44 protein-coding genes and 2 pseudogenes (1 of these 46 cut by a window edge) are annotated in these 57,671 nt (G+C 35.8%); 19 read left to right on the top strand and 27 right to left on the bottom strand.

What is annotated here, in order from left to right; genetic code table 11:
- The 3 genes from ACQ76T_RS04315 to ACQ76T_RS04325 all read right to left on the bottom strand — a co-directional run.
- Positions 1 to 599, bottom strand: the 5' portion of a protein-coding gene (locus ACQ76T_RS04315) for a D-2-hydroxyacid dehydrogenase (protein ID WP_431342109.1). It extends 367 nt beyond the left edge of the window; 599 of the gene's 966 nt are visible here — the first part of the coding sequence; the start codon lies at positions 597 to 599; the stop codon falls past the left edge of the window.
- 123 nt (positions 600 to 722) lie between these two features.
- On the bottom strand, positions 723 to 1,787 hold the full coding sequence (serC, locus tag ACQ76T_RS04320; RefSeq protein ID WP_431342110.1) for a 3-phosphoserine/phosphohydroxythreonine transaminase: 1,065 nt from the start codon (positions 1,785 to 1,787) through the stop codon (positions 723 to 725).
- Between the two features lie 128 nt (positions 1,788 to 1,915).
- Positions 1,916 to 2,266 carry a 4Fe-4S dicluster domain-containing protein gene (locus tag ACQ76T_RS04325; protein WP_431342111.1) on the bottom strand — a complete coding sequence of 117 codons (351 nt, stop codon included), beginning with the start codon at positions 2,264 to 2,266 and terminating at the stop codon, positions 1,916 to 1,918.
- Positions 2,267 to 2,326: 60 nt separating this feature from the next.
- On the opposite strand from ACQ76T_RS04325, the gene ACQ76T_RS04330 reads away from it, so the two are divergent.
- From ACQ76T_RS04330 to ACQ76T_RS04340, 3 genes are all read left to right on the top strand, one after another.
- Positions 2,327 to 3,361, top strand: coding sequence for an acyl-CoA reductase (locus ACQ76T_RS04330; RefSeq protein WP_431342112.1), 1,035 nt, complete (start codon positions 2,327 to 2,329; stop codon positions 3,359 to 3,361).
- A gap of 49 nt (positions 3,362 to 3,410) precedes the next feature.
- Complete coding sequence (locus ACQ76T_RS04335; protein ID WP_431342113.1) at positions 3,411 to 3,875, top strand: peptidylprolyl isomerase; 465 nt, start codon at positions 3,411 to 3,413, stop codon at positions 3,873 to 3,875.
- A gap of 77 nt (positions 3,876 to 3,952) precedes the next feature.
- Positions 3,953 to 4,639: a Bax inhibitor-1/YccA family protein gene (locus ACQ76T_RS04340; protein ID WP_431342114.1), complete on the top strand. Its 687-nt coding sequence runs from the start codon at positions 3,953 to 3,955 to the stop codon at positions 4,637 to 4,639.
- Positions 4,640 to 5,082: 443 nt separating this feature from the next.
- Here ACQ76T_RS04340 and ACQ76T_RS04345 read toward each other — a convergent pair whose 3' ends face one another.
- From ACQ76T_RS04345 to ACQ76T_RS04365, 5 genes are all read right to left on the bottom strand, one after another.
- Positions 5,083 to 5,331: a DUF6952 family protein gene (locus tag ACQ76T_RS04345; RefSeq protein WP_431342115.1), complete on the bottom strand. Its 249-nt coding sequence runs from the start codon at positions 5,329 to 5,331 to the stop codon at positions 5,083 to 5,085.
- A complete protein-coding gene (locus ACQ76T_RS04350; protein ID WP_034698499.1) occupies positions 5,331 to 5,639 on the bottom strand; it encodes a thioredoxin family protein in 309 nt (102 codons plus the stop codon). The genes ACQ76T_RS04345 and ACQ76T_RS04350 overlap by 1 nt, the downstream gene beginning before the upstream one ends.
- Before the next feature lie 125 nt (positions 5,640 to 5,764).
- On the bottom strand, positions 5,765 to 6,397 hold the full coding sequence (locus ACQ76T_RS04355) for a peroxiredoxin (RefSeq protein WP_047098363.1): 633 nt from the start codon (positions 6,395 to 6,397) through the stop codon (positions 5,765 to 5,767).
- A gap of 146 nt (positions 6,398 to 6,543) precedes the next feature.
- Positions 6,544 to 9,483, bottom strand: coding sequence for a M16 family metallopeptidase (locus ACQ76T_RS04360; protein ID WP_431342116.1), 2,940 nt, complete (start codon positions 9,481 to 9,483; stop codon positions 6,544 to 6,546).
- A gap of 37 nt (positions 9,484 to 9,520) precedes the next feature.
- A complete protein-coding gene (locus tag ACQ76T_RS04365; RefSeq protein WP_431342117.1) occupies positions 9,521 to 10,714 on the bottom strand; it encodes a pyridoxal phosphate-dependent aminotransferase in 1,194 nt (397 codons plus the stop codon).
- 164 nt (positions 10,715 to 10,878) lie between these two features.
- Here ACQ76T_RS04365 and ACQ76T_RS04370 point away from each other — a divergent pair, with 164 nt between their 5' ends.
- The 6 genes from ACQ76T_RS04370 to ACQ76T_RS04395 all read left to right on the top strand — a co-directional run bounded on the left by ACQ76T_RS04370 (position 10,879) and on the right by ACQ76T_RS04395 (position 18,737).
- Complete coding sequence (locus ACQ76T_RS04370) at positions 10,879 to 11,715, top strand: GLPGLI family protein (protein ID WP_431342118.1); 837 nt, start codon at positions 10,879 to 10,881, stop codon at positions 11,713 to 11,715.
- 98 nt (positions 11,716 to 11,813) lie between these two features.
- Positions 11,814 to 12,449, top strand: a complete 636-nt coding sequence (rsmG, locus tag ACQ76T_RS04375; RefSeq protein ID WP_431342119.1) for a 16S rRNA (guanine(527)-N(7))-methyltransferase RsmG — start codon at positions 11,814 to 11,816, stop codon at positions 12,447 to 12,449.
- 62 nt (positions 12,450 to 12,511) lie between these two features.
- The gene (locus ACQ76T_RS04380) at positions 12,512 to 12,916 is read left to right on the top strand and encodes a hypothetical protein (RefSeq protein WP_431342120.1); all 405 of its coding nucleotides are present in this window, start codon (positions 12,512 to 12,514) and stop codon (positions 12,914 to 12,916) included.
- The gene (locus tag ACQ76T_RS04385) at positions 12,916 to 13,452 is read left to right on the top strand and encodes a DUF922 domain-containing protein (protein WP_431342121.1); all 537 of its coding nucleotides are present in this window, start codon (positions 12,916 to 12,918) and stop codon (positions 13,450 to 13,452) included. The genes ACQ76T_RS04380 and ACQ76T_RS04385 overlap by 1 nt, the downstream gene beginning before the upstream one ends.
- Positions 13,449 to 16,136 carry a PD-(D/E)XK nuclease family protein gene (locus ACQ76T_RS04390; protein ID WP_431342122.1) on the top strand — a complete coding sequence of 896 codons (2,688 nt, stop codon included), beginning with the start codon at positions 13,449 to 13,451 and terminating at the stop codon, positions 16,134 to 16,136. Before ACQ76T_RS04385 ends, ACQ76T_RS04390 begins: the two co-directional genes overlap by 4 nt.
- 234 nt (positions 16,137 to 16,370) lie before the next feature.
- Positions 16,371 to 18,737, top strand: coding sequence for a patatin-like phospholipase family protein (locus ACQ76T_RS04395; protein WP_431342123.1), 2,367 nt, complete (start codon positions 16,371 to 16,373; stop codon positions 18,735 to 18,737).
- Between the two features lie 84 nt (positions 18,738 to 18,821).
- Here ACQ76T_RS04395 and ACQ76T_RS04400 read toward each other — a convergent pair whose 3' ends face one another.
- The 8 genes from ACQ76T_RS04400 to ACQ76T_RS04435 form a co-directional block, all read right to left on the bottom strand.
- A complete protein-coding gene (locus ACQ76T_RS04400; protein WP_431343715.1) occupies positions 18,822 to 19,901 on the bottom strand; it encodes a cytochrome-c peroxidase in 1,080 nt (359 codons plus the stop codon).
- Between the two features lie 68 nt (positions 19,902 to 19,969).
- Positions 19,970 to 21,484, bottom strand: coding sequence for a DUF6850 family outer membrane beta-barrel protein (locus ACQ76T_RS04405; RefSeq protein WP_431342124.1), 1,515 nt, complete (start codon positions 21,482 to 21,484; stop codon positions 19,970 to 19,972).
- A 2-nt stretch (positions 21,485 to 21,486) separates the two neighbouring features.
- Positions 21,487 to 22,707, bottom strand: coding sequence for a DUF4876 domain-containing protein (locus ACQ76T_RS04410; RefSeq protein WP_431342125.1), 1,221 nt, complete (start codon positions 22,705 to 22,707; stop codon positions 21,487 to 21,489).
- 21 nt (positions 22,708 to 22,728) lie between these two features.
- Positions 22,729 to 25,524 carry a TonB-dependent receptor plug domain-containing protein gene (locus tag ACQ76T_RS04415; protein ID WP_431342126.1) on the bottom strand — a complete coding sequence of 932 codons (2,796 nt, stop codon included), beginning with the start codon at positions 25,522 to 25,524 and terminating at the stop codon, positions 22,729 to 22,731.
- Positions 25,525 to 25,847: 323 nt separating this feature from the next.
- Entirely contained in the window at positions 25,848 to 27,806 is a 1,959-nt protein-coding gene (locus ACQ76T_RS04420) for a T9SS type A sorting domain-containing protein (RefSeq protein WP_431342127.1), read from the bottom strand.
- Positions 27,807 to 27,969: 163 nt separating this feature from the next.
- Entirely contained in the window at positions 27,970 to 29,148 is a 1,179-nt protein-coding gene (locus ACQ76T_RS04425; protein ID WP_431342128.1) for an acyl-CoA dehydrogenase family protein, read from the bottom strand.
- A 128-nt stretch (positions 29,149 to 29,276) separates the two neighbouring features.
- Positions 29,277 to 30,065, bottom strand: coding sequence for an NUDIX hydrolase (locus ACQ76T_RS04430; RefSeq protein ID WP_431342129.1), 789 nt, complete (start codon positions 30,063 to 30,065; stop codon positions 29,277 to 29,279).
- A 16-nt stretch (positions 30,066 to 30,081) separates the two neighbouring features.
- Positions 30,082 to 31,266: an MFS transporter gene (locus ACQ76T_RS04435; protein WP_431342130.1), complete on the bottom strand. Its 1,185-nt coding sequence runs from the start codon at positions 31,264 to 31,266 to the stop codon at positions 30,082 to 30,084.
- 177 nt (positions 31,267 to 31,443) lie between these two features.
- Between ACQ76T_RS04435 and ACQ76T_RS04440 the strand changes: the two genes are divergently transcribed.
- The 6 genes from ACQ76T_RS04440 (at position 31,444) to ACQ76T_RS04465 (ending at position 41,915) form a co-directional block, all read left to right on the top strand.
- Entirely contained in the window at positions 31,444 to 34,356 is a 2,913-nt protein-coding gene (locus ACQ76T_RS04440; RefSeq protein ID WP_431342131.1) for a SusC/RagA family TonB-linked outer membrane protein, read from the top strand.
- 11 nt (positions 34,357 to 34,367) lie between these two features.
- Entirely contained in the window at positions 34,368 to 35,903 is a 1,536-nt protein-coding gene (locus tag ACQ76T_RS04445; RefSeq protein WP_431342132.1) for a RagB/SusD family nutrient uptake outer membrane protein, read from the top strand.
- A 3-nt stretch (positions 35,904 to 35,906) separates the two neighbouring features.
- Entirely contained in the window at positions 35,907 to 37,331 is a 1,425-nt protein-coding gene (locus ACQ76T_RS04450; protein WP_431342133.1) for a glycoside hydrolase family 30 protein, read from the top strand.
- Between the two features lie 9 nt (positions 37,332 to 37,340).
- On the top strand, positions 37,341 to 39,563 hold the full coding sequence (gene bglX / locus ACQ76T_RS04455) for a beta-glucosidase BglX (RefSeq protein WP_431342134.1): 2,223 nt from the start codon (positions 37,341 to 37,343) through the stop codon (positions 39,561 to 39,563).
- A 61-nt stretch (positions 39,564 to 39,624) separates the two neighbouring features.
- A complete protein-coding gene (locus ACQ76T_RS04460; protein ID WP_431342135.1) occupies positions 39,625 to 40,434 on the top strand; it encodes a glycoside hydrolase family 16 protein in 810 nt (269 codons plus the stop codon).
- 41 nt (positions 40,435 to 40,475) lie between these two features.
- Positions 40,476 to 41,915: a glycoside hydrolase family 30 protein gene (locus tag ACQ76T_RS04465; protein ID WP_431342136.1), complete on the top strand. Its 1,440-nt coding sequence runs from the start codon at positions 40,476 to 40,478 to the stop codon at positions 41,913 to 41,915.
- 80 nt (positions 41,916 to 41,995) lie between these two features.
- On the opposite strand, the gene ACQ76T_RS04470 is transcribed toward ACQ76T_RS04465, so the two are convergent.
- The 7 genes from ACQ76T_RS04470 to ACQ76T_RS04500 all read right to left on the bottom strand — a co-directional run bounded on the left by ACQ76T_RS04470 (position 41,996) and on the right by ACQ76T_RS04500 (position 49,949).
- On the bottom strand, positions 41,996 to 42,349 hold the full coding sequence (locus ACQ76T_RS04470; RefSeq protein WP_431342137.1) for a DUF4280 domain-containing protein: 354 nt from the start codon (positions 42,347 to 42,349) through the stop codon (positions 41,996 to 41,998).
- Positions 42,350 to 42,362: 13 nt separating this feature from the next.
- Positions 42,363 to 43,046: a hypothetical protein gene (locus tag ACQ76T_RS04475; protein WP_431342138.1), complete on the bottom strand. Its 684-nt coding sequence runs from the start codon at positions 43,044 to 43,046 to the stop codon at positions 42,363 to 42,365.
- Entirely contained in the window at positions 43,043 to 43,867 is an 825-nt protein-coding gene (locus ACQ76T_RS04480) for a hypothetical protein (protein ID WP_431342139.1), read from the bottom strand. Before ACQ76T_RS04480 ends, ACQ76T_RS04475 begins: the two co-directional genes overlap by 4 nt.
- 260 nt (positions 43,868 to 44,127) lie before the next feature.
- The gene (locus ACQ76T_RS04485; protein ID WP_431342140.1) at positions 44,128 to 44,994 is read right to left on the bottom strand and encodes a hypothetical protein; all 867 of its coding nucleotides are present in this window, start codon (positions 44,992 to 44,994) and stop codon (positions 44,128 to 44,130) included.
- Positions 44,991 to 48,401, bottom strand: coding sequence for a type VI secretion system Vgr family protein (locus ACQ76T_RS04490; RefSeq protein ID WP_431342141.1), 3,411 nt, complete (start codon positions 48,399 to 48,401; stop codon positions 44,991 to 44,993). The genes ACQ76T_RS04485 and ACQ76T_RS04490 overlap by 4 nt, the downstream gene beginning before the upstream one ends.
- A gap of 318 nt (positions 48,402 to 48,719) precedes the next feature.
- Positions 48,720 to 49,529, bottom strand: a complete 810-nt coding sequence (locus ACQ76T_RS04495; protein ID WP_062670284.1) for an enoyl-ACP reductase FabI — start codon at positions 49,527 to 49,529, stop codon at positions 48,720 to 48,722.
- 120 nt (positions 49,530 to 49,649) lie between these two features.
- Complete coding sequence (locus ACQ76T_RS04500) at positions 49,650 to 49,949, bottom strand: hypothetical protein (RefSeq protein ID WP_431342142.1); 300 nt, start codon at positions 49,947 to 49,949, stop codon at positions 49,650 to 49,652.
- Between the two features lie 140 nt (positions 49,950 to 50,089).
- Between ACQ76T_RS04500 and ACQ76T_RS04505 the strand changes: the two are divergent.
- The 3 genes and pseudogenes from ACQ76T_RS04505 to ACQ76T_RS04515 form a co-directional block, all read left to right on the top strand.
- Positions 50,090 to 50,321, top strand: a pseudogene (locus ACQ76T_RS04505) (DNA-3-methyladenine glycosylase I); the annotation flags it as partial.
- Between the two features lie 525 nt (positions 50,322 to 50,846).
- A pseudogene (locus ACQ76T_RS04510) lies at positions 50,847 to 51,164 on the top strand (DNA-3-methyladenine glycosylase I); the annotation flags it as partial.
- Between the two features lie 260 nt (positions 51,165 to 51,424).
- Positions 51,425 to 52,696, top strand: coding sequence for a hypothetical protein (locus ACQ76T_RS04515; RefSeq protein WP_431342143.1), 1,272 nt, complete (start codon positions 51,425 to 51,427; stop codon positions 52,694 to 52,696).
- Positions 52,697 to 53,404: 708 nt separating this feature from the next.
- Here ACQ76T_RS04515 and ACQ76T_RS04520 read toward each other — a convergent pair.
- From ACQ76T_RS04520 to ACQ76T_RS04530, 3 genes are read right to left on the bottom strand one after another with little or no spacing between them, the layout of a single operon-like run.
- Complete coding sequence (locus ACQ76T_RS04520) at positions 53,405 to 54,259, bottom strand: nucleoside phosphorylase (protein WP_431342144.1); 855 nt, start codon at positions 54,257 to 54,259, stop codon at positions 53,405 to 53,407.
- Positions 54,260 to 54,280: 21 nt separating this feature from the next.
- On the bottom strand, positions 54,281 to 54,508 hold the full coding sequence (locus tag ACQ76T_RS04525; RefSeq protein ID WP_431342145.1) for a hypothetical protein: 228 nt from the start codon (positions 54,506 to 54,508) through the stop codon (positions 54,281 to 54,283).
- A complete protein-coding gene (locus tag ACQ76T_RS04530; RefSeq protein WP_431342146.1) occupies positions 54,450 to 54,770 on the bottom strand; it encodes a hypothetical protein in 321 nt (106 codons plus the stop codon). The genes ACQ76T_RS04525 and ACQ76T_RS04530 overlap by 59 nt, the downstream gene beginning before the upstream one ends.
- A gap of 228 nt (positions 54,771 to 54,998) precedes the next feature.
- Between ACQ76T_RS04530 and ACQ76T_RS04535 the strand changes: the two genes are divergently transcribed.
- Complete coding sequence (locus tag ACQ76T_RS04535; protein WP_431342147.1) at positions 54,999 to 56,828, top strand: cytochrome-c peroxidase; 1,830 nt, start codon at positions 54,999 to 55,001, stop codon at positions 56,826 to 56,828.
- Positions 56,829 to 56,985: 157 nt separating this feature from the next.
- Here the strand turns inward: ACQ76T_RS04535 and ACQ76T_RS04540 are convergent, their stop codons facing one another.
- Complete coding sequence (locus ACQ76T_RS04540; RefSeq protein WP_431342148.1) at positions 56,986 to 57,405, bottom strand: XRE family transcriptional regulator; 420 nt, start codon at positions 57,403 to 57,405, stop codon at positions 56,986 to 56,988.
- Between the last annotated feature and the right edge of the window lie 266 nt (positions 57,406 to 57,671).

A 57,671-nucleotide genomic window follows, 5' to 3' on the forward strand; every position in this document is an offset into this window, starting at 1 on the left:
GAAGTGATTTCGAAGTTGACAGACTGGCCGTCAAAGAAGTTCAGGGTAAGAACTTCTGTTTTTGGGCTTCTTGTCAGAACCTGTACTTTCATTCCTAAAGCAATTCCTATTTTTATAACTTCCTGGCCGATGCTTCCGAAGCCAATTACTCCTAACGTTTTTCCTGAAAGTTCATACGCGTTGCTAAATGACTTTTTCATGGCATTGAAGTGAGTTTCTCCTTCTAATGGCATCAATCTGTTGGATTCATGAAGGAATCTTGCCAATGAAATAAAATGTCCGAATACCAGTTCTGCCACCGATTTTGAGGAGGCTGTCGGGGTATTAATAATTTTAATTCCTTTGCTTTTTGCATATTCAACATCAATATTGTCCATACCGATACCGCCTCTGCCTATGATTTTAAGACCAGGGCAAGCATCAATCAGATCTTTTCTCACTTTGGTTGCACTTCTCACCAAAAGAACATCCACATTATTATCGTTTATAAAATTAATAACGTGATCCTGAGCCACTCTATTGTCCAGAATTTCAATTCCGGCTTCTTTTAGAGTGCGTTCTCCTGCTTTTGAAATGCCATCGTTTGCTAAAACTTTCATGTGTTATTGGATTTAAAGATTGAAAGGGTTACCTATTTCAATATTTTAAAACTGGGGCGCAAATTAATGAATTTAAATTAACTGCTGTTAAATCTTTCAATCTTTGAATTTTTATTTCTTAAATTATTTGATAGATTTCATTACATCTACCAATACCTGTACGCTCTCGATAGGTAGGGCGTTGTATAGGCTGGCTCTGTATCCGCCAAGGCTTCTGTGGCCATTTAATCCACTGATTCCTGCAGCTTTCCATGCGTTATCAAATTCTTCTTTTTTACTTTCATCTGTGATTTTGAAGGATACATTCATTAAAGAACGGTCTTCCTTTACACAGAATGTTTCGAAGAGTGGGTTACTGTCTATTTCATCGTAAAGAAGTTTGGCTTTTGCTTCATTTCTCTGTTCTGCAGCAGCTATTCCACCATTTTTTTCAAGATGCTGAAGGGTTAGTAATGATGCATATATTGGAAATACCGGCGGGGTATTGTACATAGATTCTTTGGAAATATGCTGTGAATAATCAAGCATAGACAGCATATTCTCTCTTCCGGTTTTACCCAGAATTTCTTTTTTGATTATCACAAGTGTAACTCCTGCAGGTCCCATATTTTTTTGAGCTCCTGCGTAGATTAAGTCAAATTTAGAAAAATCAAGTTGTCTTGAAAAAATATCAGAACTCATATCACACACCATAAGGGTGTCTACTTCAGGGAAAGACTTCATCTGAGTTCCGTAGATGGTGTTGTTGGATGTACAGTGGAAATAATCGTACTCTGAACCCACCGTATACTCTTTAGGAATAAAAGAATAGTTCTCCTCTTTTGAAGACCCTAAAACATCCACTTTTCCTAGTTTTTTCGCTTCTTTAATAGCTCCTGCAGCCCATGTTCCTGTATCCAGATAGGCAGCCTTTCCTCCTACTTTCATCAGGTTATAGGGTACCATAGCAAACTGCATACTCGCGCCGCTTCCTAAGTAAAGTACTTCATAATCATCACCAAGATTCATCAACCTTTTTACAATTGCACGCGCTTCGTCCATTACTGCAACGAAATCTTTACTTCTGTGAGAGATCTCAAGAAGAGACAATCCGATACCATTAAAATCCAAAATAGCCTCTGCTGATTTTTCAAATACCTCTTGTGGTAAAATACATGGCCCTGCGCTGAAGTTGTGCTTTTTGTTCATATTTTTATTTTTTGGCTGCTGTCAGAATATATTCTATTCTTTTAGCTTTGTTTGTGGTTTTCTATAAAGAATTATTATGTTTTTGGGGGTAAAAAAAGCCGTCTCAAAGATCATGAGACGGCGTCTTTCTATTCGCCGTGTAAGAATGCTTTTTTATTAAGTAGAGTCTCTTCTGACTCTACATGATCCTCATCCGGAACACAGCAGTCTACAGGGCATACAGCCGCACACTGTGGTTCCTCATGGAATCCTTTACATTCTGTACATTTATCTGTTACAATGAAATAAACATCATCACTTACAGGTTCCTGAGACGCGTCAGCATCTATCGTAAGACCTGAAGGCATTGTTATGGTACCCTGAAGACTTGTACCTTCTGAAGCTTTCCAATCTACGGCTCCTTCATATATTGCATTATTTGGACATTCCGGTTCGCAAGCCCCGCAGTTAATGCATTCATCAGTTATTTTAATAGCCATCGCTAATTTTTTTTAAATTTGCACAAAATTACAAAATATTCCCCAATTTTTAAAGTAATTATGAATACCGAAAATCAAGTTTTAGGACTTATTAAATTAAGCGATTATATAAAAGCGTTTTTATCGAAGAAAACGGAAGATTATAATGAAGATGATGTTAATATTGACTTATTATTAAACAAATCTAAAATTGAAAATCAATGGTTTACTATTGAGAATCAGAAATTTGCTTTACAGCAGTGGGCAGATCTTCTTACAGAAGACAATATCAAAAACTGGCTTGAAAATTATTCAATCTCAACAATCTCAAAGAGAGTAGGACTGATTTTGGCCGGAAATATTCCTTTGGTGGGCCTTCATGATGTAATTTCTGTAGTGCTAAGCAATCATATTCCTGTGATTAAGCTGTCTTCAAAAGATAAATATCTGATTCCGTTTCTGTTGAATAAATGGAATGCATTTTCTGATGGTCAGGTTCAGTTCGAACTGGTAGAGAAATTGGAAAATTTTGATGCGGTAATTGCAACAGGAAGTAACAACACCGCAAGATATCTTGAATATTATTTTAAAGACCATTTAAGTATTATTCGTAAAAACAGAACGTCAATTGCCGTTCTGAAAGGAGATGAGACAGAAGAAGAGTTAAAACTTCTGGCTCAGGATATTTTCCAGTATTTCGGATTAGGATGCAGAAATGTGACAAGAGTTTTTATTCCTCAGGATTTTGTTATTGACAGGCTTTTTGAAAGTTTTATTGATTTCCAGGATATCATTCACCACCATAAATATGCTAACAATTATGATTATAACAGAGCCGTTTATCTTTTGAATCAGGAAAAATTCTGGGATAATAATTTTGTGATGCTTAAAGAAGATGATAAGTTGTTCAGTCCGCTTTCTGTGATCAATTTTAGCCGTTATGAATCTCTTGATGATGTAAAGAACTTTATTGCTGAAAATGAAGAAAATATTCAGTGTACTGTTGCTAAGAGTGAGTTGGGATTAAACTCAATTTCTTTTGGCGAGGCGCAAAATCCGGGGCTTGATACCTATGCGGATAATGTGGATACAATGAAGTTTTTGGAATTGGTGTGATTTTCGTATCTTCCATCACTTATTTTCACCAAATAATAAGTTTGATCATATGAGAAAATTATTTCTAGGCCTTGCTATCATAATCGGGCAGTTGATGTTTGCCCAAAAGGTTGTTGATGTAAAGGTGGAAGGCAGTCAGAAAAAGGATTTGCCGGCAGAATTGGATAAAGATAAAATAGCGATATACAACGCTCAATTTATCAAATTTATCACTGCTTTAAAATCTTCTGACAGAAAAACGATGGAAAGTCTGCTTGCACCAAAAGCCAAGGAATTGGTGACGGATGTTGTTTATAAAAAACTGTCTGCTGATATTGATTTTAAAAAGACGCTTGTGCTCTTGAAATCAGGCTATAAATCTACGATGGATGGAAAGGTATATCCTATGATTATTTATAAATATTCTGACGATCAGTCGGCAGCACCGGAAAATATAGTAACTGCCGTATTTGAAAATGACGGAAAGATATTAGGAATAAAGCCGAAGCCTAAAAAGGTTGTGGGTGTTAAGTAATAATTCCTTTTTTTTACTGTCATTTATATGGGAAGTAATACAAACTATGAAATAAATTAAACAAAAAAATATAAATTATGAAGACCGATGTTTTAGTTGCTCATTCTTCAGAAATGGAGAAAGCAGATTTTTACAAAAAGACGTATTTGCACGTTGCTTTGTCAATTCTTGCCTTTATTGGAGTTGAAACGGTTCTACTGAAAACAGTACCCGCTGAAGTTATTACGATGATGTTTGGCCAGAGATATATTTGGCTTCTGATTATTGGAGTATTCTGGTTAGCGTCTGTTTTAGCATCCAAATGGTCATTGTCGCAAAGTAAATCTACACAGTATCTTGGTTTAGGGTTCTATATTCTGCTGGAGGCTGTCATCTTTATGCCTTTGCTTTTTATTGCGGTTAATGTGGCGGGAGCAAATGTGATCTTTCAGGCTGCAATGCTTACTATTGCAATGTTTGCAGGTATTTCTGCAGTTGCTTTTACCTCTAAAAGAGATTTTTCTTTTTTAAGGAATATCATTGTAATTGGAGGGTTTATCTCAATCGGACTAATTGCAGGAGGAATATTTTTCGGTTTCAACTTAGGGCTATGGTTCTCTGTAGGAATGGTTATTTTAGCTTCTGCAACCATTTTATATCAGACAAGTAAATTAAAAGATTCTTATGGTACAGAACAGTATGTGGGAGCGGCTTTACAGCTTTTTGCTTCTATTATGCTTTTGTTCTGGTATATCTTAAGTATTCTGATGAGCAGAAGAAACTAATTGAATTTCTTTAATACAATACAGTCCCGGTGAAGTTTTCATCGGGATTTTTTTATTTCTTTTTTGAATATAAGTTTTCACTCTAACTTTAGGTTGTGTTTAATTTTTTTGACCACGGATTTCATAGATTTTCACAGATGATTGAGTGTATATTTTTGATTGATAAAATTGAGTATGTATTTATTCATGGTATTTGTGTAAAATTTTTGTGTTATGTATTATAAGTTGTAAAGCCAAAAAATCCTGATGAAAATTCACCAGGATTTTGATTGGGTATTCTTCAATAAAGGGAATACAGTTACCACCTCATACTTGCTTTAAAAGCTTTCTGAAGTTCTGATTTCGCAGAAACTGAATGGATTATTGAGGAATGTAAAGAAGTATATTTATGAGGAAAACCTCAGGAATTTTGTGTTTTTCAATGATGGTATATTGAAAAATATTTATTTGTCGATAGACCCAAGAACCTTTTGTGCAAAAGAGTTTAAAGCATCTTTTTCACTCATTCCGTTCTGTACGTTGGCGTGAACTTCTAGAGCACCACAGATATTAGTGATAAGTTCTCCTGCAACGTTTAAGTCTTCTTCATTTGTTCCTCGGAACTCGCTGAAACTTTCCAGAACCTCTAAGGTTTTCTCAAGATTTTCAGGAGTCTGATTCTGATAAAACTGTCTGATGATAGGTAATTTCATTATGCTAATTCATTAAAAAGGTTAATTAAACTTTCTGCCTGGTTAGACTGAACCTGGTTTACCAACTCACCGTTTTTGAAAATGGCGAAAGTAGGTAAGTTGTCTACTTTTGCTAATTTTCTGCTTTCAGGAAGTTTTTCAGCATCTACGTATAAAAATGGAATAGAATCGTTTTCTGATGCTAATTTTTTGAATTTAGGCTTCATGATTCTGCAGTTTCCGCACCATGTTGCGCCATACTGTACAACTACTTTTTCGTTGTCGTTAACTATATTTTGTAATGTATCTTCGGTTAATTCTGTGTACATGATTGTAATTTGAAATTTGTTAATTTGAAAATGTATTAATGATTTATAAAGAAGAAAATGAGATAATTTTTAATCATCCTGAGATTAATTTTCAAATTATCTCATTTTCAAATTAACACATTATATTAGTTCTTTGCTAAGTACTCTGCAGTAGAAGTTCTGTCAGCTTTCATAGCGTCTTTTCCTTCTTCCCAGTTTGCAGGACATACTTCACCGTGTTTTTGAACGTGAGTATAAGCGTCGATTAATCTTAAGAATTCTTTTACGTTTCTTCCTAGAGGCATATCGTTTACCGCTTCGTGGAAGATTTTTCCAGTTTCGTCGATAAGGTAAGTTGCTCTGTAAGTAACGTTAGAACCTGTGAAAACTTCTTCTCCTTCTTCATTGTATTCAAAATCCTGATCTACAATTCCTAAAGTGTTAGCCAATTGTCTGTGAGTATCAGCTAAAAGTGGATAAGTTACACCTTCAATACCTCCGTTATCTTTTGGAGTGTTTAGCCATGCAAAGTGTACTTCATTTGTATCACAAGATGCACCGATTACTTTTGTGTTTCTTTTTTCGAATTCACCTAAAGCCTCCTGAAAAGCGTGAAGCTCTGTAGGGCAAACGAAAGTAAAATCTTTTGGGTACCAGAATAAAAGAACTTTTTGTTGGTTGTTTACTGCTTCATCAAGGATGTTGATTCTTAGATCGTCACCCATTTCAGACATTGCATCGATTGTTAAATTTGGGAATTTTTTTCCTACTAAAGACATAATTTTCTGTTTTTATATTTAAATTTCTTATGCAAATATAGAGAAGTTTTGTCTATCGAACAAACGAATTTCGATAAATAAAATCTATAATTGTTTTTGATGTGTAATACATAAAAAAGCCCTGATTTCAGGGCTTTTTCTTTATTTTAATATCCAAATATTTCGGTAAGGTTAAGCTTTTTAATCTCGCCTAATTTCTGCATATCTGCTTCATTTACTTTGTCTTGTGCTGCCACAACACAATAGGTGTAGTTTTTGTTTTTCATCTCCTTGTCGTGGAACGCATTGATGTCTGCAAAAGACAACTTGGGAGCCTGTTCGTACACATTCTTTCTTATGTCGGAATTGTTACCAAGTCTCTGTGATTTCAGGTAAGAGAAAATAATTCCGTCCTGAGTAATTCTTTCGGACGCAATAGATTTTTTCAATCCGCTTTTGGCGGTTTCAAATAATTGTTCAGATTTTGGAAGAGTGGTTAGAAGCTCATTCATAGCTGTAGTCGACTCGTTGAATTTGTCTGCCTGTGTTCCTACATAAGCCATTACCATATCTTTATCTGCCTTCTTGTTCGGAAGCGCAAAGTAAGAATAAGTAGAGTAGGCCAAAGCTTTAGATTCTCTGATGGTCTGGAAAACAATAGATCCCATTCCGCCTCCAAAATAATTGTTGAATAAACTTACAGTTGGTGTAATGCTTGGGTTGTACAGATCTGAATTTCTTACCCAGAAAATCTCAGCCTGCACCATATCATAATGGGCAAAAAGCACTTTGTTTTTATCTGTCGGAATCTGAGTGAACGTTTTTGTCTTAGGAAGTTCTTTCAGTGTTGCAGGAAGCTTGTGGATAGGTTGTAATGACGCTACTACTTCATTTCCTGATTTCGGTCCGTAATACAATACTTTATGTTTGAAATTGAACAGATCGCGAAGTATACTGATAAGGTCTTCTGCTTTTAACGCGTCAAGTTCAGCATCACTCAATACATTGTTGAAAGGATTTTGAGCTCCATACTGTGCATAGCTTCTCAATCCGGCCATAATGGAGGCTTTGTTCTGCTTAGCGTTGGCTCTTGCTTTCTTCAGTCTTGCTTTGTATGCATCCAGTGCTTTCTGGTCAGCCTGACAGTTTTTGATAAGATCTTCAAACAGGGAAATGGTTTTGTCGAAATTTTCATTCAACCCTTCAAGAGATACATAGGTTTCTTCGTTACCTGCGCTTACATTGAAGCTTGAAGCCAGTTTGTAGAACTCTTTGCTGATGGTTTCTGAAGACTTATCTTTTGTTCCTAAATACTGAAGATATTCTGCAGCCAAAGGAAGAATTTTGTTGTTCCATTTTCCTGAATCAAAATGGTAGTACATTCTGAATAGGGCATTGTCGGTGTTTTTCACAGAAAAAATTTCGACTTCGCCCAATTTATTTTTGGCGATATCTTTATCATAATTGAGCCAAACAGGAGAGATTGCGTTTTCCGGCATCTCATCAATCTTTTTAAGGAAAGGAGACTGATCTTCTCTGTTTACAGAAACAGGAGTAATGGTTGGTTTGTCTACTTTTACAATACTTTTGTCTTCCCCTTTTCTTTTATAAACCGCAACATAATTATTGGTTTGAAGATATCTGGAAGCAAAATCCATAATGTCTTTTTTAGTAAGCTTGGAGATTTCTTCCACGTATTCCAACATCACTCTATGATCAACTTCTGAGGTGAACTCATCCATCAGAATGCCAGCTCTTGAGGAATACTTTTCGTCTTTCTGGATGATGTTTTTCTTTTCGTTGTTTACAATAGACTGTATCAGATCGTCGGAAAATTCCCCTTTTTTTAGTTTATCGATTTCCTGTAGTAGTAGATTTTTTACTTCATCCAGAGATTGCCCTTCGGTAGGTCTTCCCTGTAAAAGTAAAACAGAATAGTCTTTTAGAGCATAAGGAAAAGCTTCCGCTCCCAATAATTTCTGTTTCTTTACAAGGTCCAGGTCTATTAAACCAGCTTGTCCGTTAGTAAGCATATTTCCTACAAGATTCAGCAGTCTTGCATCTTTGGTAGAAGCTCCAGGAAACCTGAAGCCAAGCATTACGCTTTCAGGGTTGGGTCCAACAACTTCTTTTGTTACAGGAGAAGCGATGGGTTTTTCCTGGCCCACTTTATATTCAGGTACCGGCTTTGATTTCATGTAAGAAAAAGCCTTGTCAATTTTAGCAATTACTTCATCCGGATTGAAGTCTCCAGACATGATGATTCCCATATTGTTGGGAACGTAATAGTTGTTGTAATATTCTCTGATGGCGTGTAGAGAAGGATTTTTAAGGTGCTCTATGGTCCCGATGGTAGTCTGCTTTCCGTAGTTGTTGTTAGGGAAAAGATTGGCAAACATGGCATCAAACACTTTGTCTCCATCATCATCAAGAGTTCTGTTTTTCTCTTCATATACCGCTTCAAGCTCTGTATGGAAAAGTCTCAGAACAGGCTCTCTGAATCTTTCAGCCTGCACCGCAAGGAATTTGTCAATAACATTTGCCGGGATATCTTCTGTGTAAACCGTTTGTTCGAAAGATGTAAAAGCATTCGTTCCGTCTGCCCCCATTCCGGCCATCATTTTGTCGTACTCATTGGCAATCGCGAACTTGGCTGCTTCTCCGGAAACTCTATCAATTTCTTTATAGATCTCTTTTCTTTTCACTTCGTCTTTGGTCTGATTGTATTTTTCATAAAGAGCATCAATCTGATCCAAAAGAGGTTTCTCCTTTGTCCAATCTTTAGAACCAAACTGGTTGGTTCCTTTAAAAAGCATATGCTCCAGATAGTGAGCAAGCCCTGTATGATTGGAAGGGTCTGTTTTACTTCCTGCTTTTGTTGCAATATACACCTGAATTCTCGGGTCTTTTTTGGTTGGACTTAAGATAACGGTTAAGCCGTTTTTTAAAGTGTAGTACCTTGCGGAAGTAGGATCATTGGTTACGTATTTGTATTGGTAACCATTAGAAGTAGCTTCTTTCCATTGGAAATCCTGACCATAAGCATATCCTGCAAAACTGGCTGCAGCAATGCTGGTAGCGATCGTTAGTTTTTTTAACAAATTCATTGTTGTGTGGCTGTGTTTTATTTTCTTTATGTAGTTCTTAGTTGAATTTTTCTAATAATTCTTTAATTCTCTTCATCGCTTCTCTTAAATCTTCTTCAGAAGCTGCGTAAGAAAATCTTATACATTCCGGGCTTCCGAAAGAATATCCGCCAACACAGCCTACATGGGCATTCTCCAAAATGAACATGGCGAAATCGTCAGAATTTTTAATTTCAGTTCCATTTAATGTCTTTCCGATATAATGGGAAATGTCTGGGAAGAAATAAAAGGCTGCTTTTGGAAGCAATACTTTAAATCCAGGGATTTCTTTGATCAAATCATATACGAGATCTCTTCTCTTTTTGAAGGCATCAATCATATATCTGTATTCAGCAGGATCTGTTTTTAATGCTGTGATGGAAGCTCTCTGTGCTACTGTGTTCGCTCCGCTGGTCATTTGTCCCTGTACTTTTTCACAAGCTTTGGCCAGCCATTCCGGGCAGGCAGAATATCCAATTCTCCATCCGGTCATTGCAAAAGCTTTCGACATTCCGTTGATTACTGCGGTCTGCTCATATACTTCAGGAAACTGGGCGATAGAAGTTGTTTTTGTTTCATAATTGATGTATTCATAGATCTCATCAGAAATGATCGTTACATGAGGGTATTTGGCTACTACTTTTGCGATAGATTTCAATTCATCGTACGTGTAATATCCTCCGGAAGGGTTACATGGCGAGCTGAAAAGAATAGCTTTGGTTTTCTCATTGATGGCTTCTTCCACCTGTTCTGCAGTAACTTTAAAATCCGTTACATAAGAAGTGGGAAGCATAACAGAATTTCCGCCCATCATTTTTACCATTTCATCGTAGCTTACCCAGTAAGGAGCCGGAAGCAATACTTCATCCCCATCATTGATAATAGCGGCCAGAACATTTAAAATAGACTGCTTTGCCCCGTTGGATACACAAATCTGCGTAGGTTTGTATTTCAGGTTATTATCTCTTTTTAATTTATATGCGATCGCCTCACGCAGTTCCAGAAATCCCGGAACAGGAGAGTAGTGGCTGTAATTTTCGTTGATAGCATCGAAAGCGGCCTGTTTGATATTGTCCGGAACATCAAAATCCGGTTCACCAAGAGTTAAGCTGATTACATCTATTCCGCTGGCTTTCATTTCTCTGGCCTTATTAGACATTACAAAAGTCTGTGAGTATCCTAATCTTTTTACTCTATCTGAAAGTTTATCCATGTATTTTTTGAATTTTAACAAATATATAATAAAAACGTTTTGCAAATGGAATAAAAATAGAGTTGATTTGAAGATTTTTGTCAGGTTTTTTGATGAGTGTAACTGCTGTGTTTCTTCTATTTAGTTTAAATAAATAAAGCTTATTTTAGCAAAAACTAAAACCTATGAAGAAGACATTGAAAATCATTTTTTTACTATCCTTTTCTCTCTTTTCTGCTCAGAATTACCGTTTTGTATATGAATATAAAATGAGACCTGATCTTGCAAAGAAAGACTCCATTATTACAGATTATATGAATCTGGATTCCGACGGCAGAAAATCGTATTTTTATAACTCTGTAAAGTATGAACGGGATTCTATTTATAATGTTGATAAAAGTTTTTCAGCACTTCTTGCCAGTAAAAGATATGACCGGAATCTGAACTACATCCTTGAAAAAGATCACTCGGGAAAAACAATGAATCTGTACGACAAATTCAAAGGAATAAATCTGGTTATTGCAGATCAGGAAATGCCCGTGTGGAAGGTTCAGAAAGAGTTTATGAATATTGACGGAATGAGTTGTCAGAGAGCCGTTACAGACTACAAAGGACGAAAATGGGAAGCCTGGTTCAGTAAAGATTACCCGATCAGCGACGGCCCTTACAAATTCAGCGGACTTCCGGGGCTTGTTGTGAAGATAAACGATACAGAAAATAATCATGCTTTTCATTTGATTCAGGTAAAAAAGATGAAATCGATCTTTGCTCTGTTGCCTAAAAACAATAAGAAAACATCGGACTTCGATTATAAGAAATTTCTGTCCGGATATACCTTTACTCCGGATGATATCGAAAGTATTAATATGGATTCAAAAGCCGGAACAATGGGGGTACAGCTGAAAGATGGCTACATTACACAGCTTGATCTTAATGATCTTAAAAAATCCGGGAAAGGAAATCCGGATGCTGAAATGGCAAGACTTCTGATGAAAACCAATAATCCTATTGAACTCAATTAAACCCAAAAAGTTCTGAAGCATTTTGTTTTGAATATAACCCTGGTTAAAATTTGAAAAAAGCCAATAAAAACTTATTTTTGCAGACTATAATAATTCATATGTCTACATCGTTACTATTAAAATACTTTCCGGATCTTACAGAAACACAGTTAAAACAGTTTGAACAACTTGAAACTTTGTATAATGAATGGAATGAAAAGATCAACGTAATTTCCAGAAAAGATATGGAATCGCTGTACGAAAAACACATTCTGCATTCTTTAGGAATTGCAAAAGTAATGGAATTTGCTCCGGGAACTAAAGTTCTGGATATTGGAACCGGAGGAGGCTTTCCGGGAATTCCTCTGGCTATTTTGTTTCCTGATACAGAATTTACCCTGATTGATTCTATCGGTAAGAAAATCAGTGTAGTAAATGCCGTAGCAGAAGGGGTTGGCCTTAAAAACGTGACGGCTATCCACGGAAGAGCAGAAAAATTGAAAGAAAAGTTCCACTTTGTAGTCAGCAGAGCTGTTACCCAGATGCCGGAATTCTTAAGATGGCTGAAAGGTAAATTTGAAAAAGAACAGTTTAATCCTAAACACAACGGAATTTTATATCTAAAAGGCGGTGATCTTGCGGAAGAACTTGCCGGACTTAAGTGTGAGATTTTCAATCTGAAACACTATTTTGAGGGAGAGTTTTTTGATACTAAAAAAGTAGTATACGTATCAAAAGGTAATTTTAATTCGTAATTTGGCAGGAGTAAGGAATAATTTTTGCTAAATATTTGTTAATAATCACAAAATTGAAGGTTATGAAAACAATTTTAAATCTTGGATTTTCAGCATTATTGTTTGGCTTGTTTCTAACATCGTGTAACGACGATGATTATGAAACGATTGAATCTATTGGCAAAATTAAAATAGACAGTGTAAAAATTGTAAATGATACCATGGACGTTTTTGCCATCCAGAGCATCAAAACTTATTCCTCTTATCCATCTCATTGTCAGGGTTTTTATGGATATGATTATATCTATAATAATAATCTTGAAAGAACCGTCACAGCTTACAGGTATATAACAAACGGGCCGTGTAAACAGGAAAGCTATACGGCTGCAAGCCAAATCAATTTCAGCCCGCAGAGAAAAGGAACCTATACTTTCAAATTCTGGAATGGCGGAAATAACTGGATCACCAAAACAATTGTGGTAGAATAATGAAGTTGACTTTCGTATTGTGTCTGCTTACTGCTCAGGCTATATTCGGGCAGAAAATAAACTGGAAAGAAGAAAAAAAACTGGAATGGGGTAATTTTAAAAGTCCTGTTAACAGGAAAAACAGTCCCAATGTAGCCGCTCATACAAACTGTGGCTGGGAATTTTCTGTGGTAAAATCTTCCAATCCCAAATTATCGGTTACCGTAACAATAGCAACCGTTTTTAACGAAGAAAAATCCTGGAAAGATATCACTAAGATCAATGATGAGGTTCTTCTGCATGAACAGAAGCATTTCGATATTGCTGAGCTTTTTGTAAGGAAATTCAGGAAATTAGTTGCTGAAAATATAAGAAATTCAGGAGATTACAATAAATATTTTAAATCTATTTATGACGGGATTTCTAATGATTATAAAAACTTTCAGATTGCCTATGACCGTGATACCCGACATGGCATCAATAAAGAAAAACAGACAGAATACAATGTTCTTATTTCTGAACAATTAGATAACCTAAAAAGCTACCAATCCCTTTGAAATTCCTCAATAAGATCATTAACGAACTCCTGGCCCAAAACTCAGATCTTTCTGCGTTTAACATTGTTTTGCCCGGAAAACGTCCTATCGTATTTATCAGGGAAATTCTTGAGGAAAAGAATTATTCCGGATTTTTACCCAATTTCTTTACGGTAGAAGAGCTTATCAATACCATTTCAAATAAGCAGCCTATTCAGGGAATTCCGCTTTGGCTGTTTTCGTTTGACGTGTACAGAAGTCTGAATCTTATTCCCAGAGATGATTTTTCAGATTTTCTGAAATGGTTTCCTACTTTGCAAAAAGACTGGGATGATATTCTGAAGTTTTCAGATAGCGATCAGGCGGTGTTGCAGTATATGTTCGATGAGGAAAGAATCAAGGAATGGGCACAAAATCTGGGTGAAGATGATGATGTCCCAAGAAAGAAATTTCTTAATTTCTGGCAGAATATGAATGTTTTTCTTCCGGAGCTCAAACAAAGACTGCAGGAAAAGAATTGGGCTACTTCAGGGATGATTCATGAAACCGCTAAAGTTAAAATTTCCGACTTTGCCAAAAACACAGAGGAACATTTTGTTTTCTGTGGATTTAATGCTTTTACCCCGGTTGAAGAAAAACTGGTCAGAAATCTTTTGCAATGGAACAAAGCTCAATGCTTTTTTCAGGCGGACCGTTATTATTTTGATGACGAAAGACAGGAAGCTGGTAAATTTCTCCGGAACCATAAAACATGGAAAGAATTTGACGATAACAGAGCGTTTCAATGGATTGAGGATGACTTTAATCAGCCCAAAAATATCAAAGTATATGAAGTCTCAGGAAACGTTACCCAAACCAAGGTTCTGCCCGAGATCTTTAAAGAAATTAACAATAAAACCTATTCCAATACAGCGGTAGTGCTTTTGGATGAAAATCTTCTTCCGGCCAGTCTTGACGTAATGCATGAGATTGAAAATCTAAATATTACAATGGGTTTCCCGCTAAAGAATCTTTCTTTTTCTAATGCGGTGAAAAGACTTTTCTACCTGCAAAAACAACTGGAGAAAAATAAATCTTCTTACTATTACAGAGATATTTTTCCTATTCTGGAAGAACTTCCAAAATCGGCTGAAGATGAGCAGATTATCAATGATTTTAAAACAAATGTAGAAGAGAGGAATATTGTCTATATCTCCAAAACACTTTTACAAGAGCTGCTAGGCAGTCTCTCTTATTTTAGTCTCCTTAAGAAAGCGGAGAGTACACAAGCTTATCTGGATATGCTTATTGACTTCTGTCAAGATGTAAAATGGCTTGAGATAGATGATATTCAATATGAGAATGTGTCTCATTTTGAGAATGCATTCAGAATTATTAAAAATCAGCTGACTCCCTACAATATTACGATCAAGATGGAAACTCTGGAAATTTTGATCAACCAGCATATTAATTCAGAAAGTATCGATTTTCAAGGGGAACCTTTGAGGGGGCTTCAGATTATGGGTTTGCTGGAAACCCGTCTCCTGAATTTTGAGAATGTTATTATGCTTTCCGTTAACGAAGGAAAACTGCCTCTTGGAAACTCTCAGAATACCTATATTCCTTTTGACATCCGAAGGTTCTTTGATCTTCATACATTTCTGGAGAACGACAGTATTTACGCGTATCACTTCTACAGATTGATTCAGGATGCGAAAAATGTACACCTTTTGTACAACGCATTAAGCTCCGGAGTAAATACCGGAGAAAAAAGCCGTTTCGTTACCCAGATTGAAATGGAAAGCTCACATCCTATCGAACATCTGATTATTGAGAATTCTTCTGAGCCCATTACAACCAAACCTATAGAGATTTCTAAAACTCAGATCGTACAAGAACGTCTGCAAAAATGGAAAGAGAAAGTGTCTGCTTCTCACCTTACAAGTTATCTTTATAACCCGATCGATTTCTATTTATCTAAGATTTTAAATACTTCGGAATCGGACGAAATTGAAGAAGAACTATCCATAAAAAACTATGGGAATTTGGTTCACTATTCACTTCAAGAAGTATATGAGGTGTTGAAGGGTAAGGTTTTAAAGGAAAGTGATTTAAAAGATTCAGTTAAAGCAGTAGATTACTATATCAATATCGCTATTGAAAAGCTTAAGCATCAGCCTGAATTCTATGAAAAGGGGATGAATTATATTCACAAAGCTATTGCAAAAAAAGTCATTGAAAATGTACTGAGTCATGATCTTGAACTGATACAGCAAGGCAATAAACTGGAAATTGTAGACATCGAAAGAAGGTTTGAAAATGTAGAGTTTTATCTGGATGGAAATGATAAGATTTCCTTCTTCGGGTTTATCGACAGAATTGACAAACTGAACGGAACCCTGAGAATTATTGATTATAAAACAGCGAAGATTAAAAACCTTATTGTAAAAATAGACGGAGATAACGTAGAGGAATATTTCCGCAATAGTGACAGAAAACAGGCTCTTCAGCTGTGTATTTATCATTATGTGGTACAGCATCTGCCCGAGTTTTGGGGCTATCCGATAGAAACGGGGATCTGGAGTTTCGCCGATGCCAAAAAAGGAATGGTTTCGCTGCAGTTTGAAAAAGGAAATATTGATGATGCCATGAAATCTGTCAAAAGTCTTATTCTTGAAATTCTGAATCCCGATATTTCTTTTATAGAAACCGTGAAAACGTATTAAAAATTTCTTAATTATAAAATTATAAATTGGAGTTCTATGTTCGAAATAATATTGCATAGGACTTAATTTCTTTATCTTTCGCAGATAATTTTAATGAAAATAATCATCTATTTTCAGGGATATGATTTTTAATGTATCTTCATCAAAACAGTCAATTAACCGGTATATTTTTTATGTATCTTTACTCCTTAGTAAAATTTTTAAACTTTACACGGCACAAATTAAGGACTGGACATGAAAAAAAGCCTGTTATTTTTAGCGATTATTTTTTCTCTTATTATCAAATCTCAACAAAAGAATGATTCTCTGGATCTTGCTCTTCGAAATGTAACGAAAGATACCAAATTTGGTCTTGCTTTAAGCGGGGGAGGCGCCAAAGGCTTTGCCCACATCGGTATTCTGAAGATGATTGATTCACTGGGCATCAAAGTAGATTATATCACAGGAACCAGTATGGGAGGAATTCTTGGTGGTTTGTACGCAATGGGATACAATGCTGATCAGCTGAAACATACCATTTATAAAATGGACTGGAATAGAATCCTCAGCAATAAAATCCCCTATAATAAAGTCAATATCAGTGAGAAAGACGAATATGATAAATATATTCTGGAGTTCCCGGTAGTGAAAGGAGTGCCTACACTTCCCAGTTCATATATCGAAGGACAATATATGGGCGAAGTGCTTAATACGCTTACATTCAATGCTAAACATATCAATGATTTCAGCCAATTGAGAATTCCTGTAGAACTTACTTCTTCAGATATTGAAAATGGCGGACTGATTATGCAGAAAAAAGGATCTTTACCTTTGGCTATTCGTTCTACATTAGCAATTCCTGCAGCTTTTGCTCCCGTTTATATTGATGGAAAGCTTCTTGTAGATGGTGGATTAGACCGAAATTATCCGGCGAATGAGGTTCGTGAGATGGGGGCAGATTTTGTGATTGGAGGATATACAGGTTTCAGGCTTTTCACCAAAAAGGAAATTGAAAATCCGATGAAAATGATCTATCAGACCCATGCCATCCGATCGGTAGAAGACTTTAAGCATCAGAAAGAACTCTCTAATATTCTTGTTGACTTTGTAGATCCTTTGGGGGATATTACTACCAAGGATTTTGCAAGATTCAGAAGAATTATTAAAATTGGAGAAATAGAGACTAAAAAGCACCTTCCTGAGTTTGTAGCCCTGGCAGAAACGCAACGTAAGCTAGGTATTAAGTACGAACATGAAATGATAGAAGAAGTGAAATTGCCTACTGCGAAATTCACTTTCAATGAAGAAGACGGAACTCCAATGACCGATTCAGCCGAGATTGAAGTGCTTAAAAAGCAAATGGGGCTTACGGAAGGAAAGTATTATGATGCAAAAACCGTAAATGAAGCAATAGACAGAGTATTTGGAATGCGTCAGTATGTGAAAGTATACTATACCTACACGAATATCGGAGATGCTTTGGCTATGAATATTTTTGTAAAAAGAGCTAAAAAAGGAGCTTTTAAGCTGGCTCTACACTATGATACTGAGCAGTCTGTCGGGATTATTGTGAATTATACTTACAGAAATATTTTACTGAACCGATCCAGGTTTCTTGCTACATTGGATATCTCAGAACGCTTTAAGGCAAAATTAGCCTACCAACAGTTTTTAGACAGCGGAGAACGTCTGTGGTTTGATCTGGAAGCCAAAATGGTCCATCTTAAAAGTAATGACTTAAACTTCAGGCTTTATGATGTGGGAAGTGAAGATAATGGAGATCGCTTTCCTAACCATATGTACCGAAATATCACGGCTAAAATAGCGTTGAATTATAATGTCAGTCCCAACGCTTTTATTTCCTTGGGAACGGAGTTCAGTACAGAAAGGATGTATACTTTGCTGGATAAAGTAGATCAGGCCAAAATAGACAATTATAGTAAGAAGCTTTATAACCACAGCAATTTCAATACATTTCTGAAATTTGAACAGAATAACCTGAACAAAAGATATTTCTTTACCAAAGGAAATCATCTTCAGGTGAGTACAAGGTTCTATTATGGAGATCAGTATCAATTGTATGATCTGAACACCGTACAGCCTCTTTTATATCCCATTTTGAACCCGAAAGATTCTTACTATTACGAGCCTAAAAATCTTGTTTCTTTTACCATGAACGAAAATTTTGCTTATCCTATTACAAGAAGATTGGCGGCAAAAGTAAATGTGTTTCTTGGTGCCAGTTTTGGAGCAAAAAGAGAAGATCAGGTTCCTTATCTGTTCCTGAATCAGAAATATAACTTAGGAGGAAGTGAGTACAATTATGATCTTTTAAGCCCGGAATTCAATGGTCTTCGTCAGAAAGAACTTCCTATGACTTCTGTTGCGAAAGCGGCATTATCTCTTCAGTACAGAATTATGAAAAGACTATATCTTACCCCATCATTCAGTTATGGGAAAGTGAGTGAGGAATTTTCTCCGTTTAATAATAGTTTTGATATGTTCGGTTATGGAGTAAACTTAGGCTACGAATCTCTTATAGGCCCTATCAGTATTAATGTTTCCCGAAACAGCCAGCTTGATTTTTCAAGGATTTATTTAAGTATCGGCTTTAAATTTTAAGAGAAGAATTATATAAATTTTTAACCCCCATTATCTAAACTGACTATTTAAATAATGGGGGTTAATAGTAAAATAACCAATTGGTTATTTTCTTGGTATTTCCGGTCTGGGCATTTTATAATAACTTCCGGACATACTTTTTAAAAAGGCTACGATAGCATCTATTTCCTGTTCATTCAGCTGTAAAGGTTTCATGTGCTGATCAGTAACAGGAAAGTTAGGATCTGCATTCTTTTCTTCAGCAGTAGGATTAATCATCTGCATTCCACTATTGTACAGGCTTACAATCCCGTGCATATCATCCATCAGTCCGTTGTGCATCCATGGAGCAGTATAATTAAGATCCCTTAAAGAAGGCGTTTTGAATTTTCCCACATCCTCTGCTTTTCCTGTAATAAGATATAATCCAAGATCTTCATACTCCCGCTTGTAATAGGTTAATCCTATATTGTGAAAAGACTCATCTGTCAGGTTTTTTCCGTAGTGGCAGTTCATGCATCTTGCTTTGGTACGGAACAAATGCATTCCGTAGATCTCCTGATCAGTCATTGCTTTATGATCTCCTTTGATGAATTTATCCAGCTTGCTGGGCTGGCTTCGTATTGTTTTCTGAAAAGTAGCTAATGCATGGGCAATTTTATTAAATGTAATCTTCTCGCTTTGATAGACTGCTTTAAAAAGCCTTCTGTATTCTTTGTATTGAGATAATTTTCCGGCAAGCTTTTCCGGCTTCATATTCATCTCATTGTGAGCAGAAATAGGACCAATAAGCTGTTGTTCCAATGTGTTTGCTCTTCCGTCCCAGAAATAAGACTTCCTATCTGCAATATTAAAAAGAGACTGGGTATTCCTTTTTCCCTGTAAATGATCATGCCCCAGTGCAATTTCCTGTCCGTCTGCCCATCCCAACTCAGGATTATGACAGCTGCTGCAGGAAACCTGGCTGGAAGAGGATAGCTTTGGGTCGAAAAACAGCTTTTTCCCTAGCATTACTTCCGGGAGTTCCTGAGTGTCATAATAATTGGAATCCCATTCTATGGCTTCAAATTCTTTCCAACTGATATCTGCATCTACAGAAGGCTTTGGCCAGTATTTTATGGGTTTTTTATACTGTTCTGTAACTTCTCCGTAATCTACACTGTATTTTTGAAGTGTATGCTGCATACAAAAGATAGAGATAATTCCTACGAACAGAATTAATTTAAGATCTGAAAATTTCATGATATCTGTGTTTAAAAAATACTTCCTATACTGGCGGTAAATAGTGCGTTGGTGCCATTTTGAAAGTGAGTATACATCATTTTACCTCCTACAAAAGCATTTTTTATTACAGGAAGATTAAAATGGAACTGAATGTCAATATGAGCCTGCCAAAAATCTGCCGACAAGACATTATAATTCTTCTGAAGCATCTCATTGATAGCTGGCTTTCCGGAAATGGTAAAAAGACGGTCTTTTTGATACACATTCGTGGCAGAAACTCCTAATAGAACATTTAACACCTGGTTGGTATTAAATGTTTTTATCCATTGATAATCTGCTCCATACATAAGCTTGCTTAGTTCAATTTTTGAGAACGGACTGTTGTATTTCTCTTTTTCCTGTACCCAGCCGATGAAAGGAAGAAAAGAAGATTGGGATTCCTCTTTGCCCATTTTTAATAAGCCTTTGACAATAAACCTATTGAGATGATGAGTGTACTTTTCCACACTGCCTATCTGGATATAATTTCTGGAATTTTCATTCAAAAATAGGTTTTCTGTCCCTTTTCTTTTGATACTGTTTCCTTCGGCAAAAATTCCCCAGACCACTTTTCCTGAGCTGAAAAATTTTCCTCCAGAAAAAGTAAGCTGCTGTTCGTTAATCTTTGAGGCATTAAGGTCAGCGTATTCTGTGAGAAGCTTATCAAGTTTAAACTGTTTGATGCCCAAATTCAGATACCAGTTCCGGTTGTCTGCTTCAAAGATCTGCAATCCTCCACCGTAAGACCACCCTTCATAATAAGCCTGGCGAAGCTTTCCGGAAAGCAGCTCATTATAATTTCCCAATCCACTCATATTATAAATCATAGGATAGCCTTGGTTGCTTACAAAACTCAGATAATGCTTTTGGGTATATTTTTCAGAATCTGCAAACAGTCCGATTCTGAACTTCTGAAACATCAATTTGTTAGCTCCTAATGCTAAAGAAAAATTGGCCGTAGTATTTTTAGGTCTTGGATCTATGTCTCTATAGCTTAAAGTGGCTTTGTAACTGGCCGTTATTCCCAAAGTATAGGTATCAATCTTTTTGGAATATCCTCCGGAAAAACGATAGGTTTCAAATTTCATATCGCCTCCCACACTGTCTGCTGCTATGTAAGGGTAAATGATGTCGTAGTCAGCATTTTCATTCCATATCACCTGCTTATTTTTTCCTTGTGAATAAGAAGCGTTCCCCCACACTGTAGTTTTATCATTTAGAATTTGCAGGGTACGGGCTTCTGCTCCCCATTCATTTTTCCCTTTGCCTTTTTGTTGTATTTCGTTGGGAGTATTGTTGGTTTTGGTAAACACATTAAATGTGGTAAAATTGTATTTCCTGTCTCCTGGTTGACTGGCTGGGTTGATGATAATATTGTTTTTCAAAATCCTTTCATAGCTGTATTGTTCACGAATTTTTCCAGTGATTGAGTCATTGATCTGACCCTGGATCTGTGCTCCGGATAATGATAAAAGCAGAATAGATATGGAAAGAAAATGTTTCATTTTTAGTTAAATAAAGAAGGTTTTACCCCATGTTCAAAGTCAGAAGTAGAGTTGTTGGTGTCTTTGTAAATGTTTTTACCTTCCGGTGTCTGTCCAATCACTTTTCTGCGCACAGCTTTTCCGAAACGGTTTTTATCTCCGTCGAAAGACGTTACAGAAGTCCAGCCCATATCAAGAGAAGGGGAGGTTACCAACCATTGGAAAGAATCCTGCACGCTTAAATTAACAGCATCTATTACCCATTCATTGGGAATTTTAACAGCCGTTCCGTCCATCGGGTAAACATCTCCTCCGATAGTAAGATTGTAGGTATAAGTATAGGAGTTCTGGGCCAGCAGCGCTTCATTCGTCATTCCCTGAGGCATACGGGCTAAGGCATAGGCATAATATCCCTGTGTATGAATTACCATTTTTTCGAATACGTTCACCATTTTTGGAACTGCAGGATTATCAATATCGTCAGAATCTTCTTTGAAAATCTGGAAATTGGCATGAGAAAGATCTATCGATAACGAGTTGAAAGGCTTATGATTGATGGCATCTTCAGCAATGATAATAGATGCTCCGGGTTGTACAGGATAAGTGGTTCCATTCCCCGGAATTCTGATAATAGCTCCCGCTGAAAGGGTAGTTCCCATAATATTAGGACTGTATTCCTGTTTTTCGTTGCTCATAAAGCTGGACTGAATCAATAACATTCCGTCGGCATACAATGTCTGATCTGTATTATTCGTGATTTTAAAATACTGATCACCAAAATACATCGCTCCCTGCGGTGTTTTGGTTCCGGTAAAGAATACTTCTTCAAGGATTAAATCGGTATTGCTTCCGGCTTTCAGTGATAGGTTTATGGTTTTGCTGACCTCGCTGCCAGTGATCACCATCCCTGTCTGTACGCCGGATACTTTGGCTTCAATAGATCCTGTATTGTCGGCATAAAGAATATTTCCTTCTGCAATAATATTGTAAGTTCCCGAAGGAAGAGTCACCTGCAGTGTATTGGTGTTTTTAATTTCTTTCGTCATAGTAAACCCAGTATTAAGCTCTTTGAAACTTACAGTAAGATGTTTGTATTCTTTTACCTGTATATTTTCCGGAACTACTTTCAGTTCCAGTTTCAAAGAGGTTTGTGCCTCAGGAGTCTCGTTGGAGTCCGAAGAGCAGGCTGCAAAAGAAATCACAGCACACACTGCCAGCAGTGTTCTAAATAATAGTTTTAACATAATTGTATTAAATTGAAATTGTTATAAATTGAAATTGATTTCCATCCCGAAATAAGGGTCATAAGCCCCTTTTCTGTTGATTGAAAAACCACTGACGCTGTATGGCGCATAATAGCTGAAAAGTCTGTTGGCAAACATGGAGACTACAATGGCTTTATTTCTGAAACTTTTGGTTACCTTCAGGTTCATATTCACCTCCATGGGCCTTCTCGAACTAGTATACAAATCCTGATTCTGAGCAATGATCAGATTCTCAAGAAGGGTTCCTTTCACAGTATTCGGATCGAAAGGGAAAATATGACCATTCTGATCTACATAATGACTGGGAATTCCGTTCATAGGAAGTAACCTTCGCATAGAATACCATGAAAACTGAAAAGACGAAGAAAAAACAAGGTCCAGACCGGGAATGTAGGTATCCATCATCAGATTGGTATTTAAAACCTCATTCGTTGAGCTGGGTTCCATTCCTTCATACAATCCAAGATATGGATAGGGTCTTCCGTTGACGACCAAATCTCTTCCTCTATACACCGGCAGACTGTTGCCATACTGAGTTCGGAACCATGCTCCATTTACCGTAAATCTTGTATTGATCACCGGAATTCTGTTGGATGAATACTGAAATTCAATACCTTCTTTATCTACTTTACTTCCGTTTCGTTGGGTAGTGTAAGTGAAATTTTCAGTTACAGTCTGGTAGGGAAGTGTACTGATATCCGGAGGAGAAGTGATGGCATTATGATCAATCCCTGAAGTATCATATTTTTTGTACTGGTAGAGAGCATATTCGTTCATCGCACGGAAAGCATTATTCATATTTTCCTTAAAAACGGTGACAGACAGCTGATGGGCTCCTACGCTGAAATCAACCCTTGCTTCAAATTTTTCATTGATGGCAGGTTCTATTTTTGGATTTTGTGGATTGTATATCAGTGTTTTATAATTTACTCTTCTGTAGTTAGGATTATTATGGAAATAATTCAGCTGTTGGATATCTTTGTAAATCAGTTCCGGATAGAGGAGATTCAGATCTGGAAAAAGGCTTTGTTTACCATATCCCAATGTGACTGCCAATTGTGCCTTTTTATTCATTACATCGAATGAAGGCAGCTCCCACTGAAGATTTGCTCTGGGATCAGCGTACATCTTTCCATGCATATTGAAATGGGAAGGTAAATTCATCATCATGTTTCCTCTGATTCCTAAAGCTAATGTAAGCTGATGATTCCCTGTTTTTAGGGTGCTGATTGATTCTAAAAACAGAGCAGAAGTACTATAAGCCGGAACATCACGGTACGCACGAGGTCTGAAAGTAGCTTTTGGATCTATAGGTCTGTAGATATTAAATTGCTGCCCTTCACCCCAGTTTTTACTGAATTGCCAGTCGAATCCGGCATTGAATTCGTTTTTAAATGATTTAGCATCAATTTGAAAATTGTTCACCATTTTTACAAATACGTCAAGAGGTTTTCCGTCCACGGTGTAATGGGAAGTATACCTTGGTTCAGGATAGTAACCGTCATATTCACCTTCAATTCTGGATAAAGGGAAGGCCGTTGCATTTTCCAATTGAACGAATTTGGTCTGTTTTATTTTATCAAATCTCTGGTTTACCGTTGCCTGAATCTCTGTTGATCTGAAAAAAGAAGGTTCATTTTTAGTATAATTCAATGTATTGGAAAGGCTTACCAGATGGTTGTTCACTTCATAAGAATTCAGTTCGGATAAATCTACATCAGGATCAGATTTTGAGCCGTCCAGAGAACCTGTATAACTGAGATGAGTTTGCCACAATAAAGTTCCTTTATCCTGTTTTTTTTCTTTGGAAATGGCAAGATTGGCGGTAATTCTTTTATAATTTTCAAGTCGGTCTCTCGGATCAGCTTTGGCATTGAGGTAATCAAGACCTGTATTGATCTTTAGGTCTTTCTCTTTATTTTCGAAACCTTTGCTCAGAGCGAAAAGTTTGCTGTAACCATCTGCTTTGAACCGGGCTTTCCATTTTGTGTAACCTGATTTATTGGTGATTTTTACAATTCCTGAGGTTAAATTTCCATATTGTACGGAAGGGATTCCACGGAGAATTTCCACCCGGTCGATCTGGTCGGTCGAAATACTTCTCATATCTACACCGTTTGTGATGTTAAGTCTTCTTTTGAGTCCGTTATTAGATTTATCCAGAAAATCATAAGTGTATTGAAGATTGGCTCCAGAATTCAACGGAGCACCATCTACCAGAAATGTAGTACCCATTGAGGATGTATTATAATCTGTACTGGGTCTTCCGGTTTCACGCAGGCTTATTTTGTTTACCTGGTTCATCACAGGATCAGATGATCTTCCTCCTGGAAGCAGTTCCAGCAGATCAGAAAAACTGGAGGGCTGTAAATGCTGCATCGCACGCTGACTGATGATAGACGAGGAGGTAAGGCCTTTACCTTCTTTAGCTGTAATCACTACTTCTTCAATAGTGTTGATTTTCTCAGTAAAAAGAATAGCAAAAGTTTCTGACTTCATCACTGAGATGGTATTGGAGTACCCAAGAATTCCATTTTTACGGATTTCCACTTTATATTCTCCCTGAGCTATTTCAACCGTTGCGATTCCTTTGCTATTGCTGGATATTGTGAATTGGTTTTTGGGGGATAAGATCTTAATCTCTGCATCTTTTACAGGGTTCAATTCTGCATTTTTTACATCAAAAGTGAGAGTGAAGATAGAATGCTGTGCATTAACGGTTATAGTAATAAAAAAAGTAAAGATGAAAAGTAAAAAGTGAGTATTGAAAGGAGATCGTGAGTCGTTATGAATCATTTGAGTTTATTCTTTCGGCAAAATTAGGAGGCTCAGGATAAGTTTGCTAATTTTATTTAGAATAATTTAAAATAATTGACAAAAGTCATTCAATCGAAATTTGAAATAGTTAAGTGTTAATGAAAATGAAACGTATATAATTAGTTGAATTATTGGTTTTTGCGGGTTTATTTTTTGTTTTTTTATTAATTTTATGTTCAGGTTTTTTTTGGAGTTATTTTTCTTATAGGCAGAAATTCTTCACTGGTATGAATAAAAAAGCACTTCATTGCTGAAGTGCTCAAAAATTAACTTGAAATGATATTATAGAAAGTAAATAAGTGCTATAATTTGACTTTTTGCTGAATGGTTTTTCCATTAACAAGTATAATCTGAACTACATATACTCCAGGTTCTATGTTTCTTGATTCAAACTGAGACCGGTTAAGGTCTTCCTGTACGACTAAAGATCCTGAAATACTGTAAATGCTGATATTTTTTATATCGGTATTGGCCTTTACCTTAATTTGTCTGTTTTGGGTAAAGATTTCCGTATTGCTTTCCTTTGATGGTTGGGAAAGTGCTTTACTGAACTGAACGTGATAGAAGGGGGTAGCTACCTCAAAAGTATATTTTTTGTCTTCTAGATTCTGTAAATTTATACCTCCATCTTGCTGATATTGTTTTTTCTGAATGGTTTTTACCCGATTTTTATTTTCATCAAAAATGTATACTGCCGAAAGCTCTTCCGGATCTATTTTTAGTTTTATAATTTTATTGTTTTCAGATTGTACGATTTCATTTTCGTTAATCTCTACAGGAGTACTTTTAATATAGGGAAGTATTCTATTTTCATTATTTTCTGTTACTTTTAAAAGGTAAACCCCGTCTTTTAAAGAAGCTAACTGACGTTCATCCCCTGATCTGCTGACTGTTTTTTCCTTGTTGAAATCCGTAATTTCAGTTAGTTGCATAGCACCCAGTTCCGGCTTAATCTGTGAAGAAAATAGGGCAGAAGTTTCTAGAGAAGAACCGTCATTTGATTTTTTGCTGAAGATGGATCCTGCAATGGCCCATTCATTAAGCAATCCGCCGCTTCTCAAGGTATTAAATTTGGCATTGGAAGCCAGTGTAAAAGGAACAATACCTCCTACGTGGCCTATAGGTCCCCAGTAGAAAGAATCCAGTTTATATTTATTCAGATCCCACCAAGGGTAATATCCGCGCTGAACCTCAATGGTTTTGGAAGTATTCTCCGGCGGAATGGCCAGATCTACAGTAGAATGCCCCAAAGTCATAGGAGTTTTATTATACCAATCATATACATCTTTGGGTTTCATACACTGTCTGAGTTTATTGTTGGGATTATTGGTGACATCATTCACAAAACTGTTGGTAAAGAGTTTTCTCCATAGCAAAGGTCCCCAAAGCAATCCTCCATTGTCCTGAACAACGTGATAATTATAACGGTCAAGATATTCTGCAGAAATAACTTCTGAAATATCATTATTATAGGTTTTATATCCCGTATTGTTGCAAGTATGAAGTACATTGGCTAAGAATGAGGTGAAAGGGTAGACGTCTTTTTCCAGCACTCCTTTATGTAAAGTGACTCCTGAAAAATCGTAAGGACCATCACCCATATAAGCATATTTGAACTTAATATTATCCGGATTTGAAGTGCTTAGTTTCTTTAAAGTTGACATCGCCGCATGAGCTCCTTGAGAATAACCTGCTAAAAAATATTCATCATAACGTTTTATATTCAGTTGTGCTAACGCTTTGTTGGCAGCGGTAATAAAATCTATGGTAGCTCCTGCTTCTGTGGCATAATCCACATACGGATGAACGCCTTCTCCAGTACCCATCCCTACATAGTCAGGAGCCATTAAAATATAGCCATTGAGGACGTAAGAGAGTTCAACTACAAATCCTGCGGTAAGAGCTCCCTTTAAATTGGAAGGTACATTGTGTCTGCTGTCGGTCGTTCCGTGGTCAGATACTACGGTTGAAAGCTTGAAGCCTACATTAGGATACATGAGAAGTCCGGTAGCTTTTACCAGTATATTTTTTTCGTTCTTAGTGTAATATGTTATTTTATAACCCTTTAATCCTACATTAAAGCTGTTGAGGTAGCTCACAAAATCCGGAGCATTCTGTTCTCCAAGATTATTAGCGATAAAATTGATAACTCCCTGTGGTGTTAAATCCAGTTTCTGTTCTGTACTTACCAGGTCACCTGCCTGCTGGGCAAAATAAAAGGGTGCAGCCAGCCCTAATAAAAAAGTAGTATTTTTTTTCATATTGATGATTTTTTGGTTGTATCAAGGTAATGACTTTAACAAAATATTAAAAATATTATGACATTAATAACTATTCGGTGAATATCAATTCTCTTGAATGTGAGTAAAATAAAAAAGTCTGACCTCAGCGGTCAGACTCTTCTTATCTATTTTGGTCTTTTATTTAGAAAGCATTGATTCCGGTAATATCCAAACCGGTAATCAGTAAATGAACATCGTGGGTTCCTTCATAGGTAATAACCGACTCCAGGTTGGCCGCGTGTCTCATCATCGGGAATTCTCCCATGATTCCCATACCCCCTAAGATTTGTCTTGATTCTCTTGCAATTTCTATAGCCATATTCACGTTGTTACGTTTTGCCATAGAGATTTGAGCAGGAGTTGCTTTATGATCATTTTTAAGATTTCCTAACTGAAGACACAGCAACTGTGCTTTGGTAATCTCTGTAAGGAATTCTGCCAGTTTTTTCTGCTGAAGCTGGTAAGAACCAATAGGTTTTCCGAACTGTTTTCTTTCTTTAGCGTACTGAACAGCTGTACAATGGCAGTCAATAGCCGCACCAATTACACCCCATGAGATTCCGTATCTTGCAGAATTTAAACAAGATAGAGGTCCTTTAAGACCTGTTACTCCTGGAAGTAAATTCTCTTTCGGTACTTTTACATCATTGAATACCAATTCTCCTGTCTTAGAAGCTCTTAAGCTCCATTTATTATGAGTTTCCGGAGTTGTGAAGCCTTCCATTCCTCTTTCAACGATAAGTCCCTGTACTTTTCCTTCCTCATTCTTTGCCCATACCACTGCGATATCGCAAAGAGGGGAGTTGGTGATCCACATTTTAGCACCATTCAAAAGATAGTGGTCTCCCATATCTTTAAAATAAGTTTCCATGGAACCCGGATCAGAACCGTGATTAGGCTCAGTTAATCCAAAAGATCCAATCATTTCTCCTGCTGCAAGTTTGGGCAGATATTTCTTTTTCTGTTCTTCAGAACCAAATTCATTGATAGGAAACATCACCAAAGAGCTTTGTACTGAAGCTGCAGAACGTACTGCAGAATCACCTCTTTCCAATTCCTGCATGATCAAACCGTAAGAAATCTGGTCTAATCCTGAACCTCCATACTCAACCGGAATATAAGGACCCAATGCTCCAATTTTCCCTAATTCTCTCATAAGGCCAGGAAGATCTGTATGATTTTGAGCTGCCTGATCAATCTGCGGCATTACAAAACTCTCCACCCAGTCTCTTACAGATTGGCGGATCAGTTTGTGTTCTTCGGTAAGTAAAGCATCGATTCCATAATAATCTGGGATGCTCGTAAGAGGATAATATGACATGATTTTTTGATTTTGTTAAAAGTAACATTTTTCGTGGTGTCCTGAAAATTTTTTTGAAAACTTATGTTGATGCTGGTTTTCAGAAAGATAATGTTGCTTTTATGGTGTTATAAATTAAATTCTATATTTTAAGACTCCTCATCATTGGATATAGGATACTGATTGGTAGAATTGTGAACTTCTGATTTAAATTTATATAGGTAAGGGGCTTTGTTTGCTGAGCCGTCATACAGTTTTTCGAGTCTGTCCAGAATATTAAGGCTTAAAATCTTTCTCTGGAAATTATTTCTTCTGAATTTTTGTCCTAAAATCGTTTCATAAAGAGCCTGAAGGTCCTTCATAGTGAATTTTTCTGGAAGCAGGTTACTGGCTGCCACTTCAGTATTGATATTCATTCTGAGATATTCCAATCCTGTTTCTATAATCCTGTCGTGGTCAAAAGCCATTTTTGGTAAATTACTTACTTCAAACCATTCACAGCTTTCATTAAAAGCATCAGGAAAAGTATTGGTTAATGAAAAATCGATAAGGCTACAGTAGCCCACCGTGATAAACCTCTGAAAGATCCAGTGATCTTGCGGAACCTCAATTCCTTTATTTTTAAGAAGAATCTGATGTACATTATTCTCCGTTCGGTCTATTCTTCCAAAGGTATGAAACTGTTTCAAAAATAAACCTTTAAGATGTGTTCTTTCATACAAAACCCTTTCAGCAGCCTCCCTTAAATCTTCATCGTTGAAAACAAAACCACCCGGCAGCGACCATAAGTCCAGATCGTGATATTTTAAAAGAAGTACTTTCAGAATATTGTTATGAAAGCCGAAAATGGTGCAGTCAACGGAAATGTGGGCTACAAAATCTTTGGTATCGATAAGTTCACGAAGCGTTTCTTTACTTTTTGTGTCTTTGATTTTCATGGCAGTAAAAATAAAACTATTTTCTTTTTGAGAAAGTAAAAAATACTAAACTAATCACAAAAAGAAGAACTACAGAAGATAAGATGTATAATGGATAGTAATTTAATAATTCTTTTCCGAACAAAATAGCCATGATAATAGAGCTTATGGAGCTGCCTAATGAAGAGAAAATAACGATCAGAGAAGTGAAAAGATTGATTTTTTCTTTATCCACCTGAGCAATCATTTTGGAATTGATAACAGGATACAATGGCGAAAGGAAAAGTCCGATAACCGGAAATAAAAAGAGTAGTGGTTGGGAATCCTGAGAATCGAAATACTGTATTCCGACAATCGTCATAAGTAAAGCGATTATCAGTACCATACAGGTGATGTAGTAGCCTGGTAACGAGAATTTTCGGATGATATTAGCAGTAATTGTTCTTCCTGCATAAGAGAAAAGCGAAAGGAAAGAAGCAGCCTGAAGAGCAAAAAAAGAATTGACTTTAAGATGATTTTTGTAGAAAGAAGGTAGCCACGAATTGAACCCCTGTTCTACAAAGACAATACAAAATACAACGCTCAGAAACAACAAAACCGAAGGCGTTGCGAATCCGGAAAGTTGGTAGCCTATATTTTTATTTTCTAATGACTTAACATCGGATATTTTAATTTTTGAAAGCAAAAATATGGTAATCACGCATAAAATAGCAATGAGTAAAAAACCAAATTTCCAGAATTCGGAATACTGGCTGGAAATCAACCATCCAAAGCCTGTATTGACTACGAAAATCCCTATCATAAACGAGGCCTCTACATTATTCATGGTCTTTGCTAACGACTTTTCATCTGAAATGTTGTTTCTGATAATCCCAAAAACGCATATTTTTCCAATGCCAAAACAGGTCCCGATAATGGCAAACCACAGTTTATAAAACCAAAAAACTTCAACAAAAGGAAGAAGACAGGAACAGACCCCAACAATTGTTAACGCAAAAATAAGCGCTTTTTTTGCTCCGGTTTTATTGATAAAGCTTACTGCGAAAAGAGAGATAAAAGCGATGGGAAGGTCTTTAAAAGATTCCAGAAATCCCAGCTCTCCATAGGTGATATTGGTGTCTGCAAGCTGAAGAATTATAAGCCCCATACAGTTTAGGACCATCGAAAAAATTAGGAAGGTTAGCTTTAGCGGAAGAGAAATTTTTGAAAGCTTGGACGTCATTTTGGGAGTTTACTTTATTGATTTTTTTTAATTTTTTATAAAATTTTAACGCGAATATAGGGCTTCTAACCCTGAAAAATAAACGAAAAATTAAAATATTTGTGAATGGAATGTTAATTAATTAAAAAAAAATATATTTTTATTGTCTCAATTTGAGAATTAAAAAACTAACTGTATATGAATCTAAGAATATCAAGAAGTCTGGGTATGGTTGCAGTGCTGTATTTTACAGCAAATTTTAATGCACAAACCAGTGTTAAGGACACAGTCCCAAAAGAGAATAAAATAGAGGAAGTTGTAATGATTGGTTACGGTAGCCAGAAAAAAAGTAATGTTACCGGAGCGATATCAAGTATTAAAGCTTCGGATATTGAAAATGCTCCTACAGCAGGAAGACCAGAGCAGGTACTTCAGGGTAGGGCTGCCGGGGTTTCTGTTATATCCAATTCTGGCCAGCCGGGAACTGCTGCTACGGTCCGTGTTCGTGGTATTACCAGTTTTGGTGCAGGAAGTAATGATCCGCTATGGGTGGTAGATGGAATTGTGGTAGATAATATTGGCTGGTTGAATCAGTCTGATATTGAAGGAATGGAAATTCTTAAAGATGGAGCTTCTGCTGCAATTTATGGAGTATCTGCTGCAAAAGGAGTAGTTCTGATCACCACCAAAAAAGGAGGAAGAGGAAGGCTGAATCTTTCTTATAACGGATTTATGGGAGTGGGAAGTGCTGCCAAAAAGTTGGATCTTCTGAATGCTTCACAGTATGCAACCATTATGAATGAAGCTTACACTAACGAGGGAAAAACCCCTGTATTAGGCAACCCTTCGTCTTATGGAGTAGGAACAGATTGGCAAAAACAGATTTTTAACAGCGCACAGCGTCAGTCTCATGAATTCAGTATCAGTGGAGGAAATGATAAATCTACTTTCTATTCATCTTTTGGATATTATGATCAGGATGGTATCGTCTTAAGAGATATTTCAAACTATAAAAGAGTTAACGCTAGATTAAATTCAACCCATAAAGTTTTTGATTTCCTTACCATAGGCCAAACTTTCGCTTATACGCACACAAGATCTCAAGGAGTTACCGATAACGGAGAATTTGGAGGCCCTCTAAGTTCTGCCATCAACCTTGATCCGCTTACACCAGTGGTCGTAACGAATGGAATTAGCAATCAACCCAATTCTAGTGATTATATCAACAATCCTAATTATGTGAGAGATCCTTATGGAAATCCTTATGGAATTTCACAATATGTAAGTAAGGAGATGAGTAATCCACTTGCTTTCCAGGAAACTCAACGTGGGAGGTTCAAGTGGTCTGATGATATTATAGCCAATGTTTTTGCTGAACTCAAGATTAACAAGCATATCACTTTCAAATCCAGTATGAATGGAAAGCTTTCTTATTGGGGAGAGCAGATTTTTACTCCTGTTAATTTCCTGAGTACAGCGAATAAAAATGACTTTAACAGCTTATACAGACAGATCGATAAGAAATTCGAGTGGAGTACAGAAAATACAGCAACCTATCAGAATAAATTTGGATTACATAATTTGAATGTACTCATTGGTCAGGGATATTATGAATATAACATTTCTTCAGGACAAAGTACAAGATTTACCAATCTTCCTGTCAATAACTGGCAAGATGCTTCTTTCAATTTTGATATTTCTCCAGAAAACAAAACAGGTAACGCTTGGGACGGAAAGCAAACTCATAAAGCTTCTTATTTTGCCAGAGTAGTGTATGATTATGACAACAGATACCTTTTTACAGGAACGATTCGTAGAGATGGTTCTTCAAAATTTGGAAGAAATAATCACTGGGGGAATTTCCCGGCAATGTCTTTAGGATGGAATGTTTCCAATGAGAGCTTCTGGCCACAAAATAATGTTGTTAACAGCTTTAAATTGAGAGGGGGTTATGGAGTTTTAGGGAACGATGCTATTGATGATTTCCAGTTTGCCAATTTCCTTATTGCAGGAAGTAATTATACTTTCGGAGATAATATCATCCGTGTTGGATACGCGCCAAGTACCCTTGAAAATCCGGATCTGAAATGGGAAAGAACATCACAGTTCAATATAGCAGCAGATTTTAAATTTTTCAAAAACTTTGACGTGAGTGTCGACGTTTACAGAAAAAAAAGTACAGATATCTTAAGAAGAGTTGAGCTTCCTGGTTACTTAGGTCTTATTAATAATCCATACAGAAATATTGGGGATATGAATAATGACGGAGTAGAAGTGAGCTTAGGATACAAAAAGAACTGGAGCGACTTTGGATTCTCTGTTAATGGTAATTTTGCCTATCTGAAAAATGAAATTACAAGACTTGAAGATGACAGACCTTATGTGAACTTTGCCTCTTTCCAAACGTTGGGAACTGTTTCAAGGCTTCAGGTTGGAGAATCCTATGGTTCTTTCTATGGGTTTAAAAATTTAGGAGTTTTCCAGAATCAGGCAGAAATTGACGCTTACAGAAATGCTAACGGAGGTCTTATTCAACCGAATGCAAAACCTGGAGATTTCAAAAGATTAGATGCCAATGGAGATGGAGTAATTGATGAAAAAGATTACGTAAACCTTGGGAATTCAGTGCCAAAGTATACATTTGGTCTTACCATCAATATGAATTATAAAAATTTCGACTTGATGATCTTTGCACAGGGGCAGGCAGGAAATAAAATCTTCCAGGGACTAAGAAGACTTGATATTCAGGAAGCGAACTATCAAACAGCAATCTTAGACCGTTGGACAGGAGAAGGAACTTCTAATACTATTGCCAGAGTCACAAGAGATGATAATAATCAAAACTATACCAGAATGTCAGATTATTATCTTCAAAAAGGAGATTATCTACGTCTTAAATTGGTTCAGCTGGGATACACTTTATCCAAAGAAACAGCAAAAACTATTGGAGCTTCAAAAATCAGATTGTATGTAACTGCAGAAAACCTGGTTACTTTCACGAAATACACAGGATATGATCCTGAAATTGCAGGAGCCGATACATTTGGTATAGACAGAGCTTTCTACCCACAAGCAAGAACTTTCCTTTTTGGAGCTAGTGTTCAATTTTAATATTTAAAACAATGAAAAATAAAAGATTTATATATAAAAGTTTATCCGTTCTATTTCTGACGGGTATTAGTTTCGGAGCTGTATCCTGTAATAATAGTAATCTGGAAGATGTGAAAAACACAGGAACTTTCGATACAAGTAATTATTTTCAAAATGAAGAGCAGGCATTTGGAGGGCTGGTAGCTACCTATGATATGTTGAGAAAATATTCCGGAGGATTTGAAAATATGGTAACCTTTTTCAACGGAGCATCTGATGATTTCTACTCAGGGGGTGGGAATTCTTCAGATGGTGCCGGTATCCAGGGTTTTTCCAATTATTCAATTAATGCAATCATCATGCCTCCAAGCTATTGGAAAGATTATTATCAGGGAATTGCCAAAGCCAACCTTTTATTGGAAAGACTTCCGGCAATCAATATGAATGAGCATAATAAAAAAAGATTCACAGCAGAAGCTAAAGTACTAAGATCATTGTATTATTTTGAACTGTTAAGAATGTTCAGAAATGTACCTCTGATCTTGAAAACCTTTAAATATGATGATGATTATTATAATATTCCACAAGCTAAGCCGGAAGAGGTTTATGCTCAGATAGAAGCGGATATTTTATCAGGAATCAATGATCTTCCTATTACGACATCTGATGCTGAGAGAGGCAGAATTACTCAAGGTACGGCAAGAGCTATTTTAGGTAAAATCTATTTATATAATAAAAAGAATACTGAAGCAGCAGCCCAATTTGAAATGGTAAATGGTACACCAGGAGGAACCAGCCAATATGGATATAAATTGGTGAGTAATTTTGCCGATTTATGGAAGGTAAGTAATAAATACACTACAGAATCTGTCCTTGAAGTGATGCATAAGGATATAAGCAGCGCAGATTGGCAATTTTGGGGTTCAGGAAAGGACGAGAGTAATTCTATCAACGTAATGTTGGGAATTAAATCTTATGGAAGGGTTGCGAATGTGCCTAATAACGATGCTCCAGATCTTTATGCAAGCTGGGGATTCAACCCTGTTACAGACGATCTTTTTAATTTTATGCAAGGAGATCCTCGTTTGGATCCCACAATTTTTAATGGTAAAAAATTTAAGGATGAAGGTAAAATTACTTACTCGCCAGGATACAAGGATACTGGATATTTCTTAAATAAATATTTACCTAGAAATGCGGATAAATCTAATTTGCCCGGCCCTACAGAATTAAATTTTCACCAGAATTATATCGCCATCAGATTGGCAGATACCTACTTGATGGAAGCTGAAGCATTAGGAGGTGTTGGAGGCAGGGCTCAGGCATTGCTAGATGCCGTAAGAGCCAGAGTAGGATTAGCATCAGTACCTGTTTCTATGCAGGCTATTAAAGATGAAAGAAGAAGAGAACTTGCAGGGGAAGGGCATAGATGGTTTGACCTTGTAAGATGGGGAGATGCCCCGGCAAAACTTGGTGCCAGAGGATTTAAGGCAGGTAAAAATGAAATCTTACCAATTCCTTTCAATGAATTGACAAACACCGTTTTAAAACAAAATCCAGGTTACTAACACATGAAGTTTCACAACTTATATAGTTTCTTTAGAGGTGCCGCACTACTTAGTGGTGTGGCCCTTTTTCCTTTATCATGTACATCAATAACATCACATAAAGGAAATGAAGTCCAATATTGGCTTACCAAAGGCGATGAGACCGCAAAATTACAACTGCAGGCTCCTGTTAAATTTATCAATACATCCAACAGCTTTCAGAATATTGAAATTGATGACACTCAGAAGTTTCAATATGTTGATGGTTTTGGATATACCTTAACAGGAGGAAGTGTAGAAGTTATCAACCGCTTATCACCTGCCAAAAGAAAAGCTTTGCTAAACGAACTTTTCGGAAATGATAAAAACTCAATCTCTATCAGTTATTTGAGATTAAGTATTGGAGCTTCCGATCTGGATGCTGAGGTATTTTCATATGATGATCTGCCCGCAGGACAAACCGATGCTTCCCTTTCAAAATTCAGCTTGGCAAAAGATAAAGCACTCATTTCGATGCTGAAAGAGATTTTAGCAATCAACCCCAGTATTAAAATCATTGCTGCACCATGGTCTGCACCAGTTTGGATGAAAGACAACGGCCAATCCAAAGGAGGAAGCTTAAAGCCTGAATTTTACGGAACGTATGCTAATTATTTTGTAAAATATATTCAGGGGATGAAAAAAGAAGGAATTACCATCGATGCCATCACTCCTCAGAACGAGCCGCTGCATCCGGGTAATAATCCCAGCCTTTATATGCCGTCTGCCCAACAGGGAGAATTTATTAAAAACCATTTAGGACCAGCCTTTAAATCCAACAATATCAAAACAAAAATTGTTGTATACGATCACAACTGCAGCAAACCGGAATATGCCATTGATATTTTGAAAGACGCAGAAGCCAATCAATATATAGACGGGTCTGCTTTCCATTTGTATGAAGGAGACATCTCTGCATTAAGTACAGTGCACAACGCTTTTCCTGATAAAAACCTATATTTTACTGAACAATGGACCGGTTCAAAAGGGACATTTGAAGAAGATATCAACTGGCATACAAAAAATGTCATCATTGGTTCCATGAGAAACTGGAGCAAAATTGCTTTAGAATGGAACCTTGCCAACGATCCAAAGTACGCGCCACATACACCAGGCGGATGTACAGAATGTAAAGGGGCTATAACCGTTTCAGACAGCGAAAACTTTACAAGAAATGTAGCCTACTATATTATTGCCCATGCTTCTAAGTTTGTTCCTGTAGGTTCACAACGTATTGCTTCTTCTGAAACACAAAATCTTTCAACAGCAGCTTTTAAGACTCAGTCTGGGAAAATAGTGCTTATTGTTCAGAACAACAATAAAGAAGATGAAAATTTTAATATTAAATTTGCCGGAAAAACTGCTTCAGTAAAGATTTCCGGACGTTCCGCAGCAACTTATATTTTTTAAAATAAGATTATGAAAAGAGTTTATTTCTTACTGGCAATTTCAACCTTTGGAATGAATGCCTACGGACAAAAAACAGTAGATCAGAAAGTAGCAGAACTGCTTTCTCAAATGTCTCTGGAAGAAAAAGTAGGACAGATGGTTCAGTACAGTGGATTTGAATACGCCACCGGACCTCAGAATTCTAATTCTGCAGTTGTGTTGGAAGAAATAAAAAAAGGAAAGGTAGGCTCTATGCTGAATGTTGCCGGAGCAGAAGAAACCAGGGCCTTCCAGAAACTAGCTATGCAGTCGAGGTTGAAAATTCCTTTACTGTTCGGGCAGGATGTTATCCATGGTTATCGCACAACCTTTCCTGTCAACCTTGGTCAGGCAGCAAGCTGGGATCTGGGAATGATAGAAAAATCAGAAAGAATTGCCGCTACAGAAGCTTCCGCTTATGGGATTCACTGGACGTTTGCTCCTATGGTGGATATTGCCAGAGACCCAAGATGGGGAAGAGTGATGGAAGGTTCCGGAGAAGATACGTATCTCGGCACCAAAATAGGATTGGCTAGAATCAGAGGGTTTCAGGGTAAAGGTTTGGGAAATCTTGATGCCGTTATGGCCTGTGCAAAACATTTTGCCGCCTACGGAGCTGCAGTGGGAGGAAGAGATTACAACTCGGTGGATATGAGTCTCAGACAGCTGAACGAAACTTACCTTCCTCCTTTTAAAGCTGCTGCTGAAGCAGGAGTAGCAACTTTTATGAACTCTTTCAATGATATCAACGGAATTCCGGCCACTGCCAATCAGTATATCCAGAGAGACCTTTTGAAAGGAAAATGGAATTATAAAGGCTTTGTCGTTTCCGACTGGGGGAGTATCGGGGAAATGGTTCCTCATGGATATGCTAAAGATGGTAATGAAGCCGCTGAAAAAGCAGTTCTTGGAGGAAGTGATATGGATATGGAAAGCCGCGTTTACATGACAGAACTTCCAAAACTTGTTAAAGAAGGAAAAGTAGATATTAAGCTGGTTAATGATGCTACAGGAAGAATTTTAACCAAGAAATTCGAAATGGGACTTTTTGATGATCCTTACAGATTCAGTAATGAAAAAAGACAAAAAGAACAGACCGATAATCAGGAAAACAGAAAATTCGGAAGAGTATTTGGCTCTAAAAGTATTGTTCTTCTGAAAAATCAGAGAAATATTTTACCCCTTTCAAAAACGGCTAAAACAGTCGCTTTGATTGGTCCTTTCGGAAAAGAAACGGTTGCCAATCACGGATTCTGGTCTGTTGCTTTTAAAGATGATACCCAAAGAATCGTTTCCCAGTTTGACGGTATTAAAAGTCAGCTGGATAAAAATTCCACCTTATTATATGCAAAAGGCTGTAATGTTGATGATCAGGACAAAACGTTATTTGCTGAAGCCATAGAAACAGCTAAAAAAGCCGATGTAGTCATTATGACATTAGGAGAAGGGCATGCCATGAGTGGTGAAGCCAAAAGCAGAAGTAATATTGGTTTTTCCGGAGTTCAGGAAGATCTTTTGAAAGAAATAGCTAAAACAGGAAAACCAATTGTTCTGATGATTAACGCAGGAAGACCATTGATTTTCAATTGGGCATCAGAAAATATTCCTGCTATTATGTATACATGGTGGCTGGGAACTGAAGCGGGAAATTCAATTGCAGACGTTCTTTTTGGAAGCGTTAATCCGGGAGGAAAACTTCCAATGACTTTTCCAAGAACAGAAGGTCAGATTCCTATGTATTACAATCACTACAATACAGGGCGACCTGCGAAAAATAACACGGACAGAAACTATGTTTCCGCTTATATTGATCTTGATAATGATCCTAAATATCCATTCGGTTACGGTTTGAGCTATACGGACTTTAAATATTCTGATATGGTTTTAAGTTCAACCCAACTGAAGGGAAATCAGACGCTGAATATCAGTGTAACGGTTTCCAATACCGGAAAATATGACGGTGATGAGGTTGTACAGCTTTATATCAGAGATCTGTTCGGGAAAGTAGTAAGACCGATAAAAGAATTGAAAGGTTTCCAGAAAATATTCATCAAAAAAGGAGAAAGTAAAAAAGTAGATTTCAAACTGACTCCTGAAGATCTGAAGTTTTTTGATGATCAACTGAATTTCGACTGGGAAAGTGGTGAATTTGATATTATGATCGGAACCAATTCTCAACATGTACAAACCCAAAGAATCAACTGGGTGAAATAAATTGAGTAAGATAAAGGCTATATAATAGTTTCAAATAAAACGTAATGACCATCAGAACGATATGAAAATTAAATTCCGAAATACTGTTCAATGTTGTACTGCTACACTTTTGCTATTGTCAGCGATCAGTTGTGCTTCAAATAAAATAGATTCCAGTAGAAAGCTAATCTGGAGTGACGAATTTAATGGAAAAGGTCTTCCGGATTCTTTGAAATGGAATTATGATGTTGGAGGCGGCGGTTATGGTAATAATGAAGCCCAGTTTTACACCAAAAACAGACTGGAGAATGCCAGAATGGAAAACGGAAACCTGATCATTGAGGCCAGAAAAGAAAATTGGGAAAACAGTAAATATACTTCAGCAAGACTTTTAACCAAAGGAAAATTCTCTTTTCAATACGGAACAGTAGAAGTTCGTGCGAAACTGCCGAAAGGGCGCGGAACATGGCCTGCAATCTGGATGATGAGTGAAAAGATGAAAAAATGGCCGGATGATGGTGAGCTGGATATTATGGAGCATGTTGGTTTTAATCCGGGGTATATACACGCTTCGGTTCATACAAAAAAATACAATCATATTCAGGGAACACAAAAGACAGATACACTAATTGTAAAAGATGTGAGTGAAAAATTCCATGTTTATAAAGCAGAATGGACTCCCGAAAAAATAGATGTTTATATTGATGATCAAAAATTTTTCACCTATGAAAATAAAGAGAAAACCTATGAAGCCTGGCCTTTTGATCAACCCTATTTTATTATTTTAAATTTAGCAGTTGGAGGTTTCTGGGGCGGAAAAGAAGGCATTGATGATCAAATTTTCCCGCAAAAATATTATATTGATTATGTAAGAGTCTATCAGACTCAATAATGGAAAAGAGGACTTATTACAGAGTCCAAAAATAAAAAATCATGAGAAAACTAATTGTAAGTTGTTTTGTAGTAGGCATTGTCATGAATGTAAATGCCCAGAATTATTGGAAAAAGCATGACGGAAAAACAGCTAAGGTAATTCTTACCAATTCTAAGGCAAATGAAAAAATGGCAGATAAAGGTTCTGTAAAGTTTGAACAGTTCGGACAGCCAAAGGAGACAGATGCCTGTATCTTCATTGCTCCTAATTTTAAATATCAAAAACTGATAGGCATTGGAGGAGCCATTACGGATGCTTCTGCGGAAACTTTCTACAAAATGCCTAAAAACAAACAGAAAGAAATCCTTGAAGCCTATTTCGGTAAAAACGGATTGGGATACACTGTTGTTCGTACGAATATGAACTCCTGTGATTTCTCGAGTGATTCCTATACTTATGTAGATGATAATGATACCGCTCTGAAGACTTTCAATGTTGCTCACGATGAAAAGTATAAGATTCCGATGATCAAAGAAGCTCAGAAAGCCATAGGAAATAATTTCACTTTCTATTTCTCTCCATGGAGTCCGCCAGCCTGGATGAAATCTAATAAAAGTTTGTACAAAGGTGGAAGACTGGAAAATCAATATTACCAGACCTGGGCAGATTATTATATTAAATTCATTAAGGAATACGAAAAAAGAGGAATCAATGTGTGGGGGTTAACGGTTCAGAATGAGCCCATGGCTACCCAATCATGGGAATCCTGTATCTATACGGCTGAAGAAGAAGGAGAGTTTTTAAAGAACAATCTAGGACCAACGCTTTGGAAAAACGGATACAAAGATAAAAAAGTAATGATCTGGGATCATAACAGAGATTTGATTTACCAAAGAGCCACCACCACATTAAGCGATCCTGAAACGTCAAAGTATGCTCATGGAATTGGCTATCACTGGTATGAAACGTGGAATAATAAAACTCAGCTTTTTGATAACTTAGCTGAAACCCACAGAGCTTTTCCTGATAAATTTCTGGCCTTTACAGAAGGATGTAAAGAACAGTTCAGTATGGACAGAATTTATGATGTAAGCCTTGGAGAGTTGTACAGTAAAAATATGCTGAACGATTTCAATAAAGGAAACGCTTTATGGACAGACTGGAATATTCTTTTGGATGAAACAGGAGGCCCCAACCACAAAGGTAATTTTTGTTTTGCACCCATCATTGCAGATACCAAAACAGGAGAGGTTTTCTATACCTATGAGTATTATTATATAGGGCATGTTTCAAAATACATCAAGCCTAATGCTCAGAGAATCGGGAGCTCTTCCAACAGAGCTGCCTTAACGTCTTCTGCTTTTATGAACGAAAACGGACAGCTGGTGACCGTGATCATGAATGATTCAGACAATGATATTGATGCCAATCTATGGATCGAAGGAATGGCTGCGAAATTAACAGCCCCCGCACACTCTATACAGACAGTAGTTTTATAACATCATATTAATATTATTTTGACGGAATCGGCGGCCTCTTCGAGGCCGCCGATTCTTATGTCAGGAATTATTTTTAACGACTATTTTATCTCATGTTTTTCTCCATGTCCCTTGTTTACTACGTCAATTTTCCCGCCTGTTCCACACATACAAAAAGAATCTTCTGTAAGAATTTTATAACTATTGATAGTATCTTTTTCTGTTGTTTTTTCCCAGGCGGTTGGCGCAGGAATACACGGTAAATATCCTCCTGAAGTAGGTTTTAATTTACATTGTCCAAAAGGTTTAATATTTACATTCGCCTGTTTATCCTGCTCCGTAGCAATATGTTTTCCCTCGGCTGTAGAGAAATTCTGACTGGTAGCACTTAGAATACTTAGTGTTGTTCCTTGGTTGCAGGATAATTGGGCAGTATCTGTAATTTTTTGTGGCATGATTCAGATAATTTTATTTATTTCCAGCATTTCCATTCTTAACACCTCCAACTTTATTTAGTTTCTTTGATATAGTATCTCCAGTTAGTGCATTTATCTCCAAAACAATAGGAGCTCCTTCTTTATCACGAATTGAAACCTGATACATAGGAACATTTTTTTTGTAAATACTCCAGTCTTCTTTATATCCCAACCATCTGCTAACCATTATTTTGGTTTTATCAGAATCCTTATAATCCCCAACAATATTTACATCATATTCTTTCTTTATTTTATTTATCAAATCATCAATTGAAAATTTATAAGGAGCATCATTATTCACCTCTCGAATCAATTTGCCAGATTCGTCATATTCTTTGAAAATTCCAACAGGGAAAGAATAGAAAACTTTACTTATTGATTTAGGGCTGCTATTCTTATAATATGTTTTTATTGTTTTGTATGGTGAATTTGGCTTTCTTATTTCTACATCTGGTCCGCCTGTGAGATTTCCCATGATTCTAATTTTATCTCCATTATTATCTATATAAAATCCTTGTCCTGAATATTTTGGATTTGGTTTTAAATCTTTATATCTATTTATATTAAAATATTCCATAGTATCTTTTTTTACGTTGTTAAAAATTGTTCTATGTGTTTGCCCTTTGCAACCATTCACTAACAGTGAAAAAAGAGCACTGATTATTAATTGCTTCATTTTACATTTCTTTTAATTATTTTCCATTGCCAATGCCAAGAAGTTATTTTTTCATCTGACGGATGTGAAGAGTCTGCATAAGACATAATATTTGTTGTCTCATATTTCTGGAAAGTAAATTTAACATCTTTATTAAAATAAGTTTCATGTGTATGGTATAAACCTAATCCATGCAATACTTCATGGTTTAAAGTAGTATCATTTCTAGGATCAAACAATACTACATTTTTAGCACCTATTTTTTGAACCTGTCCTAAAGTTCCCGAATATCCACCTGTTGGGTAAATTATCATATCAAAAGGAATTGCCCCAAAACAAAAAGCAATGAAATAATCAGAATATTTTGCATTTCCCGTTTGTGCTAAAAATTTAGCCTTAAGAAAAGTAAAAAACTCCTGATTTGGGCTTGCTGGATCAGGATAATCTTCAAATAGTCCACCATCAGAAGTATCAGCAGGATTTACTGTACTAGCAAATAAAATATCATGTTTTGCTTTTTCATAAATGAACTTGCCATACACTTGCGTTGTCCCTACCGTTTTTATCTTAAATTCATCAATATTGCTTAAATCAAAGTAGTTAATAGTGGTACCACTAACAGCATCTAGTAATGGCTGTCCTTTTGTATCTCTCGCTACATAATCCTCGAACTCCCCATGTATTAAAGCTTGATGAAGAGCATTTTGCAAATTTTCCTTTTCAGCATTAGTGGATGTACCTGTTAATGGGCTTGAACCATTAATATTTGTTTTTACCTGAACCAAAACAACTTTTTGAGTCTTTCGATTTTTTATTCCAGATTTCCCTTTAGAAGCTGGCATATTTTTATTCGGTTCCAGTACTATTTTTCCTGCCACTTTACGAAGAACAAGTTGTTCTGCCTGAGTTTTAGCAAGTGAACCTTTAGGATAAGCATAAACAAGGATTTCCTGTCTTGTTGAAAATTCTTCAATACATTTTATTTTGATAATCTGTCCTGTATCTCTTTTATTTCCAATGGCTTTGTCTGTTATTAATACAGGACTAGCATCCGTTCCATCTTTCCCATCAATTGCAAAATACTTTTTGTTAAAAATAATTCTTATTTTTTTGTTCTATCAGGTACTATTATTTTAACTTCTTTTGGAATAATAACCATTGCAGTAGTATTACTATTGGATTCCTTATAATTATTTTCATATTCAATATAGCTTAATATCTCACCTGATAATGCATCCAATTTTAAAATATCAAAAGTGTTTTTATCTGTTTTAAAATCTGTTTTTATCTTTATTTTCCAATATTTTAAACCTTTTTTGTTTTCTTCTTTTTCGATTGAATAAAAGGTATTATAGGTTTCATAATAAGGTTTCATAGTATAGACAGACTGTTTAGTGTCTTCATTGTAGCTTACAAGTGTTTCACGTTCTCCTTTTTTTATTTTTATTTGACTTTCTAAAGGATTAATATTATAATGTTTTCCAATGAAGCCTACTACTTTAGCATAACTAAAATCCCACCCTAAATCATGGTTAATAGTTTTTGTTAATTCTCCCTTCTGATTATATTGACACTCTTTTCCAAGGAGTATTGATGGAGCAATAGTTCCATACAAATATTTTGATTTTATTATCAAATTTTCCCCGTAATAAATTTTTACGATTTGATATATTGAGTTTGTAAAGGTTTCCCTGTACTTTATTATAGTTTGTGAGTTTCCTTGTATATTGATATTTCTTTTTGTATCATCTTTTCTGTATTCATATTCTTTATACCCAGTTTTTTTCAAATCAGAATTTATAATCTTTAATCCCTCTTTTTGAAACTTTTCAATATCAAGCTTTTCCGTTTGTGAATCTATTGTAGGTTGATGCATGTAGCTTTGATTTTTAAATGTTATAGTATCTTTTTTCTGTCCATTACATTGTATTATAGACAATGTAAAAAAAACGAATATTATCTTTTTCATAATGTTTGAGGTGTATGATTTTTAGGCTCAGCCTGAGCAGCTCCATTTACACTTTTCCATTGCCAAGCCCAAAGAAAGTATTGTTTATTAGAATAATCCATTAAATTCCATGTGCTTTGATACTTAAAAGAATGTACGCCATTTTTTAAGGCTTTAGGATCATTTGTGCCACCTTTGATATGATTTTTACTTTTCCAGGTATGTGGTAAACCTAAACTATGGCAGATTTCATGTGAAGTAGCATAATTACTACCTTGCTTTGGTAATACAATATTTTTGACATCACTTCCTGATGTATAACCACCCCAATCATTTGTTCCTCCTGTTTCAGTTACTGAAACTAAACCACTTTGGGGTAAATAGAATAATCGAATATGGTTGGAATATTTTGATTTGTAAACGGCAATTAATTTTTCATTTAGATAATCCTCTAAATCTTTCCAACCTTTAGGCGTATTCTTTGGAGATTCATAATAAGCTTTTAATTTGCCTCCATCAATATAAGTCTTGTTAAAATGATCTCTTTCTTTACTAGTGATTCTCTGTGTTGTACCTGTTAAATCTAATTTTACAGTTTCAAATACTATATCAACTAAAGCTTGCCTTAGAAATTTTCTTACAGTATTTTTCTCTTTAATTTCTAGCATAGCATCACAACCTTCTGAACTAGCACCTGAAGCAGTAATATCAGTAATGACATTTATCATTACTACTTTTTGTATCTTTCTATAAACATTGTTATTAGGCATGATCTGCAATACCCCAGCTAGTTTTTTTATTGGAGGTTTTGCAGGATCTGGGTCAGTTTTTATGGTATAGGCTTTAACCTGCTTTAGAAGACCGAAAGCTTTTTTACATTCAATACTTATATCATAATTAGAGGTTGTTGTAGTTACAGTTTTTGGCGCAAGTTTAAATTTTTTATACCCTGTTGGAGGTGTATATATAGGAGGCTTTGAACTCTTTCCTACTATAACAGCACCTGCTACAGCGCCAGAAGGAAAATAGTCAACAATATCAAAAAAGACCTCTTCATATTCTAAAATAAGTTCATCAGGTTCTTCGTAAATCTCAAATTGTATCTCAAGGTTTACTACAGATGGAGTTGGTTCATTTTCGTTTTTATAAATATTAAGTTTGGGAATAAAATATTCTGATGGTTTTCCTTTAGCGTCTAATTTATTGCTTACCACTCCTTTACTATACTCGTTTCTTACTGCTTCATATAGGTCATTGATGCCATTTTTATTAGCGTCTTTGTTATCATTAATGAATGTGTTACTAATGTTATTATCTTTATAATATCCTGCAATTGTAGAATAATCGACATCGCCGTCAAATATCGTTTCACCAAAACCATTACCTTTTCCTGTACGTAACCAGTCCATTCCAACCGAAAAATCACTTTCCCAAGTATTATGTGGACGGAATATAACCAATGCCTTTGCATCTAAGATAATATCCTTAACTTTTTGTTGAGTAGGAGTGTTATCTGCTATATTTCCTTCTTTTCCTTTTAATTCTGTAGTTCCTTCACTATTAATGATAGCTTTTTCATCAGAATGTAAAAAGAGCTTTTTTTGACCTGTAAGATATGATTTTGGACTTTCAATCTTTATTTCATTTTCAGAATTAATTAAAGCCTTTCCTGCCTGAGTATGGAAAAAGTCAGTTATATTTTGTAATAAAATAGGAGAGTTAACCATCATTTTTTGCAGAATAGTAAGTAATGCTGTATTTCCTACTGTTGATGTCATATTGTTAGTAACGTTAATGTCGAAATTATTGTTGGCATTAATTTCAACATCCGTTGCATTCATTGTAATTTTATTAGGTGCCGTAACATTGATATTTCCATCTCCATCCATAAAATAAATATTACCACTTGGATCTTGAATTGTTAAACTCCCATTAGCATCATTCATTAAAACTTTGATACCACTACGAGTTTGTATGGATTTAAGATGATTATCAACACCGCCACCTAAACCAACTTTACCATGAAACATTCCGCCCATGGCAAAAGGAAAATCTGGATTGTGATACTCAAAACCTACCATTACCTGATCTCCGATTTCAGGAATGGCCACAAATCCTCTGTTTTGGCTTACAGCATCTGTGCCGCCTGCATCAGGACTCATCATTCGGATAAAATAGGTGGTATCATTCAACTGCCAGTCAAATCTTACCTGTATTCTTCCTTGGTTTAAAGGATCAACGTTGGAGATTACGGTTGCAACTTGTGGCTCTGCTTTTGGTATTATAAAATCAGGCTTAGGCATGAAACCTGTTCCTTCAGCTATAGCTTCAAAACTTCCTTTGTAGTATCCTCTTGCATCAACTTCATGATGTATTTCTGTCATCATCAATGTAGTGAAGTGCGAAGTTTGGTTGCTATCAGGTTTTCTCATCGCTAGATCCACAACACAACCTGTATATAGAAATGGTACAGATGTCTTTCCGGAAACGGTAAAAACATCTACTGCTTTACTTCCTCTGGCACTTTTCTGAGAGTCATCAATATCCAAAAACATATTGGCATTGATAGGAGCGGGGACCAGCGATCTGGTTTTAAATATATTGTTGTTCAGTTCGTAAGTTTCCGATGATAGTTCACCAAGATGCTTGATCTTATGATCAACTCCGATCATCTTTGCATGGTTACTGCTGTTATATCCAAAATATTCAGGCTTGATATGTACTGCATTTAACTCTATCTGCACATCACTGACATTACTGCCATCAATAAGCTTTATAGACTTTTCATGAGGGGGTAACTTTCCGAAGTGTAGCATTTCTCCATCATAATAGAATTGCTCTCCATATGCTTCTGCAATTCTGGCTAAATAATTATAATGCGTTTCGCAATATTGTGAGCTGTAATTAATATACCCTCTATTTTGGGTGTCTATTCTAAAATCAAAATCATAAGTTCCCAAAGATTCTTTAATGATCCTGTCAGCAATAATCGATGTGTTGACTGGCTGACTTCCTCCAAAACTTTGAGTATGAGAAGCAGAATCCATCAGAATGGTTGGACTATTTCCTTTCAGAACAATATTCCCAAGGCTCATCTTTTCCTGGCTGAATGCCACCTTCATAACAACTCCTACAAAAGTTCTTTTAGGACTTTCATTTTCAGGATTTTTATATTTGAAAGTTACTGTCAGGCGTTTTCCTAGAAATTGCCTCGCTTCTTCAAGATTATGATTTTGGATTTCATGTAAAGAATCATGAGCAAGGATAAGCTCAAATTGATGATGCGTTCTGGCACTTTGTTGAAGACGAAAGTGTTTAAAGCCATTGATAATGATACCATCAATAACAATATCAAGTTGTACAACCCGGTTAATGCCTGGTATATGGTTCTCCGATATCCTTTCAGAATTGGAGGAATTCTTTTTCATGTATATTTTGTGTTTTTTGATCTTGTATTATTAAAAATAGATAAAAAATACAATAATAGAGGTATAATTATTGGTTAATAGTAAAATTATGACAGGTTGATAATTAATTAGTTTTAAATGGTTTACATTTTTAATTCCTTGTCAGAATATCATTTATAATAATCATATTTTTTATTGATGTTGAGTATGGAGAAAGAATTTGTTTAAAATATAAAAACACAAAAGATTAAAAGAATTAGAGGGCTGCCCAAAAATAAAGCCGAAATACATCATAATGTATTTCGGCCTGTTTATAAAGTATATTTTATTTAAATAATACTATTCTGCATCATATTTACTGATGACTCTCTGAGTAACTCCTGAGCTGCTGAAACCTCCATCATGGAAAAGATTCTGCATCGTTACCTTTTTAGTAAGATCAGAGAAAAGAGTCACACAGTAATCTGCACATTCAAGAGCTGTAGCATTTCCTAGTGGAGACATGTCTTCTGCATATCCAAGGAATCCTCCGAAACCTTTCACACCACTACCGGCAGTAGTCATGGTAGGAGACTGAGAAACGGTGTTTACACGTACTTTTCTTTCTCCCCAGTAGTTTCCGAAAGTTCTAGCGATACTTTCAAGATAAGCTTTATTATCAGACATATCATTATAATCCGGGAATGTTCTTTGAGCAGCAATATAAGTAAGTGCCAAAATACTTCCCCATTCGTTCATACAATCTTTCTCCCAAGCTACGCGCATTACTTTATGGAAAGAAACAGCAGAGATATCCCAACCTTTTTCCAACCAGTCATAGTTCATTTCTGTATAATGTTTTCCTTTTCTTACGTTGATAGACATTCCGATAGAATGAAGGATAAAGTCGATTTTTCCAAATTTTGCAACAGCGGCATCAAAAAGTTTTTCAAGATCTTCTATAGAAGTAGCATCAGCACCTATTACTTCAGAACCTGTTTTTTCTGCTAAACCATTAAGTTCTCCCATTCTTAAAGCGATAGGAGCATTAGATAAAATAAATTCAGCACCTTCTTCATGGCATCTTTCAGCAACTTTCCATGCGATAGATTGTTCATTAAGGGCTCCAAAAATAATTCCCTTTTTGCCTTTAAGTAAACCGTATGACATAATTTTTTAATGTTTATTATACTACAAATGTAGCAATAATTGTGCTTATGGCATAATAAAAAATGGAGCCTTAGCAATTTAAGACTCCATTTTCTTGAAAATATTTATATGACTGAAATTTTAATTGGTTTTCTTGTTCCATTCTGCCTTCACATCTTCTGCAGCATCTTTGGTTTTCTCCCATGCATCATTCGCTTTATCTTTAATATCATCCCATGCATCAGAAACATTATTTTTTACTTTCTCGAACCAGTCTTCTTGCTGTGCTTCTTCATCATTGGATCTTTTTTCGTTAATATAATCCTTAGCTCTGTCCGCAAGTTCTTCAATTTTCCATTTTGCATTGTCCGCTGCATTCTTTAAAGAATTTTCCGTGTTGTTTACTGCATTTTCTGCTTTGTTGTATTCCGAATTGTTCATAATATTAAATGTTTAGTTGTGTGATATGAAATAAACAAGAACCATTCCTAAAACCTGGCACTTTTGTTAAACTTTTCATAATATTTTGTTATCTTTTTCTAAATTCATATTGATATTAAATTTATAAAAACTGAAAACAGATGGATAGAATACGTTGTGGATGGTGTGAAAAAGATGAGCTTTATAGAAAGGATCATGACGAAGAGTGGGGAAGACCAGTTTACGATGACGAAACTATATTTGAATTTCTTATTCTCGAATCTTTTAAGGCGGCTTGAGCTGGTATACTATTCTTGCCAAAAGAGAAAATTTCAGAAAAACATTTGATTATTTCGACTACAAAAAAAAGTCTCCTATTCTGAAGAAAAAATAAATGATAAAGCTGTTTAAACTTTTTTATTAAACAGTAAAAGTCACAAAAGCTTTTTAAAACACTTAAGCTATTTAATTTATATAGTTTGGGTAAGTACAATAAAGTTTTGTTGAAAATCAAGGGTTTTCATTCTCTATGAAATGCATTGTGCGGTATTCCTTACCCTTTTTAAAGTGTTTGAAAATTATATAATGTTTAGATTCCTACGGAATGACGAGTGTACGGATACGCTCAACGTCCTGTTTGTCATTCCGTAGGAATCCAGCCTTAGAAATTATCATTCTTTTATGTGTTTTTATTAAACCAAAAATCGAAGATTCAATGAATTTAAACGCCACAAAAGATGGAAACAATTTAAGTGAGCTTGAGAGAATATCCTGGCACAGAATAAGTCCACATATAAGTTTAAAAAAATCTTTAATTTTTTTCTTCCGTGTATTTTGTATGCTGTATTATTTTAAGCCTTCTTAAGTGTACCAAAGTGCTTTTAAAAAACTTTTGTTGTTAAGCTAAACAGACCAGATTTAATAAATGATCCCGGAATTATTAGAAATAAACTTAAAATACGTGCTGCAGTTACCAATGCTCAATGGTTTATAGAAGTAAAATCAGAATTTGGCAGTTTTTCTCATTATATCTGGGGTTTTGTTGACGGAAAAATTGTGGATCATGCCCCCAAAACAATATCAGATATTCCGGCTACTACAGAAATTTCTGATCTTATTTCTGCCGATTTAAAGAAAAGAGGGTTCAAATTCATGGGTTCTATGGTAATTTATGCGCATATGCAGGCTACAAGAATAGTGAATGACCACCTAAAAAGCTGTTTTATCAGAAAATAAATCATTTTAATTTATTCAATTTTATGTGATATTTATTGAAAATAACGCAAGTGTTAAATTTTGTTCACAAAGTGACTTATCTTCAAACGTTCATGAATAGTTAATCTATAACTTATTGATCTGTAAATATTTTTCATTGTTTGGTGACTAAGTGATATTTTATTCACATTACTGTGTTTTTAATTATGGATTTTTCAATTAAATTGTGATTTTATTAAAAAATTGTATATTTGCAACCACAAAAAACGTGTGTAATGTCAATGAAAAGCAAATTTCAAGTAAGTCTTCTTTTTTCTTTATTTATTATTTTTACTAAAGGCCAGGTTGGGATCGGTCTCCCGCAACCAGACAGCTCAGCAATGCTTCATGTTAAATCAATAAATAAAGGAGTACTGCTTACCAGTATTGCTTTGAATTCAGCTACAGACAATACAACTGTTCCTTCTCCTGCCGATGGTCTTATTGTATGGAACAACGGTATTGGGCTATTAAAAGAAACAGGTTTTTATTATTGGTTTAATTCAAAATGGAATAAAATTTTAACTAATTCTGATAATACGTCAAAAATTGATGATGGAACAAGTTGGAACCTTACGGCAACAAACGCCGGGAGCTATGGGGGAGCTAATACGAATCTTTCTTTAGGAACAAAAACCTATGATGACTTGGTGTTTAAAGTGAATTCAGTTATTGCAGGTAGATTAGGTGTTGATAATTCTGTTAGTTTAGGATTGGGAGCCAATGCAGGTCAGAATGGTATTGCTATTGGAAGTTCAAGTTCAGCATTTGAAGGAATATCTATTGGTACTGCAGCTGCTGTTTCTGCCAATGAAGCGTTGGCGATAGGAAATAAGTCTTTAGCGGGTAGCTTTAGATCTACTGCGATTGGTTATCATGCACAAACCAGTAAAAATGAATCTGTAGCTATAGGAAATGAATCTTCTGCAGGAGGATTTCAATCTTTAGCATTAGGATATAACGCGAAAACAAATACAAATAGCGAAACTGCTTTAGGATATAATGCTGTTACCGATAATCAGAATTCCACAGCGTTGGGTTCCGGAGCGAATGCTTTAGGTCAGTTTTCAACAGCATTAGGATATGGAGCAACTACTTCACAGGCTAATGCTATCGTTTTGGGGAACAGTAATGCTAATATAGGGATTGGAACAGGAGCGCCGAATGTTTCTGCAAAACTTGATGTAAACGGACAGTTTAAGCTAGGAGAAAAGGGAAGTGTGCAGAAAAGCCAGATCAGTTTCGAAGCTTGGCCGGGAGTATCAATCAACAGTTTGGCTCCTGGAAAATCAACAACCATTGATATTCCGGTTCCGGCAGGGTATCAGCCTGGTTCAACCAGAGCAGTGATAACGGTTTCCCCAGCAGGAGATTTTGCAGGGAATGCCTCTTTTTCTATTTCAAACCCAAGAATGACGTCTGCTTCAAGTATTACGCTTAATCTTACCAATATTTCTGGGAATGCCAATAGCTTGTATTCGGGACATTTTTATGTGATGATCAATGAATTTTAATGAGAATAATCGAGATATTATAGTTGAGATGGTGTTGGGGCTTCCAGTTTTGGAGGCCCTTTTTTCTTTAAAAATGGTGAATATCATTCATTAAAGGTGTTTATTAAACCACAAAAGACACAAAAGTTTTTATTTCTTAAAACTTTAGTACACTTTAGAAAATATAAGAAGACACCACACAACTGAGTTCACATAAGATGAAAATCAAGGATTTTCATCCTCTATGAAATTCATTGTGCGGTATTTCCTTACCCTTTTTAAAGTGTTGAAAATTATATAATGTTTAGATTCCTTCAGAATGACGAATTGTACGAATATACTCAACGTCCTGTTTGTCATTCCGAAGGAATCCAGCCTTAGAAATTATCCTTCTTTTGTGTGTTTTTATTAAACCACAATTCGAAGATTCAATGAATTTAAACACTTTAAGTGAGCTTAAGAGAATATCCTGGCACAGAATAAGCCCACATATAAGTTTAAAAAATCTTTATTTTTTTTCCGTGTACTTGTGTATTATTTTAAGCCTTCTTCAATGTACTAAAGTGTTTTTTTAAAAAACTTTTGTGGTTAAGTTTAAACAGGTTTTACATGTAAATCTATACAAAAGTGTAGTTATTTTGATCAATTGTAGAAAATAGAAGTCTTTTAAAAAAGAAAAGCTATCCTCATTGAGAATAGCTCTTTTATGATGTAATTATTGGATAAAATTTACTTAATAATTCTGTCAAGCACCCAAGTAATAAGGTTCTTTTCAGAAGCGTGGTGGTCTGCAGAGAATTCTCCACGTCTTCTGTTGGCAATCACATTATTTACGGTAATCGCTTTATGACCTAATAATTTTGAAAGTGCATAGATCGCAGAGGTTTCCATTTCAAAGTTGGTGATTCCCAGATCATTTAATGTTTCAAGGAATTGATCATCCACCGCCTTTAAACGAAGCTGTCTTCCCTGTGGAGCATAGAATCCTGGGAAAGTAGCTGTATTTCCGTGGTATTTGGCATCTTTATAATATTCGCCCATTTCTTCTGCCCAGTCTGAGAAGTACAGCATTGGCTTGATTTTTTCGTAAGGAAATTTTTCTACAAAGTTCTTAGAAAACTCATTTTCAAAACTATAATCCTGATAGAAATGCATTAACCCATCCAAACCAACAACATTCTGAGTAACCAGCATATTATCAACCTGTACGTCAGGATTTACACTTCCGCAAGTTCCCATACGGAAAAGCTCCAGTGCTTTGTGCTCTGTTTTGAATTCTTTGTTTTTCAGATCAATATTTACCAAAGCATCCAGTTCGTTCATTACGATATCGATGTTTTCTGTTCCGATACCGGTTGACATTACTGTAATTCTTTCGCCACGAAGTGTTCCCGTGTGCGTATAGAATTCTCTTTTATTTTTTTTGATTTCTACGGTATCAAAGTATTTTGAAACTTTTCCCACTCTGTCCGGGTCCCCTACAAGGATAATTTTATCGGCGATATCTTCAGGTAAAAGATTCAGGTGGTATACACTTCCGTCTTCATTCAGAACAAGTTCTGAGGCAGCAAGTTTATTTAGCATAATATGTATATTTTTTGTTTTTTAATAATTAATTAAAATAGCTTCTTTATAAGGTGAAGCAATCAGCTCATAAATGGTGGCGTATTCTTCTACAATTCTTTTTTGCCCATTCATTACTTCATATACTGTAACAATGGTTTTTTCAATATTTTTAGGATCTTTTCTCTGCGAGGTAACCTCATAGAAATGATCATCTTTTTTCAGGATAGAAATCAGTTCTTCTTTTGTGGAATTGTTGGAACTCATCATTCCGGGGAAAATCCATAAGAACATTTTTCAGATCGGTATAGTTTTTATAAGGTTTTATATTTCCCTCAGAATACACATAAACGTTGGGTATCTCTTTATCTTTTTCCAGGCGGACGAGATAATAATCATTCCCTTTTTTCTCTGCATAAACCGCTGTTTCCTGCTTCTTTCCGGTTGGCTGTTCCGTCTGCTTTTTCTTTTGTGAAAAAGTAGCAATGGACAGGAAACTTACCGCAAATGCAAACAATAGTTTTGTTTTCATAATACTATTTAGTTTTTGATGTGTTGAATTTAATATAAAAAATCCTTCCCCAATAATCTCCCGCCATTATTTCCCGGTATTTTAGAACAAACCGTATCCTTTAGAATAATGAATTTGATTTCGGGGTTTAAAATTAGTGAAAAATATTGTATCAGAAATATAAACATTATTTAATCTGCTATTAAAACTGAGATAATATCAGAATGATAGTTTTACCGCTAAAAATTAATGAGATCTTATCCACTGCTTGTTTTCGTCCTTTTAATAGGATTTGCAGTTATGTCTTTCAACCCTGTTTATAAAGGAAAAGAGAAAGAAAATACATTTGTTAATAAAGGGCTGTCAGACTTTAAAACTAAACTTGAACAGCTGAAATCGGATGTCCGCCTGTTTTCAGAAGACCAGATTTCTCTGGAAGAATTGCAAAAGTCATTGAGCAGCACAAGAAACTCATTTAAAGAAATAGAATTCTACATCGCTTATCATTATCCGGAATTTACCAAGACACACGTTAATGCAGCCCCTTTATTTCACATAGAAGCAGCGGGCACAACAGCTTATACTTTACCTCCGGAAGGATTGCAGGTTTTGGATGAACTGATTTTCTCAGAAGCAGCAGCCGACGAGAAAGAGAAAATAAAAACCATCACCGACTTTTTATACAACAGTTATTCAGGGTTTTATTTGAGTGCTGTGAAAAACGGATTAAGCAAAGGAAACAATAAAACACTGCCTTTAAGAATAGAATTGATCAGAATATATTCATTAGGAGTAACAGGTTTTGACACCCCAGGTTCTTTAAATATTTCTGAAGAAACCAGCCACGCCCTTTTAGGAATGCAGAAGTACATTAATGATGATCCTTATTTTAAAAATTACAATACCCAAAAAGCGAATCAGACTTTAACAGAAGCGGTCGATTATCTTTCAAAAAATACCGATTTTGAAACTTTCGACAGAATTGAATTTTACAAGAAGTACATCCAGCCTTTATATGAAGAATTGGGAAATTGGGACGGAAAGTCCGATGATCTCAAAGAATTTTCAGGATGGAACGTAGGAAATAAAAACTTCTTCAGCAGTGATTTCTTAGATCCTTATTTTTATACATTGTTGAAATCTTCAGAAGATAGCCCAGATCTTCGTACTCTCGGAAAATCGATTTTCTATGATCAGAATCTAAGCGGTAACGGAAAAATGAGCTGTGCAACATGCCATCTTCAGGAAAATGCCTTTACAGACCTGAAATCAAAATCGCCAAGTAATGTGGAAGGCAAAACTGTTTTGAGAAATTCTCCCTCACTTTATAACGCTGTTTTTGCCAAAAGATTTTTCTATGACCTTCGTGCTTTCTACCTTGAGCAGCAGGCAGAGCACGTTATTTATAACGAAGAAGAATTTAATACAAGCTACGAAAGTATTATTCAGAAGCTGAAAACGCAACCTGCCTACAAAAAAGCATTTCGTAAAGCATTTAAAGATGGAAATATCAGTAAAGAGAATTTTTCAAAGGCTTTAAGCTCGTACGTAACATCATTATATTCTTTTGACAGTGATTTTGACCGCTTCATGAGAAATGAAAAGAATGTTTCCGATGATGTAAAGAAAGGGTTTAACCTTTTTATGGGAAAAGCAAATTGCGCTACCTGTCATTTTGCTCCTCACTTTTCAGGTTTGGTACCGCCGTTTTTTAATGAAAATGAATCTGAAGTTCTCGGGATCACAACAAAACCGATCAATCAAAAAACGATTGAACTGGATCATGATCTTGGACGTGGAAACAGTCCTGTAAAAAAAGAAAAATCATGGATCTATGATTATGCATTCAAAACCGTTACCGTGAGAAATATTGCGCTTACTAAGCCGTATTTTCATAATGGAGCGTTCAATACATTAGAAGAAGTTCTTGATTTTTATAACGAAGGCGGCGGTGAAGGATTAGGTTTAAAAATGAAGAATCAGACTCTTGCACCGGACAAGCTTAATCTTACCCAAACTGAAATCCAACAGATCATTGCCTTTCTGAATGCCCTTACCGATGTGAGTAAAGCGAAATAAGGGTTGGAGAGTTTACGAGTTTGCTTGCTAGAGGTTCAATAGGAATGATACAGTTTTAATAAAAATAGACTAAATTTTGAAACTTGTGTAAATGTGATCTACGCTGGTTTCAGAATTTAGCCTAAAGTTATTTTACAAATCGGATCAATCTGTCTGTTTATTTGTTTTGGATAAGCTTTTCCAGTTTGTCAATCATTTCTTGCTGTTGTTTCAACATACGCTCGTAAAGTTCAACCATTTTGTCGAGAGGATGGAAACTTGGTGAATTATTAATAATTGTAGCAAATTGAGAAGATGAGTGATCGTGATTGTTAAATGTATTTGCAATGATATTAATTGCTGATTCTTCATCAAAATTCTCAATTGCTTCTGTTGGAACCTTCAGAATCTGAGCTACCTGTGCCAAAACATCAGACTCCACAATTTCTTTTTGTTCCAAAAGAGAGACTTTCTTCTGATTCCAGTCATCACCTAATTCAAAAGCTAAAGCTTCCTGCTTGATACCCAGTATTTCACGGAAACGTTTAATATTTCTGCCCTGATGTATTTTTTTATTTTGCATAGCTGTGTCAATCATAATAACAAATATAAAGTTTTAAGAGATAAGAATAAAGCTCGTTTTTAAAATAAATTGTCTTCTAAAATATTCTTGTTTCCGAATAAAATTTCTCTTTTTTGATTGGTTTAGCTTATTGAAAACAACTTGTTCGAATCAATCAATGATTAAGATAAATACCCAAAAGAAATATGAAGTAAGTACACACTGTCCCCAAACCCAGCAACTCTAAACTCGTACCTCCTAATTTTAACACTAAAACTCTCGTACCCTCACATCCCATAACT

Source organism: Chryseobacterium sp. JK1 (genome assembly GCF_050632815.1).
GTDB lineage: Bacteria > Bacteroidota > Bacteroidia > Flavobacteriales > Weeksellaceae > Chryseobacterium.

Bases quoted from the DNA above. Each gene is read 5' to 3' on its own strand.
- ACQ76T_RS04540 (WP_431342148.1), bottom strand. From the start codon at position 57,405: ATGATTGACACAGCTATGCAAAATAAAAAAATACATCAGGGCAGAAAT.
- ACQ76T_RS04530 (WP_431342146.1), bottom strand. From the start codon at position 54,770: ATGAAAACAAAACTATTGTTTGCATTTGCGGTAAGTTTCCTGTCCATT.
- ACQ76T_RS04425 (WP_431342128.1), bottom strand. From the start codon at position 29,148: ATGTCATATTATCCTCTTACGAGCATCCCAGATTATTATGGAATCGAT.
- ACQ76T_RS04405 (WP_431342124.1), bottom strand. From the start codon at position 21,484: ATGAAACATTTTCTTTCCATATCTATTCTGCTTTTATCATTATCCGGA.
- ACQ76T_RS04365 (WP_431342117.1), bottom strand. From the start codon at position 10,714: ATGGATAAACTTTCAGATAGAGTAAAAAGATTAGGATACTCACAGACT.
- ACQ76T_RS04460 (WP_431342135.1), top strand. From the start codon at position 39,625: ATGAAAATTAAATTCCGAAATACTGTTCAATGTTGTACTGCTACACTT.
- ACQ76T_RS04485 (WP_431342140.1), bottom strand. From the start codon at position 44,994: ATGAAAAAGATAATATTCGTTTTTTTTACATTGTCTATAATACAATGT.
- ACQ76T_RS04435 (WP_431342130.1), bottom strand. From the start codon at position 31,266: ATGACGTCCAAGCTTTCAAAAATTTCTCTTCCGCTAAAGCTAACCTTC.
- ACQ76T_RS04480 (WP_431342139.1), bottom strand. From the start codon at position 43,867: ATGCCAGCTTCTAAAGGGAAATCTGGAATAAAAAATCGAAAGACTCAA.
- serC (WP_431342110.1), bottom strand. From the start codon at position 1,787: ATGAACAAAAAGCACAACTTCAGCGCAGGGCCATGTATTTTACCACAA.
- ACQ76T_RS04395 (WP_431342123.1), top strand. From the start codon at position 16,371: ATGAAAAAAAGCCTGTTATTTTTAGCGATTATTTTTTCTCTTATTATC.
- ACQ76T_RS04335 (WP_431342113.1), top strand. From the start codon at position 3,411: ATGAGAAAATTATTTCTAGGCCTTGCTATCATAATCGGGCAGTTGATG.
- ACQ76T_RS04515 (WP_431342143.1), top strand. From the start codon at position 51,425: ATGAAAAGCAAATTTCAAGTAAGTCTTCTTTTTTCTTTATTTATTATT.
- ACQ76T_RS04500 (WP_431342142.1), bottom strand. From the start codon at position 49,949: ATGAACAATTCGGAATACAACAAAGCAGAAAATGCAGTAAACAACACG.
- ACQ76T_RS04370 (WP_431342118.1), top strand. From the start codon at position 10,879: ATGAAGAAGACATTGAAAATCATTTTTTTACTATCCTTTTCTCTCTTT.
- ACQ76T_RS04535 (WP_431342147.1), top strand. From the start codon at position 54,999: ATGAGATCTTATCCACTGCTTGTTTTCGTCCTTTTAATAGGATTTGCA.
- ACQ76T_RS04430 (WP_431342129.1), bottom strand. From the start codon at position 30,065: ATGAAAATCAAAGACACAAAAAGTAAAGAAACGCTTCGTGAACTTATC.
- ACQ76T_RS04445 (WP_431342132.1), top strand. From the start codon at position 34,368: ATGAAAAATAAAAGATTTATATATAAAAGTTTATCCGTTCTATTTCTG.
- ACQ76T_RS04495 (WP_062670284.1), bottom strand. From the start codon at position 49,529: ATGTCATACGGTTTACTTAAAGGCAAAAAGGGAATTATTTTTGGAGCC.
- ACQ76T_RS04525 (WP_431342145.1), bottom strand. From the start codon at position 54,508: ATGATGAGTTCCAACAATTCCACAAAAGAAGAACTGATTTCTATCCTG.
- rsmG (WP_431342119.1), top strand. From the start codon at position 11,814: ATGTCTACATCGTTACTATTAAAATACTTTCCGGATCTTACAGAAACA.
- ACQ76T_RS04440 (WP_431342131.1), top strand. From the start codon at position 31,444: ATGAATCTAAGAATATCAAGAAGTCTGGGTATGGTTGCAGTGCTGTAT.
- ACQ76T_RS04520 (WP_431342144.1), bottom strand. From the start codon at position 54,259: ATGCTAAATAAACTTGCTGCCTCAGAACTTGTTCTGAATGAAGACGGA.
- ACQ76T_RS04415 (WP_431342126.1), bottom strand. From the start codon at position 25,524: ATGATTCATAACGACTCACGATCTCCTTTCAATACTCACTTTTTACTT.
- ACQ76T_RS04450 (WP_431342133.1), top strand. From the start codon at position 35,907: ATGAAGTTTCACAACTTATATAGTTTCTTTAGAGGTGCCGCACTACTT.
- ACQ76T_RS04490 (WP_431342141.1), bottom strand. From the start codon at position 48,401: ATGAAAAAGAATTCCTCCAATTCTGAAAGGATATCGGAGAACCATATA.
- ACQ76T_RS04420 (WP_431342127.1), bottom strand. From the start codon at position 27,806: ATGAAAAAAAATACTACTTTTTTATTAGGGCTGGCTGCACCCTTTTAT.
- bglX (WP_431342134.1), top strand. From the start codon at position 37,341: ATGAAAAGAGTTTATTTCTTACTGGCAATTTCAACCTTTGGAATGAAT.
- ACQ76T_RS04385 (WP_431342121.1), top strand. From the start codon at position 12,916: ATGAAGTTGACTTTCGTATTGTGTCTGCTTACTGCTCAGGCTATATTC.
- ACQ76T_RS04410 (WP_431342125.1), bottom strand. From the start codon at position 22,707: ATGTTAAAACTATTATTTAGAACACTGCTGGCAGTGTGTGCTGTGATT.
- ACQ76T_RS04380 (WP_431342120.1), top strand. From the start codon at position 12,512: ATGAAAACAATTTTAAATCTTGGATTTTCAGCATTATTGTTTGGCTTG.
- ACQ76T_RS04465 (WP_431342136.1), top strand. From the start codon at position 40,476: ATGAGAAAACTAATTGTAAGTTGTTTTGTAGTAGGCATTGTCATGAAT.
- ACQ76T_RS04345 (WP_431342115.1), bottom strand. From the start codon at position 5,331: ATGAAATTACCTATCATCAGACAGTTTTATCAGAATCAGACTCCTGAA.
- ACQ76T_RS04400 (WP_431343715.1), bottom strand. From the start codon at position 19,901: ATGCAGCATACACTTCAAAAATACAGTGTAGATTACGGAGAAGTTACA.
- ACQ76T_RS04470 (WP_431342137.1), bottom strand. From the start codon at position 42,349: ATGCCACAAAAAATTACAGATACTGCCCAATTATCCTGCAACCAAGGA.
- ACQ76T_RS04350 (WP_034698499.1), bottom strand. From the start codon at position 5,639: ATGTACACAGAATTAACCGAAGATACATTACAAAATATAGTTAACGAC.
- ACQ76T_RS04355 (WP_047098363.1), bottom strand. From the start codon at position 6,397: ATGTCTTTAGTAGGAAAAAAATTCCCAAATTTAACAATCGATGCAATG.
- ACQ76T_RS04360 (WP_431342116.1), bottom strand. From the start codon at position 9,483: ATGAATTTGTTAAAAAAACTAACGATCGCTACCAGCATTGCTGCAGCC.
- ACQ76T_RS04325 (WP_431342111.1), bottom strand. From the start codon at position 2,266: ATGGCTATTAAAATAACTGATGAATGCATTAACTGCGGGGCTTGCGAA.
- ACQ76T_RS04330 (WP_431342112.1), top strand. From the start codon at position 2,327: ATGAATACCGAAAATCAAGTTTTAGGACTTATTAAATTAAGCGATTAT.
- ACQ76T_RS04475 (WP_431342138.1), bottom strand. From the start codon at position 43,046: ATGAAGCAATTAATAATCAGTGCTCTTTTTTCACTGTTAGTGAATGGT.
- ACQ76T_RS04340 (WP_431342114.1), top strand. From the start codon at position 3,953: ATGAAGACCGATGTTTTAGTTGCTCATTCTTCAGAAATGGAGAAAGCA.